At 70.7% G+C, this 57,253-nt stretch carries 53 protein-coding genes (2 of these 53 only partly in view); 32 read left to right on the forward strand and 21 right to left on the reverse strand.

Translation table 11 applies throughout. The features are described from left to right. A protein-coding gene (gene iolC, locus IE325_RS08455) for a 5-dehydro-2-deoxygluconokinase (protein ID WP_190069089.1) crosses the window boundary here: on the reverse strand, window positions 1-15 show its 5' portion. Its footprint begins 936 nt before the window's first position; the window shows 15 of its 951 coding nt (coding positions 1-15); the start codon lies at window positions 13-15; its stop codon lies off the left edge, out of view. Window positions 16-390: 375 nt separating this feature from the next. Between iolC and IE325_RS08460 the strand changes: the two genes are divergently transcribed. From IE325_RS08460 to IE325_RS08470, 3 genes are all read left to right on the forward strand, one after another. Further along, complete coding sequence (locus IE325_RS08460) at window positions 391-1,218, forward strand: helix-turn-helix transcriptional regulator (RefSeq protein WP_229911726.1); 828 nt, start codon at window positions 391-393, stop codon at window positions 1,216-1,218. A gap of 345 nt (window positions 1,219-1,563) precedes the next feature. Beyond that, entirely contained in the window at window positions 1,564-1,764 is a 201-nt protein-coding gene (locus IE325_RS08465; RefSeq protein ID WP_190069091.1) for a helix-turn-helix transcriptional regulator, read from the forward strand. A gap of 52 nt (window positions 1,765-1,816) precedes the next feature. Further along, a complete protein-coding gene (locus IE325_RS08470; protein WP_190069092.1) occupies window positions 1,817-2,410 on the forward strand; it encodes a GNAT family N-acetyltransferase in 594 nt (197 codons plus the stop codon). On the opposite strand, the gene IE325_RS08475 is transcribed toward IE325_RS08470, so the two are convergent. Together IE325_RS08475 and IE325_RS08480 are read right to left on the reverse strand one after the other, a co-directional pair. Further along, window positions 2,391-3,434, reverse strand: coding sequence for a zinc-dependent alcohol dehydrogenase family protein (locus tag IE325_RS08475; RefSeq protein ID WP_190069093.1), 1,044 nt, complete (start codon window positions 3,432-3,434; stop codon window positions 2,391-2,393). The genes IE325_RS08470 and IE325_RS08475 overlap by 20 nt on opposite strands. A gap of 150 nt (window positions 3,435-3,584) precedes the next feature. Then, window positions 3,585-5,810, reverse strand: a complete 2,226-nt coding sequence (locus IE325_RS08480) for an MMPL family transporter (RefSeq protein ID WP_190069094.1) — start codon at window positions 5,808-5,810, stop codon at window positions 3,585-3,587. 160 nt (window positions 5,811-5,970) lie between these two features. Here IE325_RS08480 and IE325_RS08485 point away from each other — a divergent pair, with 160 nt between their 5' ends. From IE325_RS08485 to IE325_RS08495, 3 genes are all read left to right on the forward strand, one after another. Further along, window positions 5,971-6,666 (forward strand): TetR/AcrR family transcriptional regulator, encoded by a 696-nt coding sequence (locus tag IE325_RS08485; protein ID WP_190069095.1) that lies wholly within the window; start codon window positions 5,971-5,973, stop codon window positions 6,664-6,666. 299 nt (window positions 6,667-6,965) lie between these two features. Further along, a complete protein-coding gene (locus IE325_RS08490; RefSeq protein ID WP_190069096.1) occupies window positions 6,966-7,205 on the forward strand; it encodes a heavy-metal-associated domain-containing protein in 240 nt (79 codons plus the stop codon). Between the two features lie 8 nt (window positions 7,206-7,213). After that, complete coding sequence (locus tag IE325_RS08495; protein WP_190069097.1) at window positions 7,214-9,478, forward strand: heavy metal translocating P-type ATPase; 2,265 nt, start codon at window positions 7,214-7,216, stop codon at window positions 9,476-9,478. A 669-nt stretch (window positions 9,479-10,147) separates the two neighbouring features. Here IE325_RS08495 and IE325_RS08500 read toward each other — a convergent pair. The 3 genes from IE325_RS08500 to IE325_RS08510 all read right to left on the reverse strand — a co-directional run bounded on the left by IE325_RS08500 (window position 10,148) and on the right by IE325_RS08510 (window position 14,392). Continuing rightward, a complete protein-coding gene (locus IE325_RS08500) occupies window positions 10,148-11,437 on the reverse strand; it encodes a citrate synthase (protein ID WP_190069098.1) in 1,290 nt (429 codons plus the stop codon). Window positions 11,438-11,703: 266 nt separating this feature from the next. Next, window positions 11,704-13,947, reverse strand: a complete 2,244-nt coding sequence (recD2, locus tag IE325_RS08505; RefSeq protein ID WP_190069099.1) for an SF1B family DNA helicase RecD2 — start codon at window positions 13,945-13,947, stop codon at window positions 11,704-11,706. A gap of 79 nt (window positions 13,948-14,026) precedes the next feature. Beyond that, window positions 14,027-14,392, reverse strand: a complete 366-nt coding sequence (locus IE325_RS08510; protein ID WP_190069100.1) for a cupin domain-containing protein — start codon at window positions 14,390-14,392, stop codon at window positions 14,027-14,029. 206 nt (window positions 14,393-14,598) lie between these two features. Here IE325_RS08510 and IE325_RS08515 point away from each other — a divergent pair, with 206 nt between their 5' ends. The 7 genes from IE325_RS08515 to IE325_RS08545 all read left to right on the forward strand — a co-directional run bounded on the left by IE325_RS08515 (window position 14,599) and on the right by IE325_RS08545 (window position 21,646). Further along, window positions 14,599-15,636: a LacI family DNA-binding transcriptional regulator gene (locus IE325_RS08515; RefSeq protein WP_190069101.1), complete on the forward strand. Its 1,038-nt coding sequence runs from the start codon at window positions 14,599-14,601 to the stop codon at window positions 15,634-15,636. Beyond that, entirely contained in the window at window positions 15,633-17,165 is a 1,533-nt protein-coding gene (locus IE325_RS08520) for a sugar ABC transporter ATP-binding protein (protein ID WP_190069102.1), read from the forward strand. The genes IE325_RS08515 and IE325_RS08520 overlap by 4 nt, the downstream gene beginning before the upstream one ends. Next, a complete protein-coding gene (locus IE325_RS08525) occupies window positions 17,155-19,110 on the forward strand; it encodes an ABC transporter permease/substrate-binding protein (protein ID WP_190069103.1) in 1,956 nt (651 codons plus the stop codon). The genes IE325_RS08520 and IE325_RS08525 overlap by 11 nt, the downstream gene beginning before the upstream one ends. Before the next feature lie 116 nt (window positions 19,111-19,226). Continuing rightward, the gene (locus tag IE325_RS08530) at window positions 19,227-20,129 is read left to right on the forward strand and encodes a ribokinase (RefSeq protein ID WP_190069242.1); all 903 of its coding nucleotides are present in this window, start codon (window positions 19,227-19,229) and stop codon (window positions 20,127-20,129) included. After that, the gene (gene rbsD / locus IE325_RS08535; protein WP_190069104.1) at window positions 20,126-20,515 is read left to right on the forward strand and encodes a D-ribose pyranase; all 390 of its coding nucleotides are present in this window, start codon (window positions 20,126-20,128) and stop codon (window positions 20,513-20,515) included. The genes IE325_RS08530 and rbsD overlap by 4 nt, the downstream gene beginning before the upstream one ends. 237 nt (window positions 20,516-20,752) lie before the next feature. Further along, window positions 20,753-21,139: a DUF937 domain-containing protein gene (locus IE325_RS08540; RefSeq protein WP_190069105.1), complete on the forward strand. Its 387-nt coding sequence runs from the start codon at window positions 20,753-20,755 to the stop codon at window positions 21,137-21,139. 126 nt (window positions 21,140-21,265) lie between these two features. After that, entirely contained in the window at window positions 21,266-21,646 is a 381-nt protein-coding gene (locus tag IE325_RS08545) for a peptidase inhibitor family I36 protein (RefSeq protein WP_190069106.1), read from the forward strand. 53 nt (window positions 21,647-21,699) lie between these two features. On the opposite strand, the gene IE325_RS08550 is transcribed toward IE325_RS08545, so the two are convergent. The 3 genes from IE325_RS08550 to IE325_RS08560 are packed head-to-tail and all read right to left on the reverse strand — an operon-like array spanning window position 21,700 to window position 24,829. Then, on the reverse strand, window positions 21,700-22,500 hold the full coding sequence (locus tag IE325_RS08550) for a sugar phosphate isomerase/epimerase family protein (RefSeq protein ID WP_190069243.1): 801 nt from the start codon (window positions 22,498-22,500) through the stop codon (window positions 21,700-21,702). A 29-nt stretch (window positions 22,501-22,529) separates the two neighbouring features. Then, entirely contained in the window at window positions 22,530-23,681 is a 1,152-nt protein-coding gene (locus IE325_RS08555; protein WP_190069107.1) for a dihydrodipicolinate synthase family protein, read from the reverse strand. Next, window positions 23,678-24,829, reverse strand: a complete 1,152-nt coding sequence (locus tag IE325_RS08560; protein WP_190069108.1) for a Gfo/Idh/MocA family protein — start codon at window positions 24,827-24,829, stop codon at window positions 23,678-23,680. The genes IE325_RS08555 and IE325_RS08560 overlap by 4 nt, the downstream gene beginning before the upstream one ends. 286 nt (window positions 24,830-25,115) lie before the next feature. On the opposite strand from IE325_RS08560, the gene IE325_RS08565 reads away from it, so the two are divergent. Continuing rightward, complete coding sequence (locus tag IE325_RS08565) at window positions 25,116-26,165, forward strand: LacI family DNA-binding transcriptional regulator (RefSeq protein ID WP_190069109.1); 1,050 nt, start codon at window positions 25,116-25,118, stop codon at window positions 26,163-26,165. A 92-nt stretch (window positions 26,166-26,257) separates the two neighbouring features. Further along, entirely contained in the window at window positions 26,258-26,872 is a 615-nt protein-coding gene (locus IE325_RS08570) for a hypothetical protein (RefSeq protein ID WP_229911716.1), read from the forward strand. Between the two features lie 22 nt (window positions 26,873-26,894). On the opposite strand, the gene IE325_RS08575 is transcribed toward IE325_RS08570, so the two are convergent. Continuing rightward, window positions 26,895-27,497 (reverse strand): class I SAM-dependent methyltransferase, encoded by a 603-nt coding sequence (locus tag IE325_RS08575; protein WP_190069110.1) that lies wholly within the window; start codon window positions 27,495-27,497, stop codon window positions 26,895-26,897. Window positions 27,498-27,659: 162 nt separating this feature from the next. On the opposite strand from IE325_RS08575, the gene IE325_RS08580 reads away from it, so the two are divergent. The 5 genes from IE325_RS08580 (at window position 27,660) to IE325_RS08600 (ending at window position 32,245) form a co-directional block, all read left to right on the forward strand. Beyond that, window positions 27,660-28,394, forward strand: a complete 735-nt coding sequence (locus IE325_RS08580) for a hypothetical protein (protein ID WP_190069111.1) — start codon at window positions 27,660-27,662, stop codon at window positions 28,392-28,394. A 74-nt stretch (window positions 28,395-28,468) separates the two neighbouring features. After that, a complete protein-coding gene (locus IE325_RS08585) occupies window positions 28,469-29,068 on the forward strand; it encodes a dihydrofolate reductase family protein (RefSeq protein ID WP_190069112.1) in 600 nt (199 codons plus the stop codon). Between the two features lie 74 nt (window positions 29,069-29,142). Continuing rightward, a complete protein-coding gene (locus IE325_RS08590) occupies window positions 29,143-30,078 on the forward strand; it encodes a bifunctional helix-turn-helix transcriptional regulator/GNAT family N-acetyltransferase (RefSeq protein ID WP_190069113.1) in 936 nt (311 codons plus the stop codon). Window positions 30,079-30,136: 58 nt separating this feature from the next. Beyond that, window positions 30,137-30,937: a sugar phosphate isomerase/epimerase family protein gene (locus IE325_RS08595; RefSeq protein ID WP_190069114.1), complete on the forward strand. Its 801-nt coding sequence runs from the start codon at window positions 30,137-30,139 to the stop codon at window positions 30,935-30,937. A gap of 54 nt (window positions 30,938-30,991) precedes the next feature. Then, complete coding sequence (locus IE325_RS08600; protein WP_190069115.1) at window positions 30,992-32,245, forward strand: MFS transporter; 1,254 nt, start codon at window positions 30,992-30,994, stop codon at window positions 32,243-32,245. 18 nt (window positions 32,246-32,263) lie between these two features. Here IE325_RS08600 and IE325_RS08605 read toward each other — a convergent pair whose 3' ends face one another. Further along, window positions 32,264-32,845, reverse strand: coding sequence for an RBBP9/YdeN family alpha/beta hydrolase (locus tag IE325_RS08605; RefSeq protein ID WP_190069116.1), 582 nt, complete (start codon window positions 32,843-32,845; stop codon window positions 32,264-32,266). After that, entirely contained in the window at window positions 32,842-34,101 is a 1,260-nt protein-coding gene (gene aroA, locus IE325_RS08610; RefSeq protein ID WP_190069117.1) for a 3-phosphoshikimate 1-carboxyvinyltransferase, read from the reverse strand. Before aroA ends, IE325_RS08605 begins: the two co-directional genes overlap by 4 nt. A gap of 417 nt (window positions 34,102-34,518) precedes the next feature. Here aroA and IE325_RS08615 point away from each other — a divergent pair, with 417 nt between their 5' ends. Together IE325_RS08615 and IE325_RS08620 are read left to right on the forward strand one after the other, a co-directional pair. Continuing rightward, entirely contained in the window at window positions 34,519-36,396 is a 1,878-nt protein-coding gene (locus tag IE325_RS08615; RefSeq protein ID WP_190069118.1) for a glycoside hydrolase family 3 protein, read from the forward strand. A 117-nt stretch (window positions 36,397-36,513) separates the two neighbouring features. Continuing rightward, window positions 36,514-37,167 carry a hypothetical protein gene (locus tag IE325_RS08620; RefSeq protein WP_190069119.1) on the forward strand — a complete coding sequence of 218 codons (654 nt, stop codon included), beginning with the start codon at window positions 36,514-36,516 and terminating at the stop codon, window positions 37,165-37,167. 9 nt (window positions 37,168-37,176) lie between these two features. Here the strand turns inward: IE325_RS08620 and IE325_RS08625 are convergent, their stop codons facing one another. From IE325_RS08625 to IE325_RS08645, 5 genes are all read right to left on the reverse strand, one after another. After that, a complete protein-coding gene (locus IE325_RS08625) occupies window positions 37,177-38,586 on the reverse strand; it encodes a serine protease (protein ID WP_190069120.1) in 1,410 nt (469 codons plus the stop codon). A gap of 96 nt (window positions 38,587-38,682) precedes the next feature. Beyond that, window positions 38,683-39,075 (reverse strand): hypothetical protein, encoded by a 393-nt coding sequence (locus IE325_RS08630; protein WP_190069245.1) that lies wholly within the window; start codon window positions 39,073-39,075, stop codon window positions 38,683-38,685. An 87-nt stretch (window positions 39,076-39,162) separates the two neighbouring features. Further along, the gene (locus IE325_RS08635) at window positions 39,163-42,924 is read right to left on the reverse strand and encodes an ABC transporter ATP-binding protein (RefSeq protein WP_190069121.1); all 3,762 of its coding nucleotides are present in this window, start codon (window positions 42,922-42,924) and stop codon (window positions 39,163-39,165) included. Window positions 42,925-43,022: 98 nt separating this feature from the next. Next, complete coding sequence (locus IE325_RS08640; RefSeq protein ID WP_190069122.1) at window positions 43,023-44,060, reverse strand: esterase-like activity of phytase family protein; 1,038 nt, start codon at window positions 44,058-44,060, stop codon at window positions 43,023-43,025. Between the two features lie 73 nt (window positions 44,061-44,133). Next, on the reverse strand, window positions 44,134-44,925 hold the full coding sequence (locus IE325_RS08645; protein ID WP_229911727.1) for a serine hydrolase: 792 nt from the start codon (window positions 44,923-44,925) through the stop codon (window positions 44,134-44,136). A 340-nt stretch (window positions 44,926-45,265) separates the two neighbouring features. Between IE325_RS08645 and IE325_RS08650 the strand changes: the two genes are divergently transcribed. Both IE325_RS08650 and IE325_RS08655 read left to right on the forward strand, forming a co-directional pair. Next, window positions 45,266-45,772 carry a hypothetical protein gene (locus IE325_RS08650; protein WP_229911717.1) on the forward strand — a complete coding sequence of 169 codons (507 nt, stop codon included), beginning with the start codon at window positions 45,266-45,268 and terminating at the stop codon, window positions 45,770-45,772. After that, window positions 45,751-45,957 carry a hypothetical protein gene (locus IE325_RS08655; protein ID WP_190069125.1) on the forward strand — a complete coding sequence of 69 codons (207 nt, stop codon included), beginning with the start codon at window positions 45,751-45,753 and terminating at the stop codon, window positions 45,955-45,957. Before IE325_RS08650 ends, IE325_RS08655 begins: the two co-directional genes overlap by 22 nt. Here the strand turns inward: IE325_RS08655 and IE325_RS46995 are convergent. Continuing rightward, window positions 45,938-46,132 (reverse strand): hypothetical protein, encoded by a 195-nt coding sequence (locus tag IE325_RS46995; RefSeq protein WP_373315128.1) that lies wholly within the window; start codon window positions 46,130-46,132, stop codon window positions 45,938-45,940. The two genes, IE325_RS08655 and IE325_RS46995, sit on opposite strands and share 20 nt — an antisense overlap. A gap of 96 nt (window positions 46,133-46,228) precedes the next feature. Here IE325_RS46995 and IE325_RS08665 point away from each other — a divergent pair, with 96 nt between their 5' ends. The 6 genes from IE325_RS08665 to IE325_RS08690 all read left to right on the forward strand — a co-directional run bounded on the left by IE325_RS08665 (window position 46,229) and on the right by IE325_RS08690 (window position 51,239). Beyond that, window positions 46,229-46,579 carry a hypothetical protein gene (locus IE325_RS08665; RefSeq protein WP_229911728.1) on the forward strand — a complete coding sequence of 117 codons (351 nt, stop codon included), beginning with the start codon at window positions 46,229-46,231 and terminating at the stop codon, window positions 46,577-46,579. Between the two features lie 137 nt (window positions 46,580-46,716). Next, window positions 46,717-47,268 carry a DUF6232 family protein gene (locus IE325_RS08670; protein ID WP_190069126.1) on the forward strand — a complete coding sequence of 184 codons (552 nt, stop codon included), beginning with the start codon at window positions 46,717-46,719 and terminating at the stop codon, window positions 47,266-47,268. Between the two features lie 46 nt (window positions 47,269-47,314). Further along, window positions 47,315-47,653, forward strand: a complete 339-nt coding sequence (locus IE325_RS08675) for a hypothetical protein (protein WP_190069127.1) — start codon at window positions 47,315-47,317, stop codon at window positions 47,651-47,653. A 96-nt stretch (window positions 47,654-47,749) separates the two neighbouring features. Continuing rightward, window positions 47,750-49,873, forward strand: coding sequence for an ArnT family glycosyltransferase (locus IE325_RS08680; RefSeq protein WP_190069128.1), 2,124 nt, complete (start codon window positions 47,750-47,752; stop codon window positions 49,871-49,873). Between the two features lie 211 nt (window positions 49,874-50,084). After that, window positions 50,085-50,894 carry an endonuclease I family protein gene (locus tag IE325_RS08685; protein ID WP_190069129.1) on the forward strand — a complete coding sequence of 270 codons (810 nt, stop codon included), beginning with the start codon at window positions 50,085-50,087 and terminating at the stop codon, window positions 50,892-50,894. Between the two features lie 111 nt (window positions 50,895-51,005). Then, window positions 51,006-51,239, forward strand: a complete 234-nt coding sequence (locus tag IE325_RS08690) for a hypothetical protein (protein WP_190069130.1) — start codon at window positions 51,006-51,008, stop codon at window positions 51,237-51,239. Between the two features lie 4 nt (window positions 51,240-51,243). On the opposite strand, the gene IE325_RS08695 is transcribed toward IE325_RS08690, so the two are convergent. Genes IE325_RS08695 through IE325_RS08705 form a run of 3 tightly spaced genes read right to left on the reverse strand, consistent with a single transcriptional unit; the run spans window position 51,244 to window position 55,424 of the window. Beyond that, on the reverse strand, window positions 51,244-52,932 hold the full coding sequence (locus IE325_RS08695; protein ID WP_190069131.1) for a thiamine pyrophosphate-binding protein: 1,689 nt from the start codon (window positions 52,930-52,932) through the stop codon (window positions 51,244-51,246). Then, complete coding sequence (gene speB / locus IE325_RS08700; RefSeq protein WP_190069132.1) at window positions 52,929-53,906, reverse strand: agmatinase; 978 nt, start codon at window positions 53,904-53,906, stop codon at window positions 52,929-52,931. Before speB ends, IE325_RS08695 begins: the two co-directional genes overlap by 4 nt. 57 nt (window positions 53,907-53,963) lie before the next feature. Beyond that, window positions 53,964-55,424: a sodium:solute symporter family protein gene (locus IE325_RS08705; protein WP_190069133.1), complete on the reverse strand. Its 1,461-nt coding sequence runs from the start codon at window positions 55,422-55,424 to the stop codon at window positions 53,964-53,966. Between the two features lie 121 nt (window positions 55,425-55,545). On the opposite strand from IE325_RS08705, the gene IE325_RS08710 reads away from it, so the two are divergent. Together IE325_RS08710 and IE325_RS08715 are read left to right on the forward strand one after the other, a co-directional pair. Next, a complete protein-coding gene (locus tag IE325_RS08710) occupies window positions 55,546-57,012 on the forward strand; it encodes a PucR family transcriptional regulator (protein ID WP_190069134.1) in 1,467 nt (488 codons plus the stop codon). Between the two features lie 73 nt (window positions 57,013-57,085). Beyond that, a protein-coding gene (locus tag IE325_RS08715; RefSeq protein ID WP_190069135.1) for a phosphatase crosses the window boundary here: on the forward strand, window positions 57,086-57,253 show its 5' portion. Its footprint extends 624 nt past the window's final position; 168 of the gene's 792 nt are visible here — the first part of the coding sequence; its start codon is at window positions 57,086-57,088; the stop codon falls past the right edge of the window.

The following is a 57,253-nucleotide window of genomic DNA, read 5'->3' on the forward strand; positions in this document are numbered from 1 at the left end:
CAGGTCGTACGCCATCGGCTTCCCTCGGTCTCCCTTGTCGCGACTCTTGGTCTCTCCGGCTTTGTAGCCCTGGTGATGGAGGCCTGTCAATGTTTTGTCCAGACATTCGAACGAGCCGTGCCCTCCGGGGGAGAGCCGTGCGCCCAGTCGTCTGCCGGGTTCTGTCTCGGAGGCGGGTGCGGGTCGGGTTGTGGTTGCTCGCGCCCACGCGGCGGAGCCGCAAATCGATACTGTCCCGCGCCCCTGGCGGGGTTGCAGCATGGGGGGATGACAAGAGCTGTGCGCTTGTGGTCCGGGGGCGGTCCCTCGGGGGCTTGGGAGATTGCCGTGGCTCTGCCCCATGCCCGGCTGCGGCCCGGCGTGATCAGTTATCGCGGGATACGGCTGGCCCTGGCTCGGCCCCGGCGGCGGCTGGAGGCGCCCATCGGGGCCTCGACCCTGTTGCTGGGGTTCGGGGAGCCGGTGCGGATCACGCGGGCCGGGCGGGCCCCGGACACGCTGGTCTCCGTGTACTGCGGGCCGACCACCACCCCTGCCGTGGGTGAGCACAGTGGGCGGATGGCCGGGATCGAGGTGCTGTTGATGCCGTGGGCGGCGTTCACGCTGTTCGGGACTCCGCAGTACGAGCTGGCCGACCGGACCGTCGATCCCGATGAGCTGCCGCATGCCCTGGGTGCCCGGCGGGTCGGTGAACTCGCCGGTGCGCTGGCCGCGTTGCCCTCCTGGGAGCAACGGTTCGGGCTGCTCGACGATGTGTTCGCGCGCTGGTCGGACGCCGGTACGCCCTGTTCGGCGCGGGTGGTGCGGGCCTGGGCCGAACTGGTGCGCACGGGCGGTTCGGTGCCGGTGCCGCGGCTCGCCGAGGAGGTCGGGTGGAGCGTACGGCACCTGGAGAACCGCTTCCGGGAGCAGATCGGGCTGGGGCCCAAGGCAGCGGCCCGGGTGCTGCGGTTGCAGCGTGCGCGCAGTCTGCTGGCGTCGGGGCGGGGGCAGGCGGAGACCGCGGCGGCCTGCGGGTTCTATGACCAGGCGCATCTCAGCGGGGAGTTCAAGGCGATGACCGGGTGCACGCCCCGTGAGTTCACGGCGGCGCGACGGCACGCGCTCGCCGCACCGGGCGGGACTCCGGCCCCGGACCGTCTGACCGGTGAGGCGACGAGTCTCGTACTCGCTTCCGACCGCAGTGCGCTTTTTTCCAAGACCCGTGAGCTTGGCTGAATGCAAGCTGTGGCCGCCGGCGGTAGAGCCTCTCAGGCGGGGGAGCTGGCGGGCCGGGCCCGGCGCAGCGGGTCCGGCCCGCCGTATGTGCGGCGGCGTTTGTCAACGCGCCACGCCCTTACGCCCGCGTGCGCCTTTGCGTCACCTCTGTCACAAGCGCACCTTTCACGTCACACATGTCCCATGTACGCGGGACTTGCGTCACACGCCGTGCACAGGCCCTGTCCGCCGCTCACTCCGCGTCGTTGACCGAGCACAGGCTTTGTGATCGCCAGCGCAGCGCACGGTACCCCCGACGACCAGCCCCCGGTCGCCGCCGCGGCGCGCGCGGGGAGGTGCCAAGTGATGACCGACCGAAGGCTCTGGTCCTACAAGGAGATCGCCGCGCACATCAAGGTGCAGCCGGACACCGTACGGTCCTACCGCAAGCACGGGCTGCTGCCGCCGCCCGACCATGTCGAGGGCGGCAAGCCCTTCTGGTACGCGGACACCGTACGGGCCTGGGTGGCGTCCCGGCCGGGCAACCGGGGTCGCAGAGCGGACTGACCTCCCGGAAAACCGGCTGTGCCCCACCCTTGCCATGGGGCACAGTCGCTCCATGAGCGACTTCTCCGTGAAACCCGTGCTCCGCGGCGAGCGGGCCCTGCTGCGTCCCTTCACCGAGGAGGACATCCCCGTGATGGCGCGGATCCTGTCCGACCCCGAGGTCATCCGGCTCACCGGCAGTCCGGAGGACGAGCTCGGACTGGACCAGATCCGCGCCTGGTACGGCAGCCGGAACGACCAGACCGACCGGCTCGACCTCGGCATCGTGGACCGGGCGAGCGGCCGACTCGTCGGCGAGGCCGTCCTGAACGAGTGGGACGAGGACAACCGCAGCTGCAGCTTCCGCATCCTGATCGGCCCCGACGGCCGCGACCGCGGGCTCGGCACGGAGTCCGTCCGACTGATCGTCGGCCACGCCTTCGAGCAACTCGGCCTGCACCGCGTCTCGTTGCACGCCCTGTCCTACAACTCCCGTGCCCGTCGCGCCTACGAGAAGGTCGGCTTCGTCGCCGAGGGTGTCGACCGGCAGTCGGTGTGGCAGGCCGGCGAGTGGATCGACCAGGTGCGGATGGCGATCCTCGCCCCCGAGTGGGCCGCCCACCGCGGCCGGCCCGACACCGCCGCCGTCAGCTCCACGGCTCGATGACCGTCACCCCCACCCCCGGCGCCGACCCCATCGCCTCCAGCGCCGCCGGTACCGCGTCCAACCCGATCGTCCGCGTCACCAGCAGCTCCGGCCGCAGCACCCCGGCCCGCACCAGCTCCAGCATCGCCGGGTAGCTGTGCGCCGCCATGCCGTGGCTGCCCAGCAACTCCAGCTCCAGGCCGATCGCGCGGGCCATCGGGACCGGGGTCGTGCCGGACTCCGAGGGCAGCAGCCCGACCTGGATGTGCCGGCCCCGGCGACGCAGACCGTTGACGGAGGCAGCGCAGGTCACCGGTGAGCCAAGGGCGTCCAAGGAGAGGTGGGCGCCACCGCCGGTGAGGTCCAGGATCGCCGCCGCCGTGTCGGGCACGTCCGACGCGTCCACGCACTGCGCCGCCCCGAACTTCCGTGCCAGCTCCAGCGCTTGAGGCGAGACGTCCACCGCGACGACCCGCGCCCCCGACGCCGCCGCGATCATCACCGCCGACAGGCCCACCCCGCCGCAGCCGTGCACCGCGACCCACTCTCCCGCCGCCACCCTGCCCTGCTGCACCACCGCCCGGAACGCCGTCGCGAACCGGCAGCCCAGCGACGCCGCCGTCGCGAACGACATCTCCTCCGGCACGGCCACGAGGTTCACATCGGCGTGGTCCAGCGCCACGTACTGGGCGAAGGAACCCCAGTGGGTGAAGCCGGGCTGGGTCTGCCGCTCGCACACCTGCTGGTCGCCCGCCGCACACGCCGCGCAGCTGCCACAGGCGCACACGAACGGCACGGTGACTCGGTCGCCGGGGTGCCAGCGGGTCACTCTGTCGCCGACCGCCTCGACCACACCGGCGAGTTCATGGCCCGGCACATGCGGCAGAGTGATGTCGGGGTCGTGGCCCTGCCAGCCGTGCCAGTCACTGCGGCAGAGGCCGGTCGCCTCGACTCGTACGGTCACTCCGTGGGGGGTGGGGTGGGGGTCGGGTACGTCGCGTATCTCGGCCGGTTCTCCGTAGCGCTCGAATACCACTGCCCGCATGCCCTGTCTCCTTATCGGCCGCGACGCGCTCCACGGATCGGCCGTGATGGCTCGTCGGTTGTCTGCGAGTCCATCGTGGCTGGTCGCGCCCAACGCGGCGGAGCCGCATATTGATACAGCCCCGCGCCCCTTAAGGGCGTTGCAGCCAGGTCAGCTCGGTGTGCTCACCTTGTCCCGCTCCCGTTCCGGCTCCGCCGTCAGAACCTGCGTCGGCTGCTCCCCCTCGCTCACCCCGAACCGCTCATGGAACCGTCGCAGCGGTCCCGGTGCCCACCAGGTCGCCCGCCCCGTCAGGCGCATGACCGCCGGCACCAGGAGGCTGCGGACGATCATCGCGTCCATGAGTACCGCCAGGGCGATGCCCAGGCCGAGCATCTTGGTGTTGGTGACCCGGGAGGTGCCTATCGCCACCATCACCACCGCGAGGATCACGGCGGCCGCGGTGATCAGACCGCCGGTGCGCTGCAGCCCGTGCCGGACCGCCTGGTCGTGGTCGCCCGTCGCGTCGTACTCCTCCTTGATGCGGGACAGCAGGAACACGCCGTAGTCCATCGACAGGCCGAAGGCGACGCAGAACATCAGCACCGGGAGGGTGGTCTCGATGGAGCCTGGGCTGGTGAAGCCGAGCAGGCCGGACAGATGGCCGTCCTGGAAGACCCAGACCACCGCGCCGAACATCGCCGTCAGGCTGAGCGCGTTGAGCACCACCGCCTGGATCGGGATCAACACGCTGCCCGTGAGCAGGAACACCAGCAGCAGGGTGACGATCGTGATGAACGCGGCCGCCAGGGGCAGGCGTTCGCCTATCGCGTCCTTGGAGTCGACGAGGACCGCCGCCGCGCCGGTCACCTTGGTGTCGAAGGGTGCCTTGGTCGCGCGCAGGTCGTCGACCAGGCGTTGGGCCGGGTCGTCCACCGCCTCGCCCTTCGGCAGCACCGTGAAGTACGCGGACTCGCCCTTCACCAGCGGACCGTCGACCCGGACCGCCCCCGGGAGCGCGGCGATCTTCTCCTTGTAGTCGGCGTACTGCGTCTGTGTCGCCCGGCCCTCGGCCAGTACCTCCAGGCCGCCGCCGGGGCTGCCCGGGAAGCCGTCGCGGATGTGCTGCTGCACTACATGGGACTCGGCGCTCGACGGCAGCTGACGGTCGTCGGCGGTGCCGAACTTCACGCCCAGGAAGGGCAGGCCGAGCAGGACCAGGACGGCGGTGGTGCCCAGGGCGAAGAAGGGGGCGCGGCGCATGACGAGGTTCGCGGTGCGGGCCCAGGCTCCCCTGCCCTCCGACTCGCCGGCGGCCTGATCGGAGCCCCGCCCGCGTCGGAACAGACGGCGCAGGTCCAGGGAGTTCACCCGGTGGCCCAGCAGGATGAGTGCCGCCGGGAGCAGGATCAGCGCGGCCGCGGCGGCCAGCAGGACCACCGCTATCCCGGCGTAGGCGAAGGACCGCAGGAAGTACTGCGGGAAGAGCAGCATCGCCGCTAGGGACACGGCCACCGTGAGGGCCGAGAAGAGGACCGTGCGGCCGGCCGTGCGCAGGGTGGTGCCGACCGCCGCCAACGGTACGGCGCCGGTGGCGAGTTCCTCGCGGAAGCGGCGGACGATGAACAGGGCGTAGTCCACGGCGAGGCCCAGGCCGAGGGCCGTGGTGAGGTTCATCGCGAAGACCGATACATCGGTGATCTCGGTCAGGCCGCGCAGCACCGCGTTGGTGCCGAGGATCGCGACGATGCCGATACCGAGCGGCAGCAGGGCCGCGACGGCGCTGCCGAAGACCATCACCAGCAGCACCAGCGTGACCGGCAGGGCGATCACCTCGGCGCGCAGCAGGTCCTCCTGGATGGTCGTCTGCATCTCGTGCCGCACCGCGACCGGGCCGCCGACGCTCACCTCCACCGGGCCGTGGGCGCCCCGGAACTCGGGCGCGATGCGGTCCAGGGTCTCCCCCATCCGCTTCTCCTCGCCGGTGATCCGGGCGGCGATCAGCGCCTCATGGCCGTCCTCGGCGCGCAGGGCCGGCGCCTTGGTCTGCCAGTAGGAGCCGACGCCGACGACGCCCTTCTCATCGGCCAGCCGGGTCACGAGGCGCTGTGCCTCCGCGGCGACCGCGGGGTCGTCCACCGAGGCGTCGCCCGCGTCCACGAGGAGCAGGAGATTCGGCTGGGAGGCGGGGAACTCACGCTCCAGCGCCTTGGTCGCATAGGTCGATTCGGCGTCCGGGTCCTCCCAGCCGCCGCTGCCCAGCCGGTCGGCGACGCCGCTGCCGGCCAGCACGGCGAGCGCGGTGATCACCAGGGCCACGAGCAGCGACAGCCGAGGCCGGGCCGTCACGAAGCGGGTCCAGCCTCCGACTCGGGGTGGCCTGTTGACTTCGGTCATTGTGCGGTGTCCCCTTCACCCTGATCCATGCCGCGCACGCAAGGCGGCATGGAGCTGTCACTGCCATAGACTGGCAAACACGAGACATCGCTCGCGTTTCTCAAGAATGCGAGCGACCACTCGCGTTTGTCAATCGCGTTCGGAGAGCTGGGGACAACTCGTGCCGGAGAAGTCGGAGACGCCGGAGACGCCGGAGACATCCGAGACGTCGGAGAAGGAGCAGCCGCGCCGTCGGCAGGCCCGCGGCGAGCGCCGTATCGCCCAGCTGCTGGAGGCCGCGGCCGCCGTCTTCACCACCACCGGCTACACAGCGGCGAGCACCAACGCCATCGCTCGCGAGGCAGGCGTCTCGCCCGGCACGCTGTACCAGTTCTTCCCCAACAAGGAAGCGATCGCCATCGAGCTCGCCGACCGGCTCATGCACGAACTGCGCGAGATGTACGGCGAGGCGCTCGCCCCGGTCGATCCCACGACCCCGCTGGAGGAGGCCGTCGGCGCGGCCGTGGACCGGTTCATCGCCTTCAACTGCGAGCACCCCGTGTTCTTCACGCTGATGCACGGCCCCGACGTCCCCGGCCGCATGGCCGAGGAGCACGACGCGTTGCACGCGACCCTGCTGTCCCGGATAGAGGGCCTGCTCTCGTCGTTCCTGCCCGCGGCCGACCCGACCGACCTGGCCCGGACCGCCCATATGTGCCTGGGCCTGTACAAGGCGGGCCTGGAGCTGGTCCTGGCGCACGAGGGCGCGGAGCGCGACGCCTACGTCCAGGAGCTGAAGAACGCCCTGATCCGCTATCTGGACCCGCTCGTGGGCGAAGGACTCGGCCATCCGGACGCGCCCCGGACCACGGCATGACGCGCCCGCACCGATAGGTGTGCATGGATCAGCTCCCGGCTTCGGGGGAACCCCGCGCCCCACTGTCTCCCGCCCGCGCCCCACCCGCATCCCGGGCGAGGACGCGATCGAGAACGTGATCAAGGACGCGATCAAGGGCGCAGCCGAGGACACGGCCGAGGGCGCGGCACCCACCGAACGTCCGTGCTGTACCGACAGGGGCCACCCCTCTTTGAGCAGTACCCCGTAGGGGTATACCGTTGAAGGGAAGGGGCCCCGTGGGTCCCCTCAGCCCCGCACACCTCGACGAGGAGAACCACATGACCGCCCAGACCGACACCCAGGGTTCCGCCACCGCCGTCTACAAGGTGAGCGGTATGAGCTGCGGACACTGCGAGGGCGCCGTCTCCGGCGAGATCTCCGAGCTCCCCGGTGTCAGCTCGGTGAAGGCCGTCGCCTCGACCGGCGAGGTCACCGTCGTCTCCGCCGCCCCGCTCGACGAGGAGGCCGTCCGCGCGGCCGTCGACGAGGCCGGCTTCGAACTGGTCGGCAAGATCTGAACCTGGCCATGACCCGCACCACCGACGAACCAGCGATAGCCACCGCGACCGGGACGCCCGAGGCGGTGGAGCTTCTCATCGGCGGCATGACCTGCGCGTCCTGCGCGGCCCGCGTCGAGAAGAAGCTCAACCGCATGGACGGCGTGACCGCCACGGTGAACTACGCGACGGAGAAGGCGAAGGTCACCTACCCCGCGGGCATCGAGGTCGCCGACCTGATCGCCGTGGTGGAGAAGACCGGGTACACGGCCGAGGAGCCCGCTCCCCCGGAACCCACTCCAAACGAAACCCCGGAAGCCCCGGAGGCCCCGGAAGCCCCCGCCGAATCCGGCGCCCTCCGCGACCGCCTCACCGTCTCCGCCCTCCTCGCCATCCCCGTCATCGCCCTGTCGATGATCCCGGCCCTCCAGTTCGACAACTGGCAATGGCTCGCGCTCACCCTCGCCTCACCGGTCGTCGTCTGGGGCGGACTGCCCTTCCACCGGGCCGCGTTCACGAACGCCCGGCACGGCGCGGCCACCATGGACACGCTGATCTCGATGGGCACGCTGGCGGCGTACGGCTGGTCGCTGTGGGCACTGTTCCTCGGTGACGCGGGCATGACCGGAATGCGCGACGGCTTCGAGTTCACCGTCTCCCGCGCGGACAGCGCCTCGCAGATCTACCTCGAAGTGGCCTCCGGTGTCGTCACGTTCATCCTCCTCGGCCGCTATCTGGAGGCCCGCTCCAAGCGCCGCGCGGGTGCGGCCTTGCGCGCGCTCATGGAACTGGGCGCCAAGGACGTCGCCGTACTGAGAGACGGCCGCGAGCACCGCATCCCCATCGCCCGACTGGCCGTCGGCGACCGGTTCGTCGTACGTCCCGGCGAGAAGATCGCCACCGATGGCACGGTCGTGGAGGGCTCCTCGGCCGTGGACGCGGCCATGCTGACCGGCGAGTCCGTGCCGGTGGACGTGACCGTAGGGGACGCCGTCACCGGGGCCACGGTCAATGCGGGCGGTCGGCTCGTCGTGGAGGCGACGCGGGTCGGCGCGGACACCCAGCTAGCGCGGATGGCGAGGCTCGTCGAGGACGCGCAGAACGGCAAGGCCGAGGTGCAGCGGCTCGCCGACCGGATCTCCGCGGTCTTCGTACCGGCGGTCATCGTGCTCGCGGTCGCCACCTTCGGCGCCTGGCTCGGCATCACCGACGACACGGTCGCCGCCTTCACCGCGGCCGTCGCGGTACTGATCATCGCCTGCCCGTGCGCGCTGGGCCTCGCCACCCCCACCGCCCTCATGGTCGGCACGGGCCGCGGCGCGCAGCTCGGCATCCTCATCAAGGGTCCCGAGGTGCTGGAGTCCACGCGCCGGATCGACACCGTCGTCCTGGACAAGACCGGCACGGTCACGACCGGCCGGATGACCCTCCAGAAGGTGTACGCCGCCGAGGGCGCCGACGAGGAGCAGGTGCTGCGGCTCGCGGGCGCCGTGGAGCACGCCTCCGAGCACCCCGTGGCCCGCGCGGTCGCCGCCGGGGCCGAGGAGCGCCTGGGAGGACCACTTCCGCCGGTCGAGGGGTTCGAGAACGTCCCCGGGCGTGGCGCACGCGGGCGCGTGGAGGGCCGTGACGTGGCCGTGGGGCGCCTCTTCGACGCACTGCCACCCGAGCTCGCCCGCGCGCGGGAAGAGGCCGAGAGAGGCGGACGTACGGCCGTCGTCGTCGGGTGGGACGGAACGGCGCGCGGTGTCGTGGCCGTCGCGGACGCGGTCAAGGAGACCAGCGCCGAGGCGGTGCGCGAGCTGCGCGCCCTGGGGCTCACCCCGGTGCTGCTGACCGGGGACAACCGGACGGTCGCCGAGGCGGTGGCGGACGCGGTCGGTATCGATCAGGTGATCGCGGAGGTCCTGCCCGAGGAGAAGGTCGAAGCCGTACGGCGGCTGCGGCGCGAGGGGCGGTGTGTCGCCATGGTCGGCGACGGCGTCAACGACGCGGCCGCGCTCGCCACCGCCGATCTGGGTCTCGCCATGGGGACGGGGACGGACGCGGCGATCGAGGCGGGCGATCTGACGCTGGTGCGCGGCGATCTACGGGTGGCCGCGGACGCCATCCGGCTGTCCCGGCGGACGCTGGCCACGATCAAGGGCAACCTCGTGTGGGCCTTCGGGTACAACGTCGCCGCGTTGCCGCTGGCCGCGGCGGGGTTGCTGAATCCGATGATCGCGGGCGCCGCGATGGCCTTCTCGTCCGTGTTCGTGGTGTCAAACAGCCTGCGGCTGCGGACGTTCCGGTGAATTCGTAGTAAGAACCCCGCCAGGACCCTCTGGAGTCCGACGCCCAGCTCACATAAGCTCTTCACAAGGCTCACGCATCATCCTTACGCTTGGGTCCCGATCGCCATATCGGGGCTCTTGCGCATCTAACGGACATATGCAAGAGACGCAGATCACAGTGATGTGAACGTAACCATCGAAGGGGTTCGAAGGTCTAAGTTGACGATGTCAGGCAGCGTCTTGGGGGGCGCTTACTGGCATCTGAGGATGTCTTGGGGGACTTCCTCAGAGTTGCGTTGCCGGGGCACGTACATCGGGAAGCTTTGAGCGGCCCTCCCGACCGTGCGCTGTCCCGGCAGATCGCATACAGAGCACAACCGCATACATGAGTACGAAGAGTTTTGCTCGTTCTGCTCAAACGGCAACACCGAAAGACAGCGATTCAGGCGCTGCTCTCTCAGACGCCCGGCCGGATCCCGTGGGGGGAATCCGCACCGGGACATGGGAAGGCGCCCTGGACGTCGGCCCGTGGGGGGACCGCCGCCAGGGCGCCTTCTTTATTGCCTACGGCTGTGCATCGCCCCAAGGGGCGCGGGGCTGTATCGACATGCGGCTCCGCCGCGTGGGCGCGACCGGCCACGACGCACCCGCAGCCGACGAACAACCCCTCACGCGCCCTCAGCGGAGCGTCTAGCGCGCCTCGACCGGAACGAAGTCCCGCTCGACGACACCCGTGTAGATCTGGCGCGGGCGGCCGATACGCGACCCCGGCTCCTTGATCATCTCGTGCCACTGGGCGATCCAGCCCGGGAGGCGACCGAGGGCGAAGAGGACCGTGAACATCTCGGTCGGGAAGCCCATGGCCCGGTAGATCAGGCCGGTGTAGAAGTCGACGTTCGGGTAGAGGTTGCGCGAGACGAAGTACTCGTCGGAGAGCGCGTGCTCCTCCAGCTTCAGGGCGATGTCCAGCAGCTCGTCGGACTTGCCGAGGGCGGAGAGGACGTCGTGCGCGGCGGCCTTGATGATCTTGGCGCGCGGGTCGAAGGACTTGTACACCCGGTGGCCGAAGCCCATCAGGCGGACGCCGTCCTCCTTGTTCTTCACCTTGCGGATGAAGGAGTCGACATCGCCGCCGTTGGCCTGGATGCCCTCCAGCATCTCCAGCACGGACTGGTTGGCGCCGCCGTGCAGCGGGCCCCAGAGGGCGGAGATACCGGCCGAGATCGAGGCGAACATGTTCGCCTGCGAGGAGCCGACCAGGCGGACCGTCGACGTCGAACAGTTCTGCTCGTGGTCGGCGTGCAGGATCAGGAGCTTGTCGAGGGCGGAGACGACGACCGGGTCGAGGTCGTAGTCCTGCGCCGGCACCGAGAAGGTCATCCGCAGGAAGTTCTCGACGTAGCCGAGGTCGTTGCGCGGGTAGACGAACGGGTGGCCGATCGACTTCTTGTACGCGTACGCGGCGATCGTCGGGAGCTTCGCGAGCAGCCGGATCGTCGAGAGGTTGCGCTGCGTCTCGTCGAACGGGTTGTGGCTGTCCTGGTAGAAGGTGGACAGCGCCGAGACGACCGACGACAGCATGGCCATCGGGTGGGCGTCGCGCGGGAAGCCCTTGTAGAAGTTCTTGACGTCCTCGTGCAGCAGGGTGTGCTGCGTGATGTCGTTCTGGAACGTCGAGAGCTCGTCGACGGTCGGCAGCTCACCGTTGATCAGCAGATAGGCCACCTCCAGGAAGGTGGAGCGCTCGGCCAGCTGCTCGATCGGGTAGCCGCGGTAGCGGAGGATGCCCGCCTCGCCGTCGAGGTAGGTGACGGCCGATTTGTACGCGGCGGTGTTGCCGTAACCGCTGTCCAGCGTCACCAGACCGGTCTGGGCGCGGAGTTTGCCGATGTCAAAGCCCTTGTCGCCGACGGTGCTGTCAATCACCGGGTAGGTGTACTCGCCGTCGCCGTACCGCAGTACTACAGAGTTGTCGCTCACGTCTTCCCTCACCGACGTTGTGCCTCATCTTCGAGGTTGCCCTGACTGTCTCTACCCTCCCCCATTCGGCTCAGGAGAGTGCACTCGGGGTCGACCATTGGGCCTATTGGCGGCACTGAGTGCCGCCAACCTGTCATCCTGCCCCGTGTCTTCCCCATCTGGAAGTGGTCTGTGACCTTCACGACTCGTTTGATCGATCATTTTTTTCATTGCCTCACGAAACGGCAGGTCAGAGGGGGACGCGACAGGGAGGCCGGAAACGGGCTTCAGGAGCCCGCGAGCCGGAAGTCGAGTGCCGTGCAGCGCCGGCCCGCCGACACCGTGCGCACCGCCTGGCCGATCGCCTTGCGCGACCCCACGAGGACGACCAACCGTTTGGCGCGGGTGACCGCCGTATAGAGCAGATTCCGCTGGAGCATCATCCATGCTCCGGTGGTGACGGGGATCACCACCGCGGGATATTCACTGCCCTGTGAACGGTGGATGGTCACCGCGTACGCATGCGCCAACTCATCGAGTTCATCGAATTCGTACGGCACCTCCTCGTCCTCGTCCGTCAGCACCGTCAGGCGCTGGTCGACCGGGTCGAGCGAGGTCACCACGCCCACGGTGCCGTTGAAGACGCCGTTCTCGCCCTTCTCGTAATTGTTGCGAATCTGGGTGACCTTGTCCCCGACGCGGAAGACCCGGCCGCCGAACCGCTTCTCCGCCAGATCCGGGCGCCCCGGTGTGATGGCCTGCTGCAGCAGGCCGTTGAGCGTCCCGGCGCCGGCCGGTCCTCGGTGCATGGGTGCCAGGACCTGGACGTCCCGGCGTGGGTCGAGCCCGAATTTGGCCGGAATCCGACGGGCCGCGACATCCACGGTGAGCCGCCCGGCCTCCTCGGTGTCGTCCTCCACGAAGAGAAAGAAGTCCTTCATTCCGTCCGTGGCCGGATGCTGCCCGGCGTTGATCCGGTGCGCGTTGGTCACCACACCGGACTGCTGGGCCTGCCGGAACACGCGCGTGAGGCGGACTGCGGGGATGGGCCCGCCCTCGGCGAGCAGGTCCCGCAGGACCTCCCCCGCACCGACGCTCGGCAACTGGTCCACGTCCCCCACGAAGAGCAGATGCGCCCCCGGCGGTACGGCCTTCACCAGCTTGTTGGCCAGCAGCAGATCCAGCATCGATGCCTCGTCGACCACCACCAGGTCGGCCTGGAGGGGGCGGTCCTTGTCGTACGCCGCGTCCCCGCCGGGCTTGAGCTCCAGCAGACGGTGCACGGTAGACGCCTCGGCGCCGGTCAGCTCGGCGAGGCGCTTGGCGGCACGCCCGGTGGGGGCGGCGAGGACGACACGCGCCTTCTTGGCCCGCGCCAACTCGACGATCGACCGCACCGTGAAGGACTTGCCGCAGCCAGGGCCGCCGGTCAGCACGGCGACCTTCTTCGTCAGGGCCAGCTTGACGGCGGCCTCCTGCTCGGGGGCGAGCTCCACGCCCGTACGGCCCTTCAGCCAGCCCAGCGCCCTGTCCCAGGCGACGTCATGGAACCCCGGCATCCGGTCCTCGTCGGTGCGCAGCAGCCGCAACAGCTGGGCGGAGAGGGAGAGTTCGGCGCGATGGAAGGGGACGAGATACACGGCCGTGACGGAGCCGCCGTCAGGGCCGGGAACCTTCTCCCGTACGACACCTGGATCGCCGCCGTCCTCGGGAACCTCCGCCAGCTCGGCGAGACACTCGATGACGAGCCCGGTGTCGACCTGGAGGAGCTTGACCGCGTCGGCGATCAACTGCTCCTCGGGGAGATAGCAGTTGCCCTGGTCGGTGGCCTGCGACAGCGCGTACTGCAACCCCGCCTTCACCCGCTCCGGGCTGTCGTGCGGAATGCCCACGCTCTGGGCGATCTTGTCGGCGGTGAGAAAGCCGATGCCCCAGACGTCGGCGGCGAGGCGGTACGGCTGGTTCTTCACCACGGAGATCGAGGCGTCGCCGTACTTCTTGTAGATCCGCACGGCGATCGACGTGGACACCTCGACGGTCTGCAGGAAGAGCATGACCTCCTTGATCGCCTTCTGCTCCTCCCAGGCGTCGGCGATCTTCTTGGTCCGCTTCGGCCCGAGCCCCGGGACCTCGATCAGCCGCTTCGGCTCCTCCTCGATGATCGTCAAGGTGTCCAGCCCGAAGTGCTGGGTGATCCGGTCGGCGAAGACCGGGCCGATGCCCTTGACCAGTCCCGAGCCGAGGTAGCGGCGGATGCCCTGGACGGTGGCCGGCAGGACGGTCGTGTAGTTCTCCACGGTGAACTGCTTGCCGTACTGCGGGTGGGAGCCCCAACGCCCCTCCATCCGCAGCGACTCACCGACCTGGGCCCCGAGCAGCGCACCGACGACCGTGAGCAGATCGCCGCCGCCTCTTCCGGTGTCGACCCGCGCGACCGTGTAGCCGTTCTCCTCGTTGGCGTAGGTGATCCGCTCCAGGACGCCTTCGAGCACGGCGAACCGCCGCTCGCCGCTCCCCGTCTGATTGGACATGATCCGACGCTACCGGTCGGGTCCGACAACGCGGGCGGCCCGTGGACAAGGCAGCGGCAAGGGGCAGCGGCCCGTGCTCTCACCCGGCCTGCGACTTCACGTGGTCGACCACCGCCTGGAAGTCGTCGGACGGTGAGAACTCCACGAACTCGCAGTCCTCCAGGGCCACCGGGACATGGCCCGGACCCCAGTAGTAGGCCTGGCCCGCTTCGTAGTACTCCTCGCCCCGCGGCGTCAGCATCCGCAGCCGGCCCTTCAGCAGATAGCCCCAGTGCGGGCAGGGACAGGCATCGCCCTCCAGGCCCTTGAGGGCGGGACCCATGTCCGTGCCCTCCGGCAGGCTGATGTAGCCGACGGACATACCGCCGCCGATGGGCCGGGTGCGGACCTCCACGCCGTCGCCGCCGAGGGTGACGGGTACCTCGTCGCGCGTCAACGCTGTCATGGCTCCTCCACTCCGGACCCCCGTAGGGGCCCTGGTGAGATGACCCCTGCCTCTTCAGCGTCCACCGCTCCGGAGTGCGTCGCGACATCACGATCCGGTCTCGAGATCTGGTTGAGGGCTTGATTAATCGGGATGTAATCGATTCCAATCCTTCGTGCAGGTCGATGTAATCGATTCCATGAGTTCCACGAGGAGGTGGAGCGACGATGGCGAGCATCAAGGACGTCGCTGCCGAGGCGGGGGTTTCCGTCGCCACGGTCTCGCGGGTCCTGAACGACCATCCGTCGGTCAGCGCCGAGGCACGCACGCGCGTGCTGGCCGCCGTCCAGACCCTGGGCTACCGCCCGAACGCCGTCGCCCGCTCCCTGCGCACGGACCAGACCCACACCCTCGGCCTGGTCATCAGCGACGTGATGAACCCCTACTTCACCGAGCTGGCCCGCTCCGTCGAGGAGGAGGCCCGCGCGCTCGGCTACAGCGTCATCATCGGCAACGCCGACGAGCGGCCCGACCTCCAGGACCACCACGTACGGAACCTGCTGGACCGCCGTATCGACGGCCTCCTCGTCTCCCCCACCGACGGCGGCTCCCCGCTGATGCTGGACGCGGTCCGCGCGGGGACGCCGATGGTGTTCGTGGACCGGTGGATCCCGGGCGTCGACGTGCCGGTCGTGCGGACGGACGGGCGGGCCGCCGTGCGGGACCTCGTGGCGCATCTGCACGAACTCGGGCACCGTCGGCTCGCGATCATCGCGGGCCCGGCGGCGACCACCACCGGACGGGAACGCGTCGAGGCCTTCCGGGAGGCGCTCGGCGAGTACGGGCTCGAACTCCCCGACGCCTACATAGGGCAGGGCGACTTCCAGGCCGAGAGCGGCCGGCGGGTCACCGAGGGCTTCCTCGACCTGCCCGAGCCGCCCGAGGTCGTCTTCGCGGCCGACAACCTGATGGCGCTCGGCGCGCTGGACGCGGTACGCGCGCGTGGCCTGCGCGTCCCGGACGACCTCGCGCTGGCCGCGTTCGACGACATCCGCTGGTTCGTGCACACCGACCCGCCGGTCACCGCGATCGCCCAGCCGACGGGCGAGCTCGGCCGGGCCGCCGTACGGGCCCTGGTGGACCGTATCGAGGGCCGGCCCGGTGAGTCCGTCACCCTGCCCGGGCGGCTCGTCGTACGCCGTTCCTGCGGCGAGCCGCCCAACCCCCCGCAGTCCCCCACCCCAGTGCAAAGGAGCACGTCGTGAGCAACCCGGACGAGTTGCTGCGCATCGAGGGCATCCGGAAGACCTTCCCCGGCGTGATCGCGCTGGACGGTGTCGACTTCGATCTGCGCCGCGGGGAGGTGCACGTCCTCCTCGGTGAGAACGGCGCCGGAAAGAGCACCCTCATCAAGATGCTCTCCGGTGCCTATACGCCCGACGCCGGGCGGATCCTGGTCGGCGGCGAGGAGACGCGCATCCACGGTGCGCAGGACTCCGAGCGGCTCGGGATCGCCACCATCTACCAGGAGTTCAATCTCGTGCCCGACCTCACGGTCGCCGAGAACATCTTCCTGGGCCGCCAGCCGCGCCGCTTCGGCATGATCGACCGGAAGCGGATGGAGGCCGACGCCGAGGTCCTGCTGAAGCGGGTCGGCGTGAACGTGTCGCCACGTGCGCGTGTGCGTGAACTCGGCATCGCGCGCCTGCAGATGGTCGAGATCGCGAAAGCGCTGAGCCTGGACGCGCGTGTGCTGATCATGGACGAGCCGACCGCCGTGCTCACCTCCGAGGAGGTCGACAAGCTCTTCGCGATCGTGCGCACGCTGCGCGAGGACGGCGTCGGGGTCGTGTTCATCACGCATCACCTGGAGGAGATCGCCGCCCTCGGCGACCGGGTGACGGTGATCCGGGACGGCAGGAGCGTCGGGCAGGTCCCCGCCGCCACGCCCGAGGACGAGCTCGTACGGCTCATGGTGGGCCGCTCGATCGAGCAGCAGTACCCGCGTGAACGGGCCGACCAAGGCGCCGCGTTGCTCACCGTCGAGGGGCTGACCCGCGACGGCGTCTTCCATGACGTCAGCTTCCAGGTGCACGCCGGTGAGGTGGTCGGCATCGCCGGGCTCGTCGGCGCCGGACGCACCGAGGTGGTGCGGGCGGTGTTCGGGGCGGACCCGTACGACAAGGGCGCCGTCAAGGTGGCCGGTGCGGCCCTGAGGAGGCATGACGTGGGCGCCGCCATGGCGGCCGGCATCGGACTGATCCCGGAGGACCGCAAGGGCCAGGGCCTGGTGCTCGACCAGTCCGTGGAGGAGAACCTCGGCCTGGTGACCATGCGGGCCGCCACGCGCGCGGGGCTCGTCGACCTCAGGGGCCAGCGGGAGGCCGCCGCGAGGATCGCGGACCGGCTGGGCGTGCGGATGGCCGGGCTCGGCCAGCATGTGCGCACCCTGTCCGGCGGCAACCAGCAGAAGGTCGTCATCGGCAAGTGGCTGCTCGCGGACACCAAGGTGCTGATCCTCGACGAGCCCACGCGCGGCATCGACGTCGGCGCCAAGGTCGAGATCTACGAGCTGATCAATGACCTCACCGCCGCCGGCGCGGCCGTACTGATGATCTCCAGCGATCTGCCGGAGGTGCTCGGCATGAGCGACCGCGTCCTGGTGATGGCCCAGGGCCGTATCGCGGGCGAGCTCTCCGCCGACGAGGCCACCCAGGACTCCGTGATGGCACTCGCCGTCAGCAACCCCACCACTGACCTCAAGACCGGCAAGGAGGCCGCTCGTGGCCACTGACACGCTCAAGAGCACGCCGGGCGCCGGTGGCGCCACCCGCGGCCTGCGCCGCCTGCTCCTGGAGAACGGCGCGCTCACCGCGCTGATCGTCCTCGTCATCGCCATGTCGGCGCTGTCGGGGGACTTCCTGACCACCGACAACCTGCTCAACGTCGGCGTCCAGGCGGCCGTGACCGCCGTCCTCGCCTTCGGCGTCACCTTCGTCATCGTCTCGGCGGGCATCGACCTGTCGGTCGGCTCGGTGGCGGCCCTGTCGGCCACGGTCCTGGCGTGGAGCGCCACGCAGCACGGGGTGCCGGTCGTCATAGCGGTGCTGCTGGCCGTCGCGACCGGCATCGCGGCCGGACTCGTCAACGGCTTCCTCATCGCGTACGGCAAACTGCCGCCGTTCATCGCGACGCTCGCCATGCTCTCGGTGGCCCGCGGTCTGTCGCTGGTGATCTCCGAGGGCTCCCCGATCCCCTTCCCCGACTCCGTCTCGCACCTCGGTGACACGCTCGGCGGCTGGCTGCCGGTGCCGGTCCTGGTGATGATCGTGATGGGTCTGATCGCCGCGTTCGTGCTCGGCCGGACCTACATCGGCCGCTCGATGTACGCGATCGGCGGCAACGAGGAGGCCGCGCGCCTGTCCGGGCTGCGAGTGAAGAAGCAGAAGCTCGCCATCTACGCCCTGTCCGGCGTGTTCGCCGCCGTCGCGGGCATCGTGCTGGCCTCCCGGCTGTCCTCCGCTCAACCCCAGGCCGCCGACGGCTACGAGCTGGACGCCATCGCCGCGGTCGTCATCGGCGGCGCGTCCCTGGCCGGTGGCACCGGCAAGGCGTCCGGCACCCTCATCGGCGCGCTGATCCTCGCGGTGCTGCGCAACGGCCTGAACCTGCTGAACGTCTCCGCGTTCTGGCAGCAGGTCGTCATCGGCGTCGTGATCGCGCTGGCGGTCCTCTTCGACACGCTGCGCCGCAAGGCCGGCGCCACCCCGGTGGCCGCGGGCACGGGCGCGGGAGGCGGCAGGGGCAAGCAGGCGGGGACGTACGCGCTCGCGGCGGTCGTCACCGTGGCGATCGTCGGCGCGACCTCCTTCCTGCACAACGGCTCCTCCTCGTCGGCCGACCGGAAGATGGGGCTGTCGCTGTCGACCCTCAACAACCCATTCTTCGTGCAGATCCGGGCGGGCGCCCAGGCCGAGGCGAAGAAGCGGGGCGTGGACCTGACCGTCACCGACGCCCAGAACGACGCCTCGCAGCAGGCCAACCAGCTCCAGAACTTCACCAGTTCCGGCATCGGCGCGATCATCGTCAACCCGGTCGACTCGGACGCGGCGAGCAACTCCGTGAAGGCCGCCGACAAGGCCGACATCCCGGTGATCGCCGTCGACCGCGGCGTCAACAACGCGAAGACCGACGCCCTGGTCGCCTCCGACAACGTGGCCGGCGGTGAGCTCGCCGCCAAGTCGATCGCCGAGAAGCTCGGCGGCAAGGGCAAGATCGTGATCCTCCAGGGCCAGGCCGGCACCTCCGCCGCCCGTGAGCGCGCCCAGGGCTTCGCGAACGGGCTCAAGGCGTTCCCCGGCATCCAGGTCGTCGCCCAGCAGCCCGCCGACTTCGACCGCACCAAGGGCCTCGACGTGATGTCGAACCTGCTCCAGGCGCACCCGGACGTGCAGGGCGTCATCGCCGCCAACGACGAGATGGCGCTCGGCGCGATCAAGGCGCTGGGCTCCAAGGCCGGCAAGTCGGTCTCGGTGGTCGGCTTCGACGGCACGCCGGACGGCCTGAAGGCGGTCGAGGGCGGCTCGCTGTACGCGTCCGTCGCCCAGCAGCCGACCCAGCTCGGCAGGATCGCCGTGGACAACGCCCTCCAGGCGCTCGACGGCGAGAAGGTCCAGCAGACGGTGAAGGTGCCGGTGAAGGTGGTCACGAAGGAGAACGTGGCGGGCTTCAGCGGCTGACGTACGGCTCTACATCGGTGAACGGCGAACGGGCGGGCGGTCCTTGCAGGAGCATGGACCTGGGGGCGGCCGCCCGCCTGGACGCCACCACGGGGACCTATCAGGGGAGCGATCTCATGTACGACTACGACCTTCTGGTCGTAGGGTCGGCCAACGCCGACCTGGTGATCGGTGTCGAGCGTCGGCCGGGGGCCGGCGAGACCGTGCTCGGCTCCGATCTGGCCGTCCACCCGGGCGGCAAGGGCGCGAACCAGGCGGTCGCGGCCGCCCGGCTCGGTGCCCGTACGGCGCTGCTGGCCCGGGTCGGCGACGACGCGCACGGCAGGCTGCTGCTCGACTCGCAGCGCGCCTCCGGCGTCGACACGGTGGGCGTCCTGGTCGGCGACGCGCCGACCGGCGTCGCGCTGATCACGGTGGATCCGTCCGGGGACAACAGCATCGTCGTCTCGCCGGGCGCCAACGCCAGGCTCGCCCCGGGCGACGTACGGGCCGCCGCGAGCCTCTTCCAGGCGTCGCGCGTGGTGTCGGCGCAGCTGGAGATCCCGCTGGAGACGGTCGTGGAGACGGTGCGGAATCTGGCGGAGGACAGCCGTTTCGTCCTCAATCCCTCTCCGCCCCTGCCGCTGCCGACCGAGGTGCTGGCGGCCTGCGACCCGCTGATCGTGAACGAGCACGAGGCGAAGGTGATCCTCGGGGACTCGGCGGTGGGTGACACCCCCGAGGACTGGGCGCGGATCCTGCTGGCCAAGGGCCCCCGCTCGGTTGTCGTGACCCTCGGCGCCGAGGGCGCCCTGGTCGCCTCGGCGGAGGGCGTCACGCGCGTGGCGGCCGTGAAGGTGGACGCGGTGGACACCACGGGCGCGGGTGACGCGTTCACGGCGGCGCTGGCGTGGCGGCTCGGGACGGGTGCGTCCCTGGCCCAGGCGGCGGCGTACGCGGCCCGGGTCGGCGCGGTGGCCGTCACACGGGAGGGCGCCCAGGTGTCCTTCCCGACCGCGGCGGAGGTCGAGGCCCTGTGAAGCGTGCCGGAATCCTGAACCGCCATCTCTCCGGCGCACTCGCCGAACTCGGTCACGGCGACGGTGTGCTGGTGTGCGACGCGGGGATGCCGATACCCGACGGTCCCCGGGTCGTGGACCTGGCGTTCCGCGCCGGGGTGCCGTCGTTCGCCGTCGTACTGGACGGTCTGCTGGCCGAGCTGGTGATCGAGGGCGCGACGGCGGCCAAGGAGATCCATGACGCCAATCCGGCGGCGGCCGCGCTGCTCACGGGCGAGTTCCCCGATCTGGAGCTGGTCCCGCACGAGCGGCTCAAGGAGCTGTCGGCCGGGGCCCGGCTGATCGTCCGGACCGGCGAGGCACGGCCGTACGCGAATGTGCTGCTGCGCTGCGGCGTGTTCTTCTGACCGAAGGCGCGGTCCTGCGGACATTTCGAGGGGCCCGGCCGGCCGGCCGAGCCCCTCGGGGTTTTCCCCTCCCGTCAGAACCCCCGCGATCCCCCCAGATCCCCCTCCAAGAGTCCTGACATCAAGTACGACCGGCGAGGTGGGGGAAGGGTTGTACGGCCTCCGCAAGATTTTTTCGGCACCACCCCGCCTCGCCCCCGAAGTGCCGCGCGACCGGGTCGGACGTAGCGTTTAGTCATGTCAGAGGTGGACGAGAACCCTCTCACTTCGCTCCAGGACGACGTCCTCGACGAACTCGGCGACGACCGGATCGGGGAGGTCGCGGGGTTGCTGGGCACGGACGAGGCGGGCGCCCGGCAGATGATCTGTACGACGGTGTCGGCGCTGTCCGACAAGGCGGAGACCGTCGCGACCCCGCACGACGCCCCGCTCACGGGCGTCGCCACGGTGGGCGGCTTCGCGACGGGCGGCCTCATGGCCGGAGCACTCGCCGAGGAGGCCGAGCGGGTGTCGGCCGCGGTGGCCCACCGGACGGGGCTGCCGCCGGGGCCGGTTTCCCGGGTCGTGGAGACCGTGATCCCGGCGGTGCTGGCGACGCTCACGAAGAGAGCAGCGAAGCCGTAGCCACCGCATCGGCCGCCCGTGACGGCCAGACCTATCAACCTGGAGGTTCACCAGCGCCCGCCCGGGCGCCACAGTCGTGTGCATGCCGTCAATGAGGCGGCGGACAACGGGGATCAGGAGAAATCCATGCGCACGATGAAGATGGCTCTGGTCGGCCTGAGCTCGGCCGCACTGCTCGTCACCGGGGGGACGATGGCCTCGGGGGCGCCGCAGAGTGTCGACGCCAAGGCCGCGTGGAGCTGCACCAAGGGTGCCGTCTGCTTCTACAAGGGGACGAACGGAACCGGCACGAGGTACCAGCGCTTCGTCAACACGAACAACAACTACTACAGCATCAACTCGATCCGGAACAACGGGGACACCAGCGAGCGCCTGGACCACGTGAAGTTCAAGTGGAACTACACCGGCCAGAGCACCTCCCACTGGAGCTGCCTGAAGCCGGGCAAGCGGACGAGCGGGACGCCGAGCATCACCATCGACGCCGTCCGCTGGGTCGCCAGCTGCTGACAGCCGCGGCCGGGCCGTAGGGCACCCTCCCCTGGGGCGGGTGCCCTACGCGGTCAGCGGATGAGGTGCTCCAGGAACCGCTCCGCCGTCTCCGCGAGCACCTCCCGCCCGTCCCGCGCCCACAGCCCGTCGTTGAACAGCTCGACCTCGATGGCCCCGGTGTACCCGGCCGCCTCCACGTACCCCTTCCACTCCGGCATGTCGATCGCGCCGTCCCCGATCTGGCCGCGGCCGGTGAGGACGCCCTCGGGGAGCGGTGTCGTCCAGTCGGCGAGCTGGAAGGTGTGGATACGGCCGCCCGCGCCCGCCCGGGCGATCTGCGCGGGGGCGGTGTCGTCCCACCAGAGGTGGTACGTGTCGACGGTGACGCCGACCTGGTGGGCGGGGAAGCGTTCCGCGAGGTCGAGGGCCTGGGCGAGGGTCGACACGACGCAGCGGTCGGCGGCGTACATGGGGTGGAGGGGCTCGATGGCCAGCTTTACGCCACGCGACTCCGCATACGGGCCCAACTCGGCCAGTGCGTCCGCGATCCGCTCCCGGGCGCCGTGCAGGTCTCGCGAGCCCGCCGGCAGGCCGCCGGAGACCAGCACCAACACCTCCGTGCCCAGCGTCGCCGCCTCGTCGATCGCGCGCCGGTTGTCGTCCAGCGCCTTCGCACGCTCCCCCGCGTCGATCGCCGTGAAGAACCCCCCTCGGCACAGGGTCGTGACCGTCAGACCGGCGTCGCGGACCAGCTTGGCCGTCGCCTCCAGGCCGTACGACTGGACCGGCTCGCGCCACAGGCCCACGCCCGGGATGCCCAACTCCAGGCATCCCTCGACCAGTTCGGGCATGGACAGCTGCTTCACGGTCATCTGGTTGATGCTGAAGCGTTCGAGAGCGGTCACTGTTCGACTCCGTACAGTGCGAGCAGGTTCTTCATCCGTTCCTCCGCGAGCTTCGGGTCAGGGAACAGGCCCAGTCCGTCGGCGAGTTCGTAGGCGCGGGCGAAGTGCGGGAGGGAGCGGGCCGACTGCAGGCCCCCGACCATGGTGAAGTGCGACTGGTGGCCGGCCAGCCAGGCCAGGAAGACCACGCCCGTCTTGTAGTAGCGGGTCGGGGTCTGGAAGAGGTGGCGGGAGAGCTCGACGGTCGGGTCGAGCAGGGCACGGAAACCGGCCGTGTTCCCCGTGTCCAGGACGCGTACCGCCTCCGCCGCCAGCGGGCCGAGCGGGTCGAAGATGCCGAGCAGGGCGTGGCTGAAACCCTTCTCGTCGCCCGCGATCAGCTCGGGGTAGTTGAAGTCGTCACCGGTGTAGCAGCGGACCCCGTCAGGGAGCCGGCGGCGGATGTCGATCTCGCGCTGGGCGTCCAGCAGGGACACCTTGATGCCGTCCACCTTGTCGGGGTGCTCGGCGATGACCTTCAGGAAGGTGTCCGTGGCGGTGTCCAGGTCGGACGAGCCCCAGTAGCCCTCAAGGGCCGGGTCGAACATCGGGCCCAGCCAGTGCAGGACCACCGGCTCGGCGGACTGGCGCAGGAGGTGGCCGTAGACCTCCAGGTAGTCCTCGGGTCCTGAGGCGGCGGCGCACAGGGCGCGGGAGGCCATCAGGATCGCCTGGGCGCCCGACTCCTCCACGACCGCGAGCTGCTCCTCGTAGGCCGCCCGGACCTCCACGAGAGACCCGGCCGCGATCTGGTCGGTGCCGACGCCGCAGGCGATCCGGCCGCCGACCGCCTTCGCTTCGGCGGCGCTGCGGCGGATCAGCTCGGCCGCGCCCGCCCAGTCCAGGCCCATCCCGCGCTGTGCGGTGTCCATGGCCTCGGCGACGCCGAGCCCGTGGGACCACAGATGGCGGCGGAAGGCGAGGGTGGCGTCCCAGTCGACGGCGGCGGGCGCGTCGGGGCTCGTGTCGGCGTACGGATCGGCGACGACATGCGCCGCCGAGAAGACCGTACGGGAGGTGAAGGGCGCGCCCGGGGTGAGCGCGAGGGGCTCGGGGCGGGGTGTGTACGCCCTCAACCCGCCCTTGGGGTCGGGGAGTTGGATGGTCACAGTCCGATCTCCGGTACGTCGATACGGCGGCCCTCGGCCGAGGACTTCAGGCCCAGCTCGGCGAGCTGGACGCCGCGGGCGCCGGCGAGGAGGTCCCAGTGGTAGGGGGCGTCGGCGTAGACGTGGCGCAGGAACAGCTCCCACTGGGCCTTGAAGCCGTTGTCGAACTCGGCGTTGTCCGGGATCTCCTGCCACTGGTCGCGGAAGGAGTAGGTGGCCGGGATGTCCGGGTTCCAGACCGGCTTGGGGGTGAGGGAACGGTGCTGGACGCGGCAGTTGCGCAGACCTGCGACCGCCGAACCCTCGGTCCCGTCGACCTGGAACTCCACCAGCTCGTCGCGGTTGACGCGCACGGCCCAGCTGGAGTTGATCTGGGCGATGGCACCGCCGTCGAGCTCGAAGATGCCGTACGCGGCGTCGTCGGCCGTCGCGTCGTAGGGCTTGTCGTTCTCGTCCCAGCGCTGCGGGATGTGGGTGGTGGCGATGGCCTGGACGGACTTCACGCGGCCGAAGAGCTCGTGCAGGACGTACTCCCAGTGCGGGAACATGTCGACGACGATGCCGCCGCCGTCCTCCGCACGGTAGTTCCAGGACGGGCGCTGGGCGGTCTGCCAGTCGCCCTCGAAGACCCAGTAGCCGAACTCGCCGCGGATGGAGAGGATCCGGCCGAAGAAGCCGCCGTCGATGAGGCGCTTGAGCTTGAGCAGGCCGGGGAGGAAGAGCTTGTCCTGGACGACGCCGTGCTTGATGCCGGCATCGGACGCGAGCCGGGCCAGCTCCAGGGCGCCGTCCAGCCCGGTGGCCGTCGGCTTCTCGGTGTAGATGTGCTTGCCGGCGGCGATCGCCTTCTGGAGCGCCTCCTCGCGGGCGGAGGTGACCTGGGCGTCGAAGTAGATGTCGACGGTCGGGTCGGCGAGGACCTCGTCCACGTCCGTCGCCCAGTGCTCCAGGCCGTGCTGCTCGGCGAGTGCCTTGAGCGCGTGCTCACGGCGTCCGACCAGGATCGGCTCCGGCCACAGCACGGTGCCGTCGCCGAGGTCGAGGCCGCCCTGCTCACGGATGGCCAGGATGGAGCGGACCAGGTGCTGGCGGTAGCCCATGCGCCCGGTCACGCCATTCATGGCGATACGCACCGTCTTGCGTGTCACGTCATTCCCTTCGTACGCGGGGTCCGCGCCGCGTACCGCCCCGTCTTGCACTGGTGAGCGTCTCAGCAAGCGCTTTCTATTCAATAAGAAGCTAGCCTCTCAGCAGTGGTCCGGACAAGACCGTGACCAGCCTGAGTTGTTCGAGGGGACGAACAGCGGGGGTCTCTGGCCGTAAGGTTCGCTCGACATACCCGTAAACGGCCCACGTGGAACCGTGGGCTGCGGCGGCCTGTCTAGCAGCACGTACGAGCTGGAACGACGAGATGCGCGACCGGAGGACGACGAGATGACGGTGACCCTGGCGGACGTGGCGGCCCGCGCCCAGGTCTCGCCCGCGACGGTGTCGCGCGTGCTGAACGGGAACTATCCCGTGGCCGCCTCCACCCGGGAACGGGTGCTGCGCGCGGTGGACGAGCTGGACTACGTACTGAACGGTCCCGCGAGCGCGCTGGCCGCCGCCACCTCCGACCTGGTCGGCATCCTGGTCAACGACATCGCCGACCCCTTCTTCGGGATCATGGCGAGCGCGATCCAGGCGGAGATCGGGGGTCCGGGGGGCCGGGCGGGCGGTGAGCGCCTCGCGGTGGTCTGCAACACGGGCGGCTCCCCGGAGCGCGAGCTGACCTACCTGACCCTGCTCCAGCGGCAGCGGGCCGCGGCGGTCATCCTGACCGGCGGCGCGGTGGAGAACGCCCCGCACGCGGCGGCGGTCGCGGCGAAGCTGCGGAAGCTGGCGGACGCCGGGACCCGGGTGGTGCTGTGCGGCCGGCCGCCGGCGCCGGATACGGGTGCGATCGCCCTGACCTTCGACAACCGCGGCGGCGGACGCGAACTCACCGAGCACCTCATCGGCCTCGGCCACCGGCGGCTCGGCTATATCGCGGGCCCCGAGGAGCGCACGACGACCCGCCACCGCCTGGAGGGCCACCGCGCCGCACTGGAGGCGCACGGCATCGAGGACGACGCGGGCCGGACGGTGTACGGCCGCTACGACCGGCGGTCCGGCTACGAGGCCACGCTCGAACTGCTGCGCCGCGACCCGTCGTTGACGGCCGTGGTCGCGGCGAACGACTCCGTCGCGCTGGGGGCGTGCGCCGCGCTGCGGGACTCCGGCCTGCGGATTCCGGAGGACGTGTCCGTGGCGGGCTTCGACGACCTGCCGTTCAGCATCGACGCGGTGCCTTCCCTGACGACGGTGCGGCTGCCGTTGTCGGAGGCGGGGGCGCGGGCCGGCCGGATCGCGATGGGGCGGGAGGAGCCGCCGCCCGGGGGGATCGCCACGATCCGGGGGGAGTTGATGGTGCGGGGGTCCAGTGGGGGGCCGCGGGTTTCCTGACGGAGGGGGCCCAAGCCGCTGTTGGTGTGGCGGCTCTTGGCGCATAGCCGTCGAGTCGGCGTACCCGCCGGGCACATGGGTATCGCAGGCGCATGCGGGCATGGGCGGAGCGCATGTGGACGGGACCGCGGTGGGAGGCGTTCCTGCTGGGCGTGCTGAGGCGAGCGGCCTCGGCGGGAGCCGAGCCGCAGCCGTGGTGGTTGCCCCGGCGTGTACTGACCGTGGTGTCGGTCTACGTCGATGTCGCCGCCGGAGTCGGGGCGGTCTGGGCCGAATGGCGACCGGGATCACCACGGATGACCCAGCACCTCGCGCTCTGTGAGCGGTACGGCGACCGATGGCGGTACGTCGGGGGCGGCTTCGGCTCCGGCGACGATCCCGTAGACGTCGATGTGCTCGACGTACGCGACGGCGCCGGCGTCCTCAGCCGCACCCGGGGCCCCGTCACCACGGCCCCCTGGATCAGCTGCGCCAAGATCCGCCTGGGCCGGGACGTGACCCACGTCGTCATCGGCACGCGCCGCATCGAGGCACCCGGACACCGCGCCCTCATCACGACCTGGACCTCCCCCTCCCGCCACACCTCCCCCGCGGCCCGCCCCCTCATCGTGGCCCTGGGCCACGACGGCACCGAACTGTCCCGCATCGGGCCCCTGGACAGCCTGGACAGCCACACCTGGGCGCGGTTGAGGGACGAGGAGCCATGAGCCGTGGCCGGCACCGGCCGTTTCAGTCCCGCGGCTTGCGCCAGGTGATGCTGTAGCGCCACAGGACGTGACGGCGGTAGCGGGAGCCGGGCAGCAGCTCGGCGGCCAGTGCTCGCATTTCCGGGTACGTCACGGGTGGCGGCCACACCACGGGGGACGGGTGTTGCCAGTGCCCTTTCGCCGCGCGGTGGACGGCGCCGACGGTGATCGCGGCGAGGACGTGCGGCAGATCCCTGGGCAGGGTGTTGCGGGCGAGGCCGACGACCACGAGGACGCCGCCGGGCCGGAGCAGGTCGCGCATGCGGGTCAGTCCGGTGGCGGCGTCCATGTGGTGCAGGGTGGCGACCGACGCGACGACGTCGAACGAGGCGGGCTCGAAGGGGTGGGTGAGGAAGTCGCCGAGGACGTGGTCGACGTCGTCCGCCCATGCGCGTCCCTGCTCGATGCTGGGGGCGTGGAGGTCGATCCCGGTCACCTGCGGCACGGTCCGGCGTAGTTCACGGGCGAGCGTGCCCTCACCGCAGCCGACGTCGAGGGCACGCTGGGCGCCGGCGGGGACCGCCTTCAGGATGCGCGGGTGGTGATGGATGTTGTGGTTCCATCGCCTGTCGTTCCGGTCCGTCATTCGGTAACTCCAGTCTGGTGCGGGTCAGTTGAGTGGAGCGGCGTGTCCAGATCGATGCCGTTCCGACACCGCCGTATGCATCGGAACGCCTTTCCCTCCCCCTCCCCCTGCTGTTACATCAGCCGCATGAGCGACGGGGGACGATCAAGCCGACCGGGACCCGTGACCCGGCGTATCGCCACCGGCTGTCTCGTGCTGCTGATGATCCCGGCCGCCGTGGTCGTCTACTTCTGGTACACCGTCTGGCACGCCGGCCATGTGAACGACGAGCGCCGGCGGGACGCCGTCGCCTCGATCCTGCGGCACGCCCGTGAGGTCGAGGGGGACACGCGGCGGGCGCTGGACCGGAGTGGTTCCGCCGCCGGCGTCGACGCCCTGACCGGTGTGATCTGGCGGCACAGCGAGGCACCGCTCATCGCCTACGACCCGGCCCACCGCACCTTCACCGCCACCGTGTCCGAAGCCGCCTTCTACGACCAGGAGGCGGTACTGCTGGGCGGCGGCCCCAGCCAGGTCACCCGCTGTCTCCACCTCACCTTCGCCCACGGCACCGGCTCGGCCTGGACCTCGGCCGTGGCCGTGCGGGACGAGGAAGGGTGCCGGGCGAGCAGGTCGATCGGCAGTTGGGCGAGCCTCGCGCAGGACCGGATCGGGAACATGTACGCCAGGGACCTGACGCTCGCGGGGGTGCGGCGGGCCCTCGATCCCACGGGCAGACTCGGCTATTACGACGTCAGGACCGCGACCCGGGAGGGACGGCACTCCACCATCACCGTCCTCATTCGCGACGCACGACTCACGGACACCGCCGCTCAGTGCTACCGGTTCGTCCGAAAGCTCGACTCCGGCTCCGTCACCGCCCTCCCCCTGACCGCCTGCCCCGCGGCCCACCGATGATTTCCGGGCCGCTCCCCGGTCTCCCCTGCCGTAGCGAACCCCGCCCCACGACCGACCACCCAGGAGTGAGTCCCATGCGCATCGCGATCACCGAGTTCATCAGCCTCGACGGCGTCGTCCAGGCCCCCGGCGGTCCCCAGGAGGACACCGACGGCGGGTTCGCGCACGGTGGCTGGTCGCATCCGTACTTCGACGCGGAGGTCCTCGGCGGGGCCTTCGACGCGGGGCTGCGGAAGGCCGAGGCGCTGCTGTTCGGCCGGCGCACCTGGCAGACCATGGCGGGGGCGTGGCCGGAGCGGGCCGGGGACCCCTTTGCCGACCGGATGAACTCGATCAAGAAGTACGTGGTCTCCGGCACCCTCACCGAAGCCGACCTGACCTGGAACAACACCAGCCTCATCCCCGGTGCCGACGCCGTCGCGCGGGTACGGGAGCTGCGTGCGGCCGAGGGCGGGGATCTGGCGATGATGGGCAGCCCCAGCCTCGTACGGACGCTGATCCAGGAGGGTCTGGTCGACGAGTTGCAGCTCATCGTGATGCCGGTGCTGCTCGGCGGCGGAAAGTCGATCTTCCCGGCGGACGGCGGCAAGCGCCCGCTGGAGCTCGTCTCCACCACCACCGCCAAGACCGGGGCGCTGGTGTGCGTGTACCGGCCGGCGGGCGCCGAGGGGTAGCCGCGAGGGCGTGGGCGTTCTAGGCTCGGACCCACGGTATCTCTGACTGAGTCAAGTATCCGAGGTTCACGATCATGACCGTCCATGACATCCGCGCCTTCAACCGCTTCTACACGAACGTCATCGGCGCCCTCGACTACAGCCGCCACCTCTACGCCCCGTACACCCTCACCGAGTCCCGCGTCCTGTACGAGCTCGCGCACTCCCCGCGTACCGACGCGGCCGATCTGCGCACCGAGCTCTCGCTGGACGCGGGATATCTGAGCCGGATCCTGAACAAGTTCGAGCAGGACGGGCTCATCGAGCGCACCGCCTCGAAGCAGGACCCGAGGCGCCGGCGGGTCACGCTCACCGCGCGCGGCCGGGAGACCGGCAAGCTGCTGGAGGAGCGGGCGAACGAATCGGTGGGCTCGCTGCTGTCGACGGTGCCGGCCGCCGAGCGGCCACGTCTCGCCGAGGCGATGACCGCCGTACGTACGATCCTGTCCGACGGCCGTCCTCCCCGCCGCGAGGACGTCCTGCTGCGCGAGCCCGGCCCCGGTGACCTCGGCTGGATCGTGCAGCGCAACGCGGCCCTCTACGCCGCCGAGTACGGCTGGAACGCCGACTACGAGGGGCTGGTGGCGAGGATCGTCGCCGACTTCGCCGAGGACCACGACCCGCATCTGGAGCGGGTGTGGATCGCCGAGCTGGACGGCCGTCCGGTGGGCTGTGTGATGTGCGTACGGGACGAGACGGCGCCCGCCACGGCACGGCTGCGGCTGCTGCTGGTCGAGCCCGACGCCCGCGGCCTCGGCATCGGCGACCGGCTGGTCACGGCCGTCGTCGACTTCGCGCGCGGTGTCGGCTACCGCGACCTCGTGCTGTGGACCAACGACGTGCTGTCCGCCGCCCGCCGCATCTACCAGCGCCATGGCTTCGTGCTCGCCGCCGAGAAGCCGCACCGCTCCTTCGGCAAGGACCTGACCGGCCAGGACTGGCGCCTGGCCCTGCACGACGCGCCCGAGTGACGCCCCGGACCCCTGCGCCCGGATGGGCGTCTTCTCGTTTCCCTGGCAAGGTGGATGCATGAAACTGGCGTTCTCCACCCTCGGCGTCCCCGGTCTCCCCCTCCCCGATGTGCTGCGCCTCGCTACCGCGCACGGGTATCACGGTGTCGAACTGCGCACCCATCCCGAGGAGCCGGTGCACCTGGGCCTCGGACCGGGTGAACGGGACGATGTGGCGGCCGAGTTCAAGGCGGCCGGTGTCGAGCTGGTGGGGCTCGCCGGGTACGCCAAGGTCGCCGCGCCGGGTGACGACGGGCCCGTGATCGAGGAGGTCCGCAGGCTCGTCGATCTCGCCCATGACCTCGGCGCCCCCTTCGTCCGCGTCTTCCCCGGCGCCGACCACGAGCAGACCCGGCAGCGCGCCGACGCGATCGCGGCGCGGCGTCTCGGTACGGCCGCGGAGTACGCCGCCGACATGGGCGTACGGATCCTGCTGGAGACCCATGACTCGCACCGCGCCGCGGCCGACGCGATCCGTGTCCTCGGCCTGGTCGGCCACCGTCACGTGGGCTCGCTGTGGGACGTCATGCACACCTGGCTGGCCGGGGAGCAGCCCTCGGAGAGCTACGCCGCGCTCTCCCCGTATCTCGGCTACGTCCAGGTCAAGGACATCGCCTCCGCCGACGACACGACCCCGCTGCCGCTGGGCGCCGGGGTGCTTCCGCTCGCCGAGTGCGTGGAGGTCCTGTCCCGGCACGGCTGGGACGGCTGGCTGTGCTGGGAGTACGAGAAGCGGTGGTACGAGGAGGCCGCGCCCCTTGAGGGGCTCCTCGGCGCGGGGCACGACCATCTGTCGCGGCTGCTGAACGAATCGGCGTAGCCGCCGGGTAATTCGCTCGCCGTGTGCGCGGGGTGCCGTATAGCCTCGCCCCTCGTGCCCGAACCCGCCCCGCGCCTCGCCCGTACGTTGATAGACGTACGGCCGCTGCGCGTCTCCCCCGTCTTCCGGCGGCTGCTGATCGGGCGGACGGTCTCCGTGCTCGGCGGCTTCATGACGATGGTGACCGTCATGTACCAGGTCTGGGACCTGACGCACAGCGCGGTCTGGAGCGGCGCGGTCGGTCTGGCGCAGGCGGTGCCGATGGTGGGCGTGGGCCTGTTCGCCGGGGCATGGGTGGACCGCGGCGACCGGCGGCGGATCTTCCTCGTCGCCACCGTCGGGCAGGCGGTCTGCGCACTGCTGCTCGCGGTGCAGGGCTTCACCGGGGGCGTGCCGGTGGCCGGGATCCTCGCGCTCGTCGCCGCCGGATCGTGCTTCGGCGCGGTCGGCGGCCCGGCGGCGGGAGTGTTCGTACCGCGGCTGCTGCCCAAGGAGCAGGTGGCGGCCGGGCTGGCCCTCAACCACGCCTCCGCCCAGGTGATGATGCTGCTCGGCCCGGCGCTGGGCGGGCTGTTCCTCGGCTGGTTCGGCATCGGCGTCTGCTATCTGCTGGACGCGCTGAGCTTCGGCCTCGCCTTCTACGGCGCCTTCGGGCTGCCCGCGCTGCCGCCCGAGGGCGAGCCGTCACGGGCCGGGCTGCACGGCGTCCTGGACGGCCTGCGCTTCCTGGCCGGTCACCGGGTAGTGCGCGGCGCCCTCATCACCGACCTCGCGGCCACGGTCCTCGCCATGCCGGTCAGCCTGTTCCCCCTGGTCAACGCCGAGCGCTTCGACGGCAGCCCGCGCACCCTCGGTCTGTTCCTGTCGGCGGTCGCGGTGGGCGGCGTCACCGCGACGGCCCTGTCGGGTTCGGTGACCCGGCTGGGCCGCCCCGGGCTCGTGATGCTGGTCGGGGCGGGGACCTGGGGTGCGGCACTGACGCTGTTCGGCCTGACGACCGACCCGTGGACGGGGCTCGGGCTGCTGGTGGTGGCCGGTGCCGCCGACGCCCTCTCGGTCATCTCCCGCAGCACGATCGTCCAGACCCGCACCCCCGACGCCCTGCTCGGCCGGGTGACGGCCGCCGAACAGATCGTCGGCCAGGCGGGCCCTCACCTCGGCAACCTCCGGGGCGGCCTGGTCGCCGGCTGGTCCTCCGGCGCGACGGCCCTGATCACGGGCGGGCTGCTGTGCGTACTGGCGGTGACGTACGTCGGCACGACGACGCCGGAACTCAGGGGCGGGAAGGCGTCACCGGAGGACGGATGAGCGGCGCCTCCCCGGGCCCTACTCGGACCGAGCCACAAGCCGCCCGGCCGGGTCCAGGCACCACTCCAGTACCGCGGGCCAGGGCCCGTACCCGGCGTCCAGATCCAGGTGGGCGGCGCCCGGGAGGATGTCGGTCGGCAGGGCGAGCGGGGTGCCGTAGACGGTGTCGGCGCCTTGCGGGCAGTACGGGTCGTCGTCCCCGGCGACCAGCCGGGTCGGGCCCGGAAGCGTGAACTCCAGGTGCGGCACCGCGAATCCGGCGACCTCCGGATATCCCGCGAGGACCGTCCCCGACGGAGGCGCGACCAGCAGCACCCGGTCCACCGCGCCGAGCCCCGGCATCCCCAGCGCGGCGGCGTGCAGCCACAGCACGGCGGACAGGCTGTGCGCGACGACGACCCGCTCCGCCCCGGCGTCGAGCCCGTCCAGATGCCGACCCAACTCCGCCAGCCAGACGTCCAGTTCGGGTACGTCGGGATCCGGCAGCTGCGGATAGACGACCTGGTGTCCGAGTTCGGTGAGCCGGTCGGCGAGCCAGTGCTGCCAGTGGTCCTCGGGGCGGTGGTTCTGCCAGCCATGGAGGATGAGGTAGGCGGTCATGGCATGAGCCTCCCCCGCAGCGCCCCGAACGCCTCGTGAAAGCCCGGGAAGGTCTTCCGCACACACCCGGGATCGTCGAACGACACACCCGGCACCCGAAGCCCGGTCACCGCGAAGGACATCACGATGCGGTGGTCGCCGTAAGACTTGATCTCCGCACCCGAGAAACCCGGTCGGCTCGCCCGACCCGACAGACCCGGCCGGATCTCGATCCAGTCCGGCCCGGTCGCCACCTCCGCCCCCAGCCGCCGCAGGTTCTCCGCGCAGGCCTCCAGCCGGTCGCACTCCTTGACCCGGGTGTTCGCGACGTCCTCGATCCGCACCGGCCCGGAGGCGAACGGGGCGATCGCGGCGAGGGTCGGCATGGTGTCGGAGATGTCGCGCATATTGACGGTGACGCCGCGCAGTTGACCGGCCCCCCGGACCGTCGTCGCGTCGGCCCCCACCGTCACCTCCGCGCCCATCCGCCGCAGTACGTCCACGAACCCCAGGTCGCCCTGGAGCGCCCCCTCTCCCAGCCCCGGAACGGTCACCTCGCCGCCCGTGACGGCCGCCGCGGCGAAGAAGTAGCTCGCGGTGGAGGCGTCGGGCTCGATGGCGTAGGTCGTGGCGCGGTAGCCCCCGGGCGGGACCACGAAGACATCCCCCTCCCGGCCCACCTCCACCCCGAACGCCCGCATCATCGCGATCGTGATCTCGACGTACGGCGCCGAGACCAGTTCGGTGACGGTGATCCGCAGGCCCTCACGGGTGAGCGGGCCGAGCAGCAGCAGGGCCGTCAGATACTGCGACGACTGCCCGGCGTCGAGCGTCACCTCGCCGCCCCGGACCCCGGCCGCCGCCACCGTCAGCGGATGGTGCCCCTCCTTCTCCTCGTGCCGCAGATCCACGCCCAGGTCACGCAGCGCCGAACTAAGGGGCCCCAGTGGTCGCCGGCGCATCTGCGGCGAGGCGTCGAAGCGATAGGTACCGTGGCCGGCCGCGGCCAGCGTCGGCAGGAACCGGGCCGTCGTCGCACCGTCACGGCAGTAGACATCGGCCGCCGCGACCGCCGGCCCCTGCGGCCGACCGTCGACCTGCCAGGCGTCCGGGGCCCGACCGATCCGATACCCAAGCCGACCGAGCCCCTCGGCAAACCCCTCGGTGTCATCCGAACGCAGCGGCCGCCGCAACGTGGTGACACCGTCGGCCGCGGCCGCCAGGAAGAGCGCACGGGCAGTGATGGACTTGGAACCGGGAATGTCGACTTCGGGCATGCCCGCATGATCCCGCGCCCACTTGCGCCCGCGCCCGGATGTCCACGGGATGGACCCGCGGCCCTGACGCATGCCTACTACCTCGACGCCCCACCAGCCCCCTCCCCACCAACTTCACAGATTCCGGCCACCCCGGGAACCCACCCCCACCCCCGCTCGTCCAACCCGCAAGCTGCCGGAGAGTCACCGTGGTGCGGTGTCGGCCCTCGCTGCTGGCTGCGATTGCTGACCACCCTCTCCGCCGTGCCGCGGCCGGCAGCACGCCGTCATCGGCGCGCCCCCCTCCAACTGCGCCGATGGCGGCCCCTCTCCGCCTCTCGGCCGTCTTCCGGTTACGGCCGATTCCCTTGACTGGCGGAAACTTCCCGGTTATTGGTGCGTCTTGGAAGTTTCCTTCACCATGGAAGGAGCGCGCAGGTGCGCAACTCCAGTACGGGAAGCACGGGACACACCGCACCACCTTCAAGACGTACCGTCCTCGCCGCCACCGCAGGCGTCACCGCGGTCCTGGCGGCCAGCGGCACGGCCCACGCCGCCACCCCCGACGACCGCAAACTCCGCGCTCTCATCGCCCGGATGACCCTGCCGGAGAAGGTCGGCCAGCTCTTCGTGATGCGGGTCTACGGCCACTCCGCGACCGCCCCCGACCAGGCCGACATCGACGCCAACCTCAAGGAGATCGGCGTCCGCACGGCCGCCGAGCTGGTCGCCAAGTACCGTGTCGGCGGCATCATCTACTTCACCTGGGCGCACAACACCCGCGACCCGCACCAGATCGCCGACCTCTCGAACGGCATCCAGCGGGCCTCCCTCAGCCAGACCCGCGGTCTGCCCGTGCTGATCTCCACCGACCAGGAACACGGCATCGTCTGCCGTGTCGGTGAGCCCGCCACCCTGTTCCCGGGCGCCATGGCCATCGGCGCCGGTGGCTCGCGCGACGACGCCCGGACAGTCGGCCGGATCGCCGGTCAGGAGCTGCGGGCGCTCGGTATCCGGCAGAACTACTCCCCCGTCGCCGACGTCAACGTCAACCCGGCCAACCCCGTCATCGGCGTCCGCTCCTTCGGCTCCGACCCCGGTGCAGTCTCCGGCATGGTCGCCGCCGAGGTGGCCGGATATCAGCGGGGCCGGCAGACCGCAGCCACCGCCAAGCACTTCCCGGGGCACGGCGACACCGCCGTCGACAGCCACTACGGCTTCCCGATCATCACCCACACCCAGGAGCAGTGGGACCAGCTCGACGCCCCGCCCTTCAGGGCCGCGATCCGCGCCGGCATCGACTCGATCATGACCGCGCACATCATGGTCCCGGCCCTCGACGACTCCGGCGACCCGGCCACCCTCTCCCACCCCATCCTCACCGGCATCCTGCGTGAGCGACTGGGCTACGACGGGCTCGTGGTGACCGACTCGCTCGGCATGGAGGGCGTCCGTACGAAATACGGCGACGACCGCGTCCCCGTCCTCGCCCTCAAGGCCGGCGTGGACCAGCTCCTCAACCCGCCGAACCTCGACATCGCCTGGAACGCGGTCCTGAAGGCCGTCCAGGACGGGGAGCTCACCGAGGCGCGGCTCGACGAATCGATCCTCCGCGTGCTGCGGCTGAAGGCGAAGCTACGGCTGTTCAAGGAGCCGTACGTCAGTCAGGGCGGCGTCGACCGGAACGTCGGCACCCGGTCGCACCTGGCGACCGCAGACCGTATCGCCGAGCGCACCACGACCCTGCTGGTCAACGAGGGGCACCTGCTCCCGCTGTCCCGCCGTACCCACCCCCGGGTGCTGGTCGTGGGCGCCGACCCGGCCTCCCCGTCCGGTACGACGGGACCGCCGACCGGCGTGCTCGCCACCGCCCTCACCGAACTGGGCTTCACGGCGACCGCCCTGTCGACCGGTACCGCGCCCTCCGCCGCGACCATCGAGCGGGCCGTCGCGGCGGCGGGGGAGGCGGACGCCGTGGTGGTGGGGACGTACAACGTCACCGCGGGCAGTGCGCAGAAGGCGCTGGTCGAGCGGTTGCTGGCAACGGGCCGGCCGGTGGTGGCGGTGGCGATCCGCAACCCGTACGACGTGGCCCAGCTGCCCGGCGTACCGGCCTGTCTGGCGGCGTACTCCTGGACCGACGTCGAACTGCGGGCGGCGGCCCGGGTGATCGCCGGACGGGTGGCGCCGCGCGGGAGGCTGCCGGTGCCGGTGCAGCGGGCGGACGATCCGACCCGGGTGCTGTATCCGATCGGTCATGGCCTGTCGTACGGGAGGAACCAGCCCAACCAGCCCCAAACACCCTCGCGGACGTAGCGCCCGTACGCCACACAACGGGCACACTCACCCCCAACCGACGCAAAGGACCCCACACGTCTGGCGTGCGCCCGCCGCCACGGGCCACGCTGGACGGGGGTACCCGGGGGGAGTGCGATGCGTGGGAGAAGTGCGGTGGGGGTGGCCTGTGCGTGGGTGGCGCTGCTCGTCGCCCTGGTGACGGGGTGTCAGGGGGCGTCGGGGGCCGAGGAGCGGGACGGGCGGCCGGCCGAGACCTCCAGCGCGAGCGGGCGGCACGTCGGCGGACCTACGCGGCCCGCCGGATACGGGACCGTCTTCCTCGGTGTCGACGAGTGCAGTTCCTTCGGTACGACGAGCTTCACCGAGGTGTCCTGCACCAGCGAGCGCGCGGCGGCGCGGGTCGTGGCACGGCACGACGGGACGGTGGGCGACGGACCGGCATGTCCCGGGACGACGGACTTCGTCCTGCACATCACCGAGCAGAGCCGCACCTCCGACGAGGACGGCGACGGCGCGATCCCGCAGGGCTACGCCTGTATGCGCAACCTCGCCGCACCGCACCCCGGCGACCCCGGCGGCGGTGGCGGGCCCCGCACGATCGTCGGTGACTGTGTCTACAACTCCGGCGGCGGTCAGGTCCGCGAGACCCGGTGCGACGGCAAGGGCGAGCAGCGGCCGCAGTACAAGGTGACGAAGGCCGTCGACAAGCGGGCGAAGTGCCCCTTGTCGACGGCCCTGTACGTCCAGCTGGGCGGCGAGAAGGCGGTGGGCTGCGCGCGGCCCGTGTGACGCGTCAGGTCACGGTCGCAGGGTGGGCTCCCGTTCCGGGTCCCGTACGTCCAGCTTCGCGTCGAACTTCGCCAGCGGCTTCGGCTCGGCCGTGGTCGACGCGACGCCCGCCCAGTTCAGGATGCGGGCCGTGGCCAGCTCGCGTTCCTTCGCCACGAGACCGGAGACGAGGGCGCCGTGGTTGGCTCCGGGTGCCGCGAAGACGTAGGAGTCACGCGCGCCCTTGTCGACGCGGAAGCGTTCCGCGCCCCAGGGGTCGTTCTGGCCGTAGACGAAGACCATGTGCCGGGCGTGGTGGCGGATCCAGTTGTCGACGTCCCGCATGGCCCACGGCTGGAACCTCATCGGGATCTCTCGCGGCACGAAGTCGCGGGGCGGGAGGTAGCCGTAGCGGATGAGCCCGCGCTCGATGTGCGGGAACCCGATGGTCGGTGAGCCCAGCTGGGTGCCGGCCTGGTAGTAGTACGGCGTGTACGGCTCCAGGCCCTGGTCGGTGTAGAAGTCGAAGCCGCCGCCCGAGTCGACGGCGGCCCAGATCGCCTCGTCGGTGGCGTGGGCCGCGTCCGCCGGGATCGTGTCGCAGTCCTTGAGCAGGCTGTACTGCCAGAAGCCCCAGACCCAGTCCAGGACGACCGTCTCGTACGCCTTGTCCAGGCTGCCGATCGTGGCGAAGGTGTAGCCGCGCTCGGCCGCGAGCGCCGCGAACCGCTTCTTCAGCGGCTCCCGCCGGACCAGTGCCTCCCGCTGCACCGCGTTCAGCCGGTCCCGGCACTCCTTGGTGCCGACCTTGGCGAAGAAGCGGTCGTATGCCGAGTCCTCGTGCTCGACGACGTCGTTGGGGGCGACGTAGGCGACGACGCCGTCCATGTCACGGGGGTGGAAGCGCTCGTAGTAGGTGGCGGTCATGCCGCCCTTGGAGACTCCGGTGGAGAGCCATTTGCGGTCGTAGATCGGCTTCAGCGCCTTGAAGATGCGGTGCTGGTCGGTGGCCGCCTGCCAGATGTCCAGTTTGGTCCAGTCGGCCGGTTCGGGCCGGGACGGGGTGAAGTAGCGGTACTCCATGGAGATCTGGTTGCCGTCGACGATCTGCGTCGGCTCGCGGCGGCTGGGGTTCGTGGAGACCTCGTAGCCGCTGGTGTAGAAGACGGTCGGGCGGGAGACGTCCCGGTGCAGCACGGTCAGGCGCTGCTGGAAGGTGCCCGCGGCCGGGTTCCGGTGATCGACCGGCTGGGTGTAGGAGAGGACGAAGAAGCGGTAGCCGGGGTACGGCTTCTCCTCGATGAGGCTCATGCCCGGTATGGACAGCAGCCGTTCCTCGATGTCCGGCTCGGCGGCGGTGGCCGCCGGTGCCGTGGCCGTGGCGAGCGCGCCGGTGAGCAGCGCGAGCGCCACCAGCCATCTGAGGGTCTTGCGGACCATGCACCCTCCCTGGGGGAAGCGGATGTCCGCCGCAAGCTAGCGGCCAACTCCGCCCCGCACCAGGGGAGATGGAATATCCGGTGCCCGCCCGTCAGGTCAGCACAGGATCCAGCCCTTGCTCACCGAACCGCGTCCCACCCGGGCCTTCACCCACACACAGCGCTGGCCGGCGTGGATGGTGACCGGCCCCGCGCGGCGGTTGCGTTCGCCCTCGTCGGTCACCGGCCGGGCCCGGTACGCCTGGACACTGGCCTTCATCCACTGGTCGCGGCCGGGCTTCTTGGGCAGGGTGATGACACAGACGTGGCCGCCGCGCTTGTAGACGTACAGGGTGCCGGTCGAGAACGGGTACGTCTTGACCTTGCGCCCCTCGCAGCGCGTCGGCGCGGCGGCGTGCGCCTGCGCCGGGACCGCCACCGCGAGCACTCCGGACGCGGTCAGCAACGCCAGGCCGACCGCCAGTCGTCGGCGTATCGCACCACTGTCCACTGTGTTGTCCTCCCCGTACACCGGCAATGAGCGTACTGGTGTACGGACGCAGGACGTATGCCGGATGGTTGCACGGCCGCCCGGGGCTCAGGCGACGGCGGCCTCGCTCTCGGCCTCCCCGATGAAGGTCCGCCACAGCTCGGCGTACCGCCCGCCGCGCGCCAGCAGCTCCTCGTGCGTACCGTCCTCGGCGACCCGCCCGTGCTCCATGACGACCACCCGGTCGGCACGGGCCGCGGTCGTCAGCCGGTGGGCGACCACGAGCGTGGTACGGCGGCCGGCGAGGCGGTCCGTCGCCTGGTTGACCTGCGCCTCCGTGGCCAGGTCGAGGGCGGCCGTGGCCTCGTCGAGGAGCAGGACATCGGGGTCGACCAGCTCGGCGCGGGCCAGGGCGATCAGCTGGCGCTGGCCCGCGGAGAGGTTGCGGCCGCGCTCGGCGACCTCGTGGAGGTAGCCGCCGTCGAGGGTCGCGATCATCTCGTGGGCGCCGACCGCCCGGGCCGCGGCCTCGACCTCGGCGTCCGTCGCCTCGGGCCGGCCGTAGGCGATGGCGTCGCGGACGGTGCCCTGGAAGAGGTACGCCTCCTGCGGCACGACGCCGAGACGGTGCCGGTACGAGGTGATGTCCAGGGAGCGCAGATCCGTGCCGTCAACCGTCACCCGGCCGCCGGTCGGGTCGTAGAAGCGGGCCACGAGCTTGACGAGGGTCGACTTGCCCGCGCCGGTCTCGCCGACGAAGGCGACCGTCTGACCGGCGGGTATCCGCAGTTCGATCCCGCTGAGCGCCTCCTCGTCGTCCCCGTACATGAAGTGCACGTCCTCGAAGGCGACCTCGCCCCGCAGCGACAGCACCTCCAGCGGCTCCTCGGCCGCCTTCGTCGACGTCGGCTCCTGGAGGAGTTCCTGGATGCGGCCGAGGGAGACCGTGGCCTGCTGGTAGCCGTCGAAGACCTGGGACAACTGCTGGACCGGCGCGAAGAACAGGTCGATGTAGAGCAGGTACGCCACCAGCGCGCCCGTCGTCAGCGTCGCCTCGTCGATCCGGCCGCCGCCCACGATGAGCACCGCCGCCACGGCCCCGGACGACAGGAACTGCACGAAGGGGAAGTAGATCGAGATCAGCCACTGGCCGCGGATACGGGCCTGGCGGTAGCTGTCGCTGCGCTCCGCGAACCGCGCGCCGCCGTCCCGCTCGCGCCGGAAGGCCTGCACGATCCGCAGCCCGGACACCGACTCCTGGAGGTCGGCGTTGACCACCGACACCCGCTCACGGGCGAGTTCGTACGCCTTCACGCTGGCGCGCCGGAAGTAGACCGTGGCGATGATCAGCGGCGGCAGTGTCGCGAAGACGACGAGCGCGAGCTGGAGGTCGAGCACCAGCAGGGCGACCATGATGCCGAAGAAGGTGACGACGGAGACGAAGGCGGTGACCAGGCCGGTCTGCAGGAAGGTGGAGAGGGCGTCGACGTCGGTCGTCATCCTCGTCATGATCCGGCCGGTCAGCTCACGCTCGTAGTAGTCGAGTCCCAGGCGCTGGAGCTGGGCGAAGATCTTCAGACGGAGGGAGTAGAGGACGCGCTCGCCCGTCCGCCCCGTCATCCGGGTCTCGCCGATCTGCGCCGCCCACTGGACGGTCACCGCGAGCAGCCCGAGCAGGGCCGCCGCCCAGACCGCGCCGAGGGCGGCCTGGGTGACGCCGGAGTCGATGCCGTGCCGGATCAGCACCGGCAGCAGCAGTCCCATACCGGCGTCGACGGCGACCAGGCCGAGGCTGATGAGGAGTGGCCGCCCGAAGCCCCGTAGCAGCCGCTTCAGGCCGTACGCCTCCTCCGGCCGTACCGCACCCGCCTCGTCGATGTCGGGGGTGTCGGCGGCCGGGGGCAGCGCGTCGACCTGGGCGAGGAGTTCGGGGGTGGCCGGGGACTCGGTCAGGGCCAGGTCCTTGGGCTCGCGGTCGCCGGTCCACAACCGGGGGGTCACGCCGCGCTCGGCGTCGAACTCGGCCTCCAGCTCGTCGCGTACGGAGGTGTCCTCCCGGGGGCAGGCCGGCTGGGTGTGGCCGGGTGAGACGCCGCCGAGTTCGTCGGGGTCGGTGAGGAGGCGCCGGTAGAGGGCGGACCGCCGCTGGAGTTCGTCGTGGGTGCCGATGTCGGCGAGACGGCCGGCGTCGAGGACGGCGATGCGGTCGGCGAGGTTCAGGGTGGAGCGGCGGTGCGCGATCAACAAGGTGGTGCGCGCGTCAGCGCTCGATGAGGGGTGGTGGTCGGGCGACGGGAGGGCGGTCCGGCCCTCCATGACCTGCTTCAGCGCCTCGTGGATCTCGTGCTCGACGCGGGCGTCCACCGCCGAGGTCGCGTCGTCCAGGACGAGCAGCCTGGGATCGGTGAGGATCGCGCGGGCGAGGGCGACGCGCTGGCGCTGGCCGCCGGAGAGGGTGAGGCCGTGCTCGCCGACCTTGGTGTCGTAGCCGTCGGGCAGCTCGGCGATGAAGCGGTCGGCCTGGGCGGCGCGCGCGGCCGTGCGGATCTCGTCCTCGGTGGCGTCGGGGCGGCCGTAGGCGATGTTGTTGCGCACGGTGTCCGAGAAGAGGAAGGAGTCCTCCGGCACCAGTCCGATGGCGGCCCGCAGCGAGTCGGAGGTCAGCTCGCGGACGTCGTGGCCGCCGACAAGGACGGCGCCGTGCGTGACGTCGTAGAAGCGCGGCAGGAGGAGGGAGACGGTGGACTTGCCGGAGCCGGAGGAGCCGACGACGGCGAGGGTCTCACCGGGGCGTATCTCGAAGCTGAGCCCGTCGAGGACGGGACGGCCGTCCTCGTAGCCGAACGACACGTCGTCGAACTCGACGGTGGCGGGCGCGTCGGCGGGAAGTTCCTTCGTGCCGTCCTTCATCGACGGCTCGGTGTCGATCAGCTCCAGGACGCGCTCGGTGCCGGCGCGGGCCTGCTGCGCGACGGTGAGGACCATGGCGAGCATCCGGACCGGCCCGACGAGCTGGGCGAGATAGGTGGAGAAGGCGACGAAGGTGCCGAGCGTGATGTGCCCGCGCACGGCCAGCCAGCCACCGAGCGCGAGCATCGCGACCTGCCCGAGGGCGGGGACGGCTTGCAGGGCCGGGGTGTACTTGCTGTTGAACCGGATGGTGCGCAGCCGTCCGGCGAACAGCCTGCGGCTGACCTCCCGCAGCTTCCCGGTCTCCTGCTCCTCCTGCCCGAACCCCTTCACCACGCGTACACCGCTGACAGCCCCGTCGACCACGCCCGCGACGGCGGCGGCCTGGGCCTGGGCGTACCAGGTGGAGGGGTGCAGCTTGGTGCGGCTGCGCTTGCCGATCCACCACAGGGCGGGGCCGACGGCGAGCGCGACGAGGGTCAGGGGCAGCGACAGCCACGCCATGACGACCAGGGAGATCAGGAAGAGCGCGAAATTCCCGATGGTCATCGGGAGCATGAAGAGCAGGCCCTGGATCAGCTGGAGGTCGCTGGTGGCGCGCCCGACGACCTGCCCGGTGGACAGCTCGTCCTGTCGTCGCCCGTCGAGCCGGGTGATCGTGCCGAACATCTCGGTCCGCAGGTCGTGCTGGACGTCGAGGGCGAGACGGCCGCCGTAGTAGCGGCGGATGTAGGTGAAGACGTAGACGGCGAGGGCGGCGGCTATGAGCAGCCCGGCCCAGACGGCCATCCCACGACTGTGATCGCCGATGACGTCATCGATGATCACCTTGGTGATCAGCGGGACGAGCGCCATCACGGCCATGCCGGCGAGTGACGAGCCCAGGGCGAGGATCACGTCCTTGGGGTAGCGCCAGGCGTAGCCCCACAGCCGTTGTGCCCATCCCCGTTGCGCTGCCACGCGGGTGCCCTCCGTTCGTCCTGATCTGCCGGAAGGCACCAACGCGGGCGGATGCGGATTTCATCCCTCCGCAACAAACGGTGACCGATCGATACCGGTCAGATACGGACGCGCAGGTAGTAGAAGCGGGTCGTCTGTACGGCGTTCTGGTTGTCGTCGCTGACGAGTACCACCCTCAGGCGATTGTGCGCACGCCCCGTGATCGCCATGCCCTCGATGTTGTCGAGGAGGGGATTGGGCTGGGGCTGCTTGGCGGTGGCGCCGAGGGAGGGGCAGCTGACGATGTCGGTGAGGAGGGTCTTGTTGATGATCGTTATGTTGTCCTGCCCCGTGAGCTTGTCGACGTGGCTGGTGTCGGTCGCGCGGCGCGGATCGGCGACGTAGAGCCGGACGGTGTTCCCGACTCCGGCGGTGAAGCCGCGCTCCAGGACGAGGAGCCGGCCGTCCGGGGTGGCCTGGACCTCGGGGACGCCGAGGCCGGTGTCGACGCGGTAGGCGTACTGGGGGCCGAGCGTGAAGCGGCCGTGGGGGGTGCGGTTCCAGGTCTGGAACCGGACGATGTCGCCGCTGTCTCCTGCCAGGGCGTACTCCATGGAGGCGAGGAGGGTGCGGCCGCCGGGAAGGAGGGTGAGCCCTTCGAAGGTGCCGTTGGAGACGGCACGGCCGGCGGGGGCGACTTTCAGGTCGTCCGGGACGGGGAGGCGGTCGAGGATCCTGCCGTCACGGGAGTAGCGGCGGATGGAGGGCTCGGTCTCGGAGGAGATCAGCCGGGTGCGGTCCCGGTCGATGACCAGGCCCTCGGAGTCGAGGGCGGCGCCGCTCTCGTCGGCGAGGGGGACGACGGCCTCGGGGGTGAGGGTGTTGGCGCTTTCGAGTTTGAGCAGGGCGGATCGGTCGGAGAGGGCGGCGAGGGAACCGTCCCGGCCGTCCACGGCGAGCGCGGAGAAGTTGCCGACGAAGGTGCCCTGGTAGGTCGTCTTGTCGAGCGCGTCGGAGAAGCGGTCGAGGGAGACGGAAGGGGAACAGGCGTGCCGGTTCCCGGAGTTGGCGTGGGCGCTCGCCGGGCCCGCGGCGGTCAGACAGGTGGCCGCCGCCAGGGCCGCGGTGGCGGTCGCGAGTACGGTTCTCAGGCGCATGGGGGTCACCGTAGGGCGGGTCGGTGACGCCGGGGAGACCGGCTCATGAAGCGTCTTGAAGCGTCTTGAAGCGTCAGCTCGCGGCGAGGTCCCGGTGGATGACCTTGGCGATGCGCTGGATGCTGTTGACGCCGTACTTCATGTCCCGGTTCCCGTGGGTGAGCACGGTGACGGTGTAGTCGTGACCGCGCCCCTTGAAGACACCGACGCTGTGCACCCGCCAGCCGTGGGCGTCCCGCCGCAGCCAGCCGTTCTTGACGGCCACGGAGACACCGGACGGGACGCCGTACGGTGTGCCCCACCGCTGCGAGGGCACGACCTGGCGCATCAGCCTCAGGATGTAGCCGCGGGAGTTGTCGCTGAGCACGGCGTTCCTGGTGGTGAGGAGCCTCAGCAGCTTCTGCTCGTCGGTGACGATGATCCGGGTGAGACCCCAGTAGCCGTTGGCACCCGGCCAGGTCCGGGTCATGCCCGCGGCTTTGAGGAAGCCCTTGACCGTCCTCATGCCGAGCTGCTTCCAGAGGGTGCGGGTCGCGGCGTTCTCCGACTTCACGATCATGACCTTGCTGAGGGCCGCCTCCCGGCGCGTCAGGAACCGGTCGTGCCGCTTGGCGTCCCACAGCAGCGCGGCCAGCACGGTGACCTTGATGATGCTGGCCGAGTCATAGCCCGCGAGGGGCCTGAGCGTGCAGGTGGTGTCCGTGGCACGGTCGTGGAGGCCGACGGCGACGGTGCTGTCGCGGTGGGCGAGGGCGGCGGTGATGTCCTTCCTCAGCCGCTCGGCGAGGTCGTCGTCGTCGGAGCTGCATCGGACGGTGGGTGCCGCCATCGCGTCGGCGGGCGCGGCGGCCGCGATGCACGGCATGAGCACGCCCGCACCCACACCCACCGCGACGATCGCTCTCACATGTCTGGAAATGCCTCTTGCCCTGTCGCTCGGTGTCCCGTGGTTCATGCCTTGATGACTCGTGAGGCGAAAGGAAAGGTTGTACGCGTATGGCAGGTTATGGGGGTGATGTCGGATGTCGAGGTGTTGACGCCCGGTCTTTCGCCCGTAAGGACTCGTCAAGAAAACCCCCGCGAGCAAACTTCGCCATTGCGCACCGCTCGCCGCGACCACTAGCGTCCCCGATGAAACGATCAAGCAATTTCCTGACCAGTAGTTGCCTGACCAGCAATTACGGATTGCATGGGGGATGTACTTCGTGAGCAACTTCGTGAGCAGACGAAGCAAGGGAATTTCTGCCGCGCTGACCTTCGCGCTGACCGGCGCCCTGTGCGGCATCGGCGCGCAGACGGCGTCCGCGGCGACCTCGCCGGCGGCGGGCCAGACCCGCGTCGGCGCCGACGAGATCTGCACGGTCCTCGGCATCGGCAGCGGCGCGGCGGGCCTCACCAAGGCCCTCGCCAAGGGCGCGTCATGGGTCGGCATCGGCGCGAGCATCGGCTGCTACCTGTACTCACAGGCGAAGAACGCCACGCCCGCGGAGAAGCGGGCGGCCATGATCAAGTCGTACAAGAACTACCAGGCGAAGAGCGACCTCAAGAAACTGGAGGCGCTCGGCTACTCCTGCCGCAAGAAGAGCACCGGCGGCGGTGGCGGCACCGACGTCGCCCCCATGAACACGAAGGCCTCCCGGGACCTCAGGGTTGGCTACCGGGACATCAAGATGAAGGGCGTCACGTACAAGTGCAGCGCGATCGGGGACTGACAGGTCGCCGCGGCCCCGGCCACGGGGAGCGGCTCGCGCTCTCCGTGGCGCTGGTCGCCGTGAGCCTGCTCTGGCTCACGACGGACACGGCCGTATGGGCGACGGTGCTGTGCGTCATCGGCGCGGTCGGCGGGGCGGCGGGCGCGTGCTACTTCGGCTGGCGCCTCATTCGCTCCCGCTCCTGAGCCGGGCGCCCCGGCTCTCCGCGATGCGACACACATCGGTCAGCGCCTCACACATCCGCGCTACCAGGAACCGCAGCTGCGCGGGCGTCGCGCGGCGGTCGGCGAGCATGTCATCCGCGTATTCGAGCAGCCCGCCCGCCATCCCGAGCTGCACACGCTCCACGGTGTCGGCCACGCGGGAGAGGCAGCCGGTCCCGTCGGTGTCGAGGTAGCACGGCTTGCCGCCTTCGCCGGTCCAGGGGAGAAGAACCAGCCGACCGTCGACGGCGAGGTGGTGCTGCAGACGTATGTGGATTGCCGGGTCATCACCAAGGGCGATCTGCTGCGGCACCCCAACTTCCCGCGTACGGGCAATGGGCGGCGCTTCGCCGGCGATCCGGACCCGGGCAGACGATGGCTGGTGGGACTCGACCCCGAGGCGCCCGTCGATGTGGTGGTCCGGTTGCTGTCCGACCCCGACGAGCGCGTTCGTGGCATGGCGGCTGCGCACCCTTCGCTGCCGCTGGACCTCATCCTCCAGTGCCTGCGGAATCCGGAATCCGCCTCCTACGCCCTGAGCAACCCGAGCCTCCCCGCGGAGACCATGCACGAGTTCCTGGACGACGCAGGCGTCCCTCGCTGACGAGAACGAACCATCAGGCACCCTGGTCCCTCCCTCTCCAATTCCCGAAAACGGGTTGTTGGCGCAATAGCGGCGGAGGATACTTCCGGTCAGTTAATTCCGGAGCCACTTCGCTCAGGGGTCGGGGGAATTGCCGTATGGCGAAGAAGCGGGTCGGCCACATCACCATCAGTCGAAGAGTTGTTCAAATAGGCCATGAGGCCTATCCCCTGGCGAATATATCCAGGATGCAGACCCTGCGGATCCGGCGGACGGGAAAGCTCACGACGTTCCATTCGCTCCAGCAGATCGGCTCCTTGGTCGTTCTCGCCGTCGCAGCCGTCGTGATCCCGCCCCGACTACCGTCCGAACTCGACCCCGACGCCGCGGAGATCGTGCGTGGGGTGGCCGACATCGTGGTCGTCGTGGCCGGCGTCGGAGCGGCCGTACTGCTGGCCTTCCTGTTGTACCGGCTGTTTTTCCAGCGCAGCCGGTACGCCCTCATGATCGAGACTTCGGGTACCCAGTACACGGCCCTGATGGGCACGGATCCGAATGAGATCCACCGCATCAAGGGGATCATCGTCAACGCCATCGAGGACCCGCCCATCGAAGCCGTTCATGTGGATGTCCGGGGAGACGTCGTGATGGGCGACAAGGCCGATCGGCAGTACAAGCAGACCGGCTCAGGGAATCGCATGTTCAACTGACGGAATTCGCCCCACCCTTCCCACCGGACACCGAAAGGCCACGCTCATGTCGGATTACGTGCACGGGGACAAGGTCACCGGGACCCAGTACAAACAGGTCGGCGATCACAACGTCCAGTACAACGGCGAGGGCCTCTCCCGCGCCGAATTGGACGCCGCGGTCGAGGAACTCCGCTCGTTCATCGCCGACCTCCGCAGCGCCGGCATGGTGTCGCCGGACGGCACGGTCGTCGACCCCGGAGCCGTCGTGGCCGCCGTCCAGTCCCAGCCGGGCCGTCTCCGAGCCCTCGGCCGCGCGGTCTCCGCCGGTGCCAAGGACGCCGTCCTGACGGCGGTCCAGGGCGGGGTGGCCGCGCTGGTGGCGGGACTCGTAGCTCAGGGGTGAGCCCCGCGTACCTCTTTGCACACCCCTTGGAGAATCCACAGCGAACCGCCAGCGACGGCACAGCCCGCACCCACCCCCACCGCACACGATGCGCTGGTGACATCAGCCACCGAACCCCATCCCCACCCGACCGCAACCCCCGATGTGCCGCCGCCCACCCCAGCCGTGGCGCCGCCGGGCAAGGCGCCGCGCTGGTCGCTCCCCGCCCTGCTCGCGATTCTGGTCCTGGCGGCGGTGCTGTACTCCTGGAATCTGTCCGGCTCCAGCCTCAACAGCTTCTACAGCGCGGCCGTACTGAGCGGCACGCAGAGCTGGAAGGCGTGGTTCTTCGGCTCGCTGGACGCGGGTAACTTCCTCACCGTCGACAAACCGCCGTTCGCGCTGATGGTGATGGGCCTGTCGTGCCGTGTGTTCGGCTACGGCACCTGGCAGATGATGCTGCCGATGGTCCTGGTCGCGCTGGCGACGATCTGGATCGTGCACGCGTCCGTCAAGCGGGTGTGGGGGCACGGTGCGGCGACCGTCGCCGCGCTGGTGCTGGCCCTGACCCCGATCACGGTCGCCATCAACCGTGACAACAACCCCGACACCCTGCTGGTGTTCCTGATGGCCGGCGGCGCGGCGCTCGCCCTGCGCGCCGTCCACAACGGCAAGTTGCTGCCGCTGGTCGGCTCCGCGGTCTGCTTCGGTCTCGCCTTCAACACGAAGATGCTCCAGGGGTACATCGCACTCCCCGCCGTCTTCGCCGTCTATCTGTACGCGGCGAAGCCCAAGCTCGTGAAGCGGGTCCTCAATCTGCTCGTCGCCGGTCTCGCCCTCGCCGTCTCCAGCTTCTGGTGGGCCGCGGCCGTCTCCCTCGTGCCCGCCGACGACCGCCCGTACATCGGCGGTTCGACCGACGGCACGGCCTGGGATCTGATCATGGGCTACAACGGCCTCGGCCGGATCCTCGGCGGCGAGGGCAACGGCGGTGGGGGCGGGGGCGGGGGCGGGGGGTTCTCCGGGACCGCCGGGATCGGGCGGCTCTTCAACGACGTCCTCGGCGGGCAGATCTCCTGGCTGATCCCCTTCGCCGCGATCGCCCTCGTCGGCGGGCTCGTGCTGTGCGGCCGTGCCCCGCGCACCGACCTCGCCCGCGCCGCGCTGCTCATGTGGGGCGGCTGGACGGCCCTGCACTATCTGACCTTCGCCATGGCCGAGGGCACGATGCACCCGTACTACACGACCGCCCTCGCCCCGGGCATCGCGGCACTGTGCGGAGGCGGCGGCGCGATGCTGCTGCGCGCCTTCCGCGCCGACAGGCGCTGGGCGTGGGTGCTGCCCGCGGGGCTGGCGATCACGGCCGTCTGGGCTGTCGTACTCCTTCGACGGGCCTCCGGCTGGAACACCTGGCTGTGGCCGACCATCGCCGTCGTCATGGCGCTGGCGGTTGTGGGGTTGCTCGTCTTCCGCTCCGCCACGGGGATACGGGTGCGGTTGCTCGCTGCCTCCGTGGTGGCGGCGATCGTCGCGGCGGTCGCGGGGCCTGCCGCGTACGCCTGGTCGGTGCCGTCCGGGTCGGGCGGGGGCATGGGCGGCGGTACGAATCCGACGGCCGGGCCTTCTACGGGGAGCGGCTTCGGCGGAGGTCCCGGTGGCGGGGGTGGCGGCGGAGGCCGGGGTGGCTTCGGTGGCGGGCAGATGCCGGGGAACATGCCGCAGGGCGGGCCCAACGGTCAGGCCGGCGGACAGATGCCGGGCGGCGGCGGGAACGCAGAAGTACCGAACGGCCAAGCCCCCGGCGGGACCCGCGAAATGGGCGGCGGCGGCATGGGCGGCGGCGCCAGCACCGAGCTCATCGCCTACCTCAAGAAGCACCAGGACGGCGCCAAGTGGCTGCTCGCCGTGACCAGTTCGCAGAGCGCGGCCCAGCTGATCGTGAGCAGCGGTGAACCGGTGATCTCCATGTGGGGCTGGTCCGGCTCCGACAAGGCCATGACCCTGGCCAAGCTCAAGGAACTCGTCAAGAACGGCGAGCTGCACTACATCCAGATCGGTGGCGGCATGGGCGGCGGCCCCGGCGGCGGCAGCAGCGTCAGCACCGAGGTCACCGAGTGGGTGCAGAAGAACGGGACGGCGGTGAAGGAGAGCGCGTACGGCGGCAGCGACAGCAGCTCATCCAGCGACAGCTCCAGCAGCACGTCCTCTCTCTACCGACTTGACCCGTCGGACGTCAGCTGACACCGACCCAGCCCCTCACCCACAACGGCCCCCGACTCCCGTCGGGGGCCGTTCCCGCGTGTCAACTCGCGTAGACACGCCCCCATTTGCCGCTCCCCGTCACCCAATGGACACGTGCAAGCCCTCGACATGACCGCATGTCCATGCCACTCTCCCGTTTGCCGCCTCAGTTCAACCCGCGTAGATCCCCGCGTAGATGGGAACCCCACACATGCTGGCGACACACATACGCCACCGCCGCTGGAAGTCGGTGGCGCTGACGACGGCCGCCGTCCTGGTCGGCCTCACCGCCCCCGCGCTCACCGCGTCCCCGGCCGCCGCCACGACGACGGAGTACGACGACACGTACTACGCCGACGCGATCGGCAAGACCGGTACGGCGCTGAAGGACTCGCTCCACGAGATCATCAGCGACCAGACCAAGATCTCGTACTCGGCCGTCTGGAACGCGCTGAAGGCCACCGACCAGGACCCGAACAACAGCAGCAACGTGATCCTGCTGTACAGCGGCGTCTCCCGCAGCAAGTCCCTCAACGGCGGCGACACCGGCGACTGGAACCGGGAGCACACCTGGGCCAAGTCGCACGGTGACTTCGGCGAGGCGATCGGCCCCGGCACCGACCTGCACCACCTCCGCCCCGCGGACGTCCAGGTCAACAGCATCCGCGGCAACAAGGACTTCGACAACGGCGGCAGCTCCGTCACCAACGGCGGCGGCAGCCTCACCGACTCCGACTCCTTCGAGCCGCGCGACGCCGACAAGGGCGACGTGGCCCGCATGATCCTCTACATGGCCGTGCGCTACGAGGGTGACGACGGCTGGGCCGACCTGGAGCCCAACGAGAAGGTCAACAACGGCAGCGCCCCCTACATGGGCAAGCTCTCCGTCCTCAAGCAGTGGAACGACGAGGACCCGCCGAGCGCCTTCGAGGAGCGCCGCAACGAGGTCATCTACGACACCTACCAGCACAACCGGAACCCGTTCATCGACCACCCGGAGTGGGTCGAGTCGATCTGGTAGGCCTCCGTCGACGCGGGCGCGCCAGGGGCCCCATCGGCTTCTGGCGCGCTCCATCGATCACCACCTGTACAGCGGAATGACCTGCACCGATCCCATCCCGTTGACCCGGCTATGAAGAAGATCAGCGCGCTCGCCGCGCTCACCATGGCAGCCCTCGCACTCGCGGGACCGGCCCACGCCGACGACCACGACCGGGGCCGTATCACCATCGCCGGCTACTCCAGCGGCAGCCTCTGCAAGGAGGCGCTCGCGATCGTCCCCTGGGCCGTACCGCTGACCGGCCAGGCCGTGGACGACGCCTGCTACGACCGCGACCACGCCTACATGACGCGCGACGGCCGGTGAGGCATCACGTCGTGAGGTGAGTCGGCGCGAACATCCGCAGCACCGCCGGGAGTACGACCACCGAGGGCCCCTCCGCCGCCAGCGCCTTCGCCAGGTCGGCCTCCAGCGCCTCCGGCGTCGTACGCACCCCCGGCACCCCGAACGACTCGGCCAGCGCCACATAGTCCGGCCGGGTCAGTTCGGTCGCCGTCGCCTCGCCGAAGGCGTCCGTCATGTACTCACGGAGGATGCCGTAGCCGCCGTCGTCGACGATGAGCCAGGTGACGTTCAGGTCGTACTGGCGGGCCGTGGCGAGTTCGGCGATGGAGTACAGCGCCCCTCCGTCGCCGGACACCGCCAGCACCGGGCGGGTGGGGTCCGCGACCGCCGCGCCGAGGGCCGCCGGGAAGCCGTAGCCGAGGCCGCCCGCGCCCTGGGCGGAGTGCAGGCGGTTGGGGCCCTTGGCGTCGAAGGCGGACCAGGCCCAGTAGGCGAGGATCGTCATGTCCCAGAAGGACGGGGAGTCGGCGGGGAGGGCGCGGCGGACGGAGGCCAACACCTGCTGTTCCAGAGTGAGTTCCTGGGCGGAGATGCGGTCCGATACCTTCCCCAGCACCTCACTCACTCGCTCCGGCGCCGTCTCGTCCTCCCGCCGCGACACCGTCTCCAGCAGCGCCTGCAATGCCAGGCGCGCGTCCGCGTGGATGCCAAGTGCCGGGTGGTTGGACTCCAGCTTCCCGAGGTCCGCCTCGATCTGGATGACCCGGCCCCGCGGCTTGAACGTGTGGTAGTTGGACGACAGCTCGCCGAGGCCGGAGCCGACCACGAGGAGTACGTCCGCGTCCTCCAGGAAGTCCGTCGTGTACCGGTCCTCGATCCAGGACTGGAGGGACAGGGGGTGCATCCAAGGGAACGCGCCCTTTCCGCCCGGCGTCGTGACGACCGGCGCCTGGATCAGTTCCGCCAGCTGCTTCAGCTTGCCGCTGGCGTCCGACCGTACGACTCCCCCGCCAGCGATGATCGCCGGGCGGGCCGAGTGGGACAGCAAGTGGGCCGCCACCGCCGTCAGTTCGGGGCGCGGCGGCAGCTCGTCCGGGAAGGCGTCGCCTCCCGTCACCACCGGGATCGGGGTCTCGGCCAGCAGTACGTCCTGCGGGATCTCCACCCACACCGGGCCGTGCGGGGCCGTCAGCGCCGACTTCCAGGCCGCCTCGATCGCGGAGGGGATCTGGGACTGGGTGCGGACCGTGTGGACCGACTTGACCACGCCCCGGAACGAGGCCGCCTGGTCGGGGAGTTCGTGCAGGTAGCCGTGGCGGCCACCGCCCAGGCCGGAGGAAGGGATCTGACTACTGATCGCCAACACCGGCGCCGAAGCCGCCGCCGCCTCCTGGAGTGCGGCCAGCGATGTCAGCGCGCCCGGGCCCGTCGACAGCAGCAGCGGGGCCGCCTCGCCCGTCATCCGGCCGTACGCGTCCGCCGCGAAACCGGCGTTGTTCTCCACCCGAAGGCCGATGTACCGCAGGTCGGAGCGGCGTAGCGCGTCGAACATGCCCAGGGCGTGCTGGCCCGGCAGGCCGAAGACCGTCGTCGTGCCGAGCGCCGCCAGGGTCTCCACGACCAGGTCGCCGCCGTTGCGGCCGGGGGGCGGGTTCAGCGCGGCCTCCGTCTGGGCCGGCGTCGGGCGGAGTTCCAGGTCGTGGTCGTGGGTCACTTCGCGCGGGCCTCGGCAATCTGGCGGGACATGATCGTGGTCAGTTCGTACGCCGTGTGGGACGCGGCCACCGACGTGATCTCGGCGTGATCGTACGCGGGCGCCACCTCGACGACATCGGCCGAGACCAGGTTGCAGGACGCCAGGCCGCGCAGGATCTCCAGCAGCTCGCGCGAGGTCATGCCGCCCGCCTCGGGGGTTCCGGTGCCGGGGGCGTGGGCCGGGTCGAGGCAGTCGATGTCGATGGAGATGTAGAGGGGGCGGTCGCCGATGCGCTGGCGCAGCTGGTCGGCGACCTCGTCGGCGCCGCGGCGGTAGACGTCCGCGGAGGTGACGATGCCGAAGCCCATCTTCTCGTCGTCGGTCAGGTCCTGCTTGCCGTACAGCGGGCCGCGGATGCCGACGTGGGAGAGCGCGGAGGTGTCGAGGATGCCCTCCTCGACCGCGCGCCGGAAGGGCGTGCCGTGGGTGTACTCGGCGCCGAAGTAGGTGTCCCAGGTGTCGAGATGGGCGTCGAAGTGGAGCAGGGCGACCGGGCCGTGCTTCTTCGCGACCGAGCGCAGGAGCGGGAGGGCGATGGTGTGGTCGCCGCCCAGGGTCATCAGACGGGCGCCGGTGCCGATCAGGTCGTCGGCGGCGGCCTCGACGGTCTCCACGGCCTCGTTGATGTTGAACGGGTTCACCGCTATGTCGCCGCCGTCCGCGACCTGGGCGAGGGCGAAGGGGGACGCGTCCTGCGCCGGGTTGTAGGGGCGCAGCAGCCGGGACGCCTCGCGGATGGCGTTGCCGCCGAAGCGGGCGCCCGGCCGGTACGAGACGCCCGAGTCGAACGGCACCCCGATCACGGCCACGTCGGTCCGGCCGACCTCGTCGAGGCGGGGCAGCCGGGCGAAGGTGGCGGGTCCGGCGTACCGCGGGATCCGGGAGGAGTCGACGGGGCCGACAGGGCCACGGGGCGTCTCGTTGCCAGTCATCGTGAAATGCCTTCTTTCCTACGCTTCATCGCGTATGAGCGATATATACCTACGACTCTACTGGTGAGCCGGCACCGGTTCGGACACGAGTTCGGGGTCCCGCCCGGCGAGACGCTCACGCCAGACGGTGAGTACGGCCGCGTCGGTCGGCCTCGTCATCAAGGAGACGGCGATGTACGCGGCGAGGGAAGAGAGCAGGCCGTAGTAGACGGGCTCGTTGGCCAGGATGCCGTGGGTCGCCATCAGGGTGATCACCGCGACGCCGCCGACGACGACCGAGGCGAGCGCGCCCTGCACGGTGCCGCGCCGCCAGAGCAGTCCGCCGAGGATCGGCACGAGCAGGCCGCCGACCAGCAGGTTGTAGGCAACGGTCAGCGCCTCGACGACGTTGTTGAGCGCGATGGCCGTACCGATCACGGCGAGGCCCATGAGGAGGATGAAGGCACGGTTGCCCTTGACCTCGTCGTGGCCCTCCGCCGACGGGCGGATGGCGCCACGCAGACGTGACCAGATGTCGTTGTTCGCGACGGTCGCGCAGGCGATCAGCGCGCCGGAGGAGGTCGACATCACGGCGGCCAGGGCGGCGGCCAGCACCAACCCCCGTACGCCGACCGGGAGTTCGTCCTTGACGATGGTCGCGAAGGCGTCGTCCGGGCTGCCGAGCTTGGGGTAGAGCACCTTGGCCGCCGTACCGATGACGGCGCCGGCGAGGGCGTACACGAGGCAGTACGTGCCCGCGACCGTCCCGCCCCACTTGGCCGTGCTGTCGCCGCGCGCGGTGAAGACGCGCTGCCAGATGTCCTGCCCGATGAGCATGCCGAAGGTATAGATCAGGACGTAGGTGAAGATCGTCTCGCCGCCGATGCCGAGCGGGTCGAAGTACTCAGTGGGCAGCTGGGCCTTCATCTCACTGAAGCCGCCCGCCTTGACGACGGCGATGGGGAGGAGAAGCAGCAGCACGCCGACCGTCTTCACCACGAACTGCACCATGTCGGTGAGGGTGATCGACCACATGCCGCCGAGGGTGGAGTAGGCGACGACGATCGAGCCGCCGAGGACGATCGCGACGGTGCGGTTCATGTCGAAGAGGACGTCGAAGATCGTGGCGTAGGCGATGGTCGAGGTGACCGCGAGCATGAGGGTGTACGCCCACATGACGACACCGGAGATGACGCCGGCCCGGCCGCCGTAGCGCAGGTCCAGCATCTCGGAGACGGTGTAGACCTTCAGACGGGCGATGCGGGCGGAGAAGAAGACGGAGAGGGCGAGGAGCCCGAGGCCGATGGTGAAGACCATCCAGGCGCCGGAGAGGCCGTACTGATACCCGAGGCCCACGCCGCCGATGGTGGACGCGCCGCCGAGGACGATCGCGGCCATGGTGCCGGAGTACATGACCGGGCCGAGCCGGCGGCCCGCGACCAGAAACTCGCTCTTGGACTTGGCGCGGCGCATGCCCCACCAGCCCATGGCCAGCATGCCGGCCAGATAGACGACGATGACGGTGTAGTCGACGGCCACGGGGACCTCCCTCACTCGGGCGTCACGGGGGGGTGACAGACGTCGACACTAGGTGGCCGGAAAGCAACTGCGAAGTGTACGTTTCCTCCATCACTGGTCGCGCGAGTGTAGGAAACGTCCCATGCCGGAACCGACCGTTCCCCCGACCCCGCCGGTCCCCCTCTCCTCGCTGCTGGCCCGTGAGGACCTGGGCCTGCGCCAGATCGCCGGGCCGACGGACGCGAACACGGTGATCCACTGGGCGCACACGTCGGAGATGGCGGATCCGTATCCGTATCTGCTGGGTGGCGAGCTGCTGCTCTCGGCCGGGGTGCACATCCCGGAGCCGGCGGGCTCGGGCACCTACTTCGACGACTACGTCTCCCGGATCGTCGCGGCGGGCGGCGCGGCCCTCGGCTTCGGCCTCGCCCCGGTGCACGACACGGTGCCGCGCGCGCTGGTGGAGGCGTGCGACACATACGGCCTCCCGCTCCTGGAGGTCCCCCCTCGGACCACCTTCTCGGGAGTGGCCCGCGCCGTCTGGCAACTGATGGCCCAGGCCCGCCTCGCCGAACTACGCCGCGTGACGGAGGCCCAGCAGGGGTTGGCGGCGGCGGCATCACGCCCGGATCCGGTGCGGGCGGTGCTACGGCAGTTGGCTCAGCGGGTGGGGGGTTGGGCGGTGCTGTACGGGGCGGAGGGGTCGGAGGTCGCGTCGGCGGGGCGGGGGCCGGACGACGCGGTCGCCGGGTCGCTGGCGGCGCTCGCGGAGGTCGTACGGCCCTCCGGCCCGGGTACGCCCACCTCCGCCACCGACACCGCCGTGGACACCCACCTCGCCGCCTACGCACTCGGCGCCGGTCATGGCTTCGTTCTCGGGGTCGCCGCTCCGCACCGGGACCCCGGCGACCACACCATCGCCTCCGTCGCCGCCGTACTCCTCTCCCTCCTCACCGGCGAGCAGCAGAGCGGTTCCGGGGCGGCGCGCTCGTCGGCCCTCGTACGGCTGCTGCTGGGGGCCGAGCCGGAGGCGGTGGCGCCGCTGCTCGGGGCCGGTCAGTGGCTCGTGGTGCACGGCAGCCCGACCGCGCCGCCCTGCGACCCCGTGGCCGCCGCCGCGCTGGGCGCCGCCCTCGGCTCACCCCTGGTCGACCTGGCGCGGGACGTCGTACGCGTCCTCGTCCCGGCGGACCGCGAACCGGCCCCGCAGCCCGGCTGGACCCTCGGCGTCAGCGCCCCGGCGAGCGCGCGGGACTGGCCGGCGGCCGACGCCCAGGCGGCCCGTGCCCTGTCCCGGGCCAGGGCCACCCGCACCGCCCTGCACCGGCACGGCACCCACCGCGCCGCCCTGGCCGACCTGGTCTCCCCCGGCGAGGCCGAGGCGCACGCCCGCGCGCTCCTCGCGCCGCTCGCCCCGCCGCTGGCCGAGACGCTGCGCACCTGGCTCTCCCTGCACGGCAGCTGGGACCGCACCGCGGTGGCGCTGTCCGTGCACCGCAACACCGTCCGCCAGCGCATCGCCCGCTGCGCGCGCCTGTTGGGCACGGACCTGGACGACCCGGACGTACGGATGGAGCTGTGGTTCGCGCTGCGCCATTTCGAGCCATGATCTCCAAGTGACCCGCGTCGCACGCGGCCCGGACGCGGCCGTTCCCGGAGTTGTCTGCCTCACAATGGGAACCATGCCGATACCCGGGACACCCAGCCGCGCCGAGCTCGTCGACCACCTCGTCAGAACCCGTATCGCGGGTGACGTCGCCACTCCCCGCGAGAACAACCTCTCCCACTACCGCAAGCTCGCGAACGGCGACCGCCACTACTGGCTCGGCCTGGAGCTCGGCGACCGCTGG

The organism is Streptomyces lanatus, assembly GCF_014655715.1.
In the GTDB taxonomy this organism is placed as follows: domain Bacteria; phylum Actinomycetota; class Actinomycetes; order Streptomycetales; family Streptomycetaceae; genus Streptomyces; species Streptomyces lanatus.

Excerpts from the sequence above, each read along its gene's own strand:
- IE325_RS08465 (WP_190069091.1), top strand. The coding sequence starts at position 1,564 with ATGACCGACCGAAGGCTCTGGTCCTACAAGGAGATCGCCGCGCACATC.
- IE325_RS08470 (WP_190069092.1), top strand. The coding sequence starts at position 1,817 with ATGAGCGACTTCTCCGTGAAACCCGTGCTCCGCGGCGAGCGGGCCCTG.
- IE325_RS08475 (WP_190069093.1), bottom strand. The coding sequence starts at position 3,434 with ATGCGGGCAGTGGTATTCGAGCGCTACGGAGAACCGGCCGAGATACGC.
- IE325_RS08480 (WP_190069094.1), bottom strand. The coding sequence starts at position 5,810 with ATGACCGAAGTCAACAGGCCACCCCGAGTCGGAGGCTGGACCCGCTTC.
- IE325_RS08490 (WP_190069096.1), top strand. The coding sequence starts at position 6,966 with ATGACCGCCCAGACCGACACCCAGGGTTCCGCCACCGCCGTCTACAAG.
- IE325_RS08495 (WP_190069097.1), top strand. The coding sequence starts at position 7,214 with ATGACCCGCACCACCGACGAACCAGCGATAGCCACCGCGACCGGGACG.
- recD2 (WP_190069099.1), bottom strand. The coding sequence starts at position 13,947 with ATGTCCAATCAGACGGGGAGCGGCGAGCGGCGGTTCGCCGTGCTCGAA.
- IE325_RS08510 (WP_190069100.1), bottom strand. The coding sequence starts at position 14,392 with ATGACAGCGTTGACGCGCGACGAGGTACCCGTCACCCTCGGCGGCGAC.
- IE325_RS08515 (WP_190069101.1), top strand. The coding sequence starts at position 14,599 with ATGGCGAGCATCAAGGACGTCGCTGCCGAGGCGGGGGTTTCCGTCGCC.
- IE325_RS08530 (WP_190069242.1), top strand. The coding sequence starts at position 19,227 with ATGTACGACTACGACCTTCTGGTCGTAGGGTCGGCCAACGCCGACCTG.
- IE325_RS08540 (WP_190069105.1), top strand. The coding sequence starts at position 20,753 with ATGTCAGAGGTGGACGAGAACCCTCTCACTTCGCTCCAGGACGACGTC.
- IE325_RS08545 (WP_190069106.1), top strand. The coding sequence starts at position 21,266 with ATGCGCACGATGAAGATGGCTCTGGTCGGCCTGAGCTCGGCCGCACTG.
- IE325_RS08550 (WP_190069243.1), bottom strand. The coding sequence starts at position 22,500 with ATGACCGTGAAGCAGCTGTCCATGCCCGAACTGGTCGAGGGATGCCTG.
- IE325_RS08565 (WP_190069109.1), top strand. The coding sequence starts at position 25,116 with ATGACGGTGACCCTGGCGGACGTGGCGGCCCGCGCCCAGGTCTCGCCC.
- IE325_RS08570 (WP_229911716.1), top strand. The coding sequence starts at position 26,258 with ATGCGGGCATGGGCGGAGCGCATGTGGACGGGACCGCGGTGGGAGGCG.
- IE325_RS08575 (WP_190069110.1), bottom strand. The coding sequence starts at position 27,497 with ATGACGGACCGGAACGACAGGCGATGGAACCACAACATCCATCACCAC.
- IE325_RS08585 (WP_190069112.1), top strand. The coding sequence starts at position 28,469 with ATGCGCATCGCGATCACCGAGTTCATCAGCCTCGACGGCGTCGTCCAG.
- IE325_RS08590 (WP_190069113.1), top strand. The coding sequence starts at position 29,143 with ATGACCGTCCATGACATCCGCGCCTTCAACCGCTTCTACACGAACGTC.
- IE325_RS08595 (WP_190069114.1), top strand. The coding sequence starts at position 30,137 with ATGAAACTGGCGTTCTCCACCCTCGGCGTCCCCGGTCTCCCCCTCCCC.
- IE325_RS08605 (WP_190069116.1), bottom strand. The coding sequence starts at position 32,845 with ATGACCGCCTACCTCATCCTCCATGGCTGGCAGAACCACCGCCCCGAG.
- aroA (WP_190069117.1), bottom strand. The coding sequence starts at position 34,101 with ATGCCCGAAGTCGACATTCCCGGTTCCAAGTCCATCACTGCCCGTGCG.
- IE325_RS08620 (WP_190069119.1), top strand. The coding sequence starts at position 36,514 with ATGCGTGGGAGAAGTGCGGTGGGGGTGGCCTGTGCGTGGGTGGCGCTG.
- IE325_RS08625 (WP_190069120.1), bottom strand. The coding sequence starts at position 38,586 with ATGGTCCGCAAGACCCTCAGATGGCTGGTGGCGCTCGCGCTGCTCACC.
- IE325_RS08640 (WP_190069122.1), bottom strand. The coding sequence starts at position 44,060 with ATGCGCCTGAGAACCGTACTCGCGACCGCCACCGCGGCCCTGGCGGCG.
- IE325_RS08645 (WP_229911727.1), bottom strand. The coding sequence starts at position 44,925 with ATGCCGTGCATCGCGGCCGCCGCGCCCGCCGACGCGATGGCGGCACCC.
- IE325_RS08670 (WP_190069126.1), top strand. The coding sequence starts at position 46,717 with ATGGCGAAGAAGCGGGTCGGCCACATCACCATCAGTCGAAGAGTTGTT.
- IE325_RS08675 (WP_190069127.1), top strand. The coding sequence starts at position 47,315 with ATGTCGGATTACGTGCACGGGGACAAGGTCACCGGGACCCAGTACAAA.
- IE325_RS08685 (WP_190069129.1), top strand. The coding sequence starts at position 50,085 with ATGCTGGCGACACACATACGCCACCGCCGCTGGAAGTCGGTGGCGCTG.
- IE325_RS08690 (WP_190069130.1), top strand. The coding sequence starts at position 51,006 with ATGAAGAAGATCAGCGCGCTCGCCGCGCTCACCATGGCAGCCCTCGCA.
- speB (WP_190069132.1), bottom strand. The coding sequence starts at position 53,906 with ATGACTGGCAACGAGACGCCCCGTGGCCCTGTCGGCCCCGTCGACTCC.
- IE325_RS08710 (WP_190069134.1), top strand. The coding sequence starts at position 55,546 with ATGCCGGAACCGACCGTTCCCCCGACCCCGCCGGTCCCCCTCTCCTCG.